Source organism: Pantoea sp. GM_Pan_3, from assembly GCF_026541045.1.
In the GTDB taxonomy this organism is placed as follows: domain Bacteria; phylum Pseudomonadota; class Gammaproteobacteria; order Enterobacterales; family Enterobacteriaceae; genus Pantoea; species Pantoea anthophila.
On sequence record NZ_JALNVA010000006.1, the window covers coordinates 57672 to 114960 of the forward strand.

The window sequence follows — 57289 nt, forward strand, 5'->3', positions numbered from 1 at the left end:
CGGCTGGAGATCTCCGTCTGGGATGGCGGGCCGGGCATCGCTGAAGGGGACTTAAGCCGGATATTCGATAAGTTTTCGCGCGGTGATAAGGAGTCTGCCGTACCGGGCGTCGGGCTGGGGTTGGCGATCTGTAAAACCATCATTGAGAGCCACGGCGGCCAGATCTGGGCGGAGAATCGGACCGAAGGCGGCGCGGCCTTTCGTCTCTCGCTCCCCCTGCCGCCGGTTCCGGAAATTTCTGACGACGAGCTGAAATAACTTCACAGTGAATCGGTTATACTCCCGGACCTGTCTGATTACGTGTGGGATTGTATGGAACGTTTTACCGAAAACCTGATGTATGCATCGCGCTGGTTGCTGGCCCCGGTTTACATTGGACTTTCGCTGGGATTGCTGGCGCTGACGATTAAATTTTTCCAGGAAATAGTCCACCTGCTGCCCAACATTTTCAGCATTGCGGAAAACGATCTGATCCTGCTGCTGCTGTCGCTGGTCGATATGACGCTGGTTGGCGGTCTGCTGGTGATGGTGATGCTGTCAGGCTATGAGAACTTTATCTCGAAGCTCGATATCGACGAAGACAAAGAGAAGCTGAGCTGGCTGGGAAAAATGGACTCCGGCTCACTGAAGAACAAAGTGGCCGCCTCTATTGTCGCCATCTCTTCGATTCACCTGCTGCGGGTGTTTATGGAAGCGCGCAACGTCGATAATGATAAGCTGATGTGGTACGTAATTATCCACCTGACCTTCGTGCTCTCCGCCTTTGTCATGGGCTGGCTCGATAAGCTGTCACGCTACGATAAAAAGTAACGCATTCCCTTTCCGGCGCGCCGCTGATGCGGGCGCCTGCTCTGCCTCCTCCTCCCGCGTCTCCCTGCCCAAATCCGCTAGCTGTGTCCGTCGTTACTCCGCCCTGTCTGAGCGGGCCGGTTGTGAGGCCGGACGGGTGCCGGTCAGCTGCGGCATCACCTCTTTGATCATGGCAAAGAAGTGTTGCAGCCTGGCCGGGTAGTAACTCGCCCACGGATAGGTCAGCCACACCGGCAGCGGCGGGGCCTGCCACGCGGGCATCAGCTGAATCAGTTTGCCCTCCGCCAGATCCTCCTGCACCGCCCACGATGAGACAATCGCCGCCCCCATGCCGGCCAGTGCCGCTTTACGCACGGCGTAAAGGCTGTCGCTGCTCAGCCGCGGCATAATCGGCAGGTTCAGCGGCTGGCCGTCATCTATTTTCTGCAACGCCACTTCATTACGGTAAAAGCTGGTGAGCGCCAGCCACGGCAGATCGCCCAGCTGTTCCACCCGCTCAATCGGCGGAAACTGGTCCAGCAGGCGCGGCGCCGCCACCACGAAACGCGGCACTTCTGCCAGCAGAACCGCCACGACCGATGGATCGCTGGGCGCGCCGACCTGAATGGCACAGTCCACATTCTCCGCGATGAAGTCGGGTGTGCGGTCATTCAGCATCCACTCTATATTGAGTCGGGGATAGCGGTGCAGATAGTCCACCAGGGGATCGATCAGCTGATCCTGACCAAAGGCGTGCGGGGCGCGAACCCGCAGCGTGCCGATGGGTTCGTCACTGGCCCCGGTCAGCTCATCTTCCAGCGCATGCCACGTGGCCAGCAGCTGCCGCGCCTGGGCGTAGCAGCGTTCGCCATCATCGGTGAGCTTCAGCGCATGGGTCGTGCGCAGAATGAGCTTCAGGCCGAGCCGCTGCTCCAGGATTTGCAGCCGCCGGCTGACGGTAGGCTGGGTGGTGCCGAGCTGTGCCGCAGCGGCGGAGAGGCTGCCGCTCTCAACAATACGGATAAAAGTCTGCATCAGTTCGATGCGGTCGCTGCCACTGGAATGATTCATACGCTCCACGCATAACGGTTTTGCCTGACGTCAGTCTACCGCGTATAACCGCAATGCGCTTAAATAGCGGCACGAAATGATGAGGATGACACCATGTCAGCAATAGAAAACCCAACCCGAAACGAACCGCTCTCCGCTCCGCTGGTCTTCACCCTGGCCGCCGGGGCCGGGCTCAGCGTGGCGTCGATTTACTACAGTCAGCCGATGCTGGATATCATCAGTAAGCAGTTCAGTGCGGGCATCGGCGCGGTCGGCATGGTGCCGATGCTGACGCAGGCGGGCTATGCGCTGGGCATCCTGCTGCTGGCCCCGCTGGGCGATCGCCATGACCGGCGCACGATTATCTTTATCAAGGGCCTGCTGCTGGTCGCCGCACTGCTGCTGTGTGGCTTTTCCGCGGGGCTCAGCGCGCTGCTGATCGCCAGCTTTGTGACCGGCCTGACCGCCACCGTGGCGCAGGATATTGTCCCGGCGTCGGCGGCGCTGGCTCCGGAACGCAGCCGGGGTAAAACGGTCGGTACGGTGATGACTGGCCTGCTGGTGGGGATTCTGCTGTCGCGGGTCGTCAGTGGCGTGGTGGCGGAGTATTTCGGCTGGCGCACCATGTATCTGATTGCGGCGCTGTCGGTGCTGCTGATTACGCTGACGCTCAGGCGGGTGCTGCCACGCTTTACGCCGGGCACCACCGTAAGCTATCCGCGGCTGTTGCTGTCGCTGGTGCATCTGTGGCGTCACCACCAGACGCTGCGCCGCGCCGCCCTGGCTCAGGGACTGCTGTCGGTAGGGTTCAGCGCCTTCTGGTCGACGCTGGCGTTAATGCTCAGCGATCGCTTTCATCTGGACAGCGCCGTGGCCGGGGCCTTTGGCTTAGCCGGGGCGGCGGGGGCGATGGCAGCCCCGCTGGCGGGCAGTTTTGCCGATCGCATCGGCCCGGCGCGGGTCACCCAGGCCGGTGCCGCCCTGGTGACACTCTCTTTTGCGCTGATGTTCCTGCTGCCCGTGCTGCCTGTCCCGGCGCAGCTGGCGCTGATTGTGATCTGTACCATTGGCTTTGATCTGGGCGTGCAGGCCACGCTGGTCGCGCACCAGACGCTGGTCTATGGCCTGGCACCTGAAGCACGCAGTCGCCTCAATGCGCTGCTGTTCACCGTGGTGTTTATCGGTATGGCCAGCGGGGCGGCACTGGGCAGCCTGGCGCTGGCGCACTGGGGCTGGAATGGGGTGGTTGCGCTCTCTACCTTAGCCGGGGCGGCCGCGCTGGCGGTGCGCTTCGCCAGTCGCCACCTGAAAAACTGATCGTCTCGCCCTTCAAAAAATGTGCCAGGCTTATTGATAAACCCGAAATAAGCTGGAGCATTATGAACTTTTTAGCCTGGACAGCAGCGACGGGCGGCCTTCTGCTGCTGATGTCGCTGGCTTCCGGTTGGATTCACCGGGGGCCAGTCACCTCATTTGGTCTGTTTCTTATCGCGGGCATACTGTGCGGCCCGTGGGCGTTTGATGTGGTCCACATCGATATCGTCACCCATTCCGAAGCCGTGGCCCACATTACCGAAATCACCATGGCCGCCTCGCTGTTTATCACCGGACTCAAGCTGCGTCTGCCGTTACAGAATAACTGCTGGCACACCGGACTGAAACTCGCCTTTCCCGCCATGCTGCTGACCGTGGCGGCAATGACCCTGCTGGCCCATTTCCTGGTGGGATTAGACTGGCCGGTTGCGCTGGCGTTTGGTGCCATTGTCGCGCCGACAGATCCGGTGCTGGCCAGCCTCATCTCGGTAAACGATGCGCAGGATGATGACTCGCTGCGGGTGGCGATCTCCAGCGAAGCGGGCATGAACGATGGATCCGCGCTGCCGCTGCTGGTGCTGGCGCTGCTGCTGTTCAATGGCGAGAGCCTGAGCGGGGGGATGCTGGCTCACTGGGGCGCGGTCGAGGTGATCTGGGCGATTGGCGCCGGGCTGCTTATCGGCTTTGTCATGGGGCAGATGATCGGTGTGCTGACGACCCGGTTGCGCAATGCCAACGGCGATGTGGCCCCCAACGATTTCCTCGCGCTGGCGCTGATCGCGCTGAGTTATTCGCTGGTGGAGTGGCTGGGCGCCTCCGGCTTCCTGGCCGCCTTTGCCGCCGGACTGGGGCTACGCCGCGCCGAGCTGGGGGTGTTTCGCCGTCATCAGCCGGAGGATCTCTCTGATGATGAACGTGTTCTCCCCTCTGAGGCGCTGGTCAATCCCAATAAGCGGCTGGCGCATCAGGGCAATAACAATATGGTGAAGTCGATTGGGTTTGTAGTAGGCGACGCCCTCTCTTTTGGCGATACTATTGAACGTCTGCTGGCGGCTGGCATGATGGTGGTGCTGGGCGTGACGCTGGCACAGCACTGGAATATCTACGGCGTGCTGCTGGGCCTGGTGCTGTTTGTGGTGGTGCGTCCGCTGGCCGTCTGGCTGGTCACACTGCGCGCCGGGCTGCCGCTGGGTCAGCGTCTGCTGATTGGCTGGCTGGGCATCCGCGGAATCGGCAGCCTGAACTATATTGCCTATGCCTGGACGCACGGCATGGAAGGCCCGCAGATGGAAATCATGACGAATATGGCGTTAACGCTGGTGGTCTGTAGCGTGGTTGTCCACGGCACCACCGTGTCGCCACTGCTGAACTGGCGTCAGAAGCGCATCGAAGCCCTTCAGCGCAAAGTTTAATCCGAACAAACAGGAGTGAAGAATGAAAGTAACCCAGATTATCCTGCTGAGCCTGCTCGCCTCCGGCAGCGCGCTGGCGGCGGACGACGCTGACACCGAACAGAATGTCTACGCCAGTCAGCTGTGTCACATCGTCAGCAGTGAAAAAAAGGTCGCCAGCGCGGATCAGTATGTGGAGCAGATGAAATCTGACGTGGCGCGCAGTAAATCCTCATCGGCGATGAATCAGCCCGAGTTTGATGAAGAATCGGCGCGGGAAGTTGCCAGTGCCTGGCTGCAGCTGGGTGACGATGAACGCGCCAAACTGCGCGTCAACGAACAGCAGTGTGAGCAGGCTGTGATGGCGCAGTTCCAGCAGGAAGATTAACCGGGCCGCACGGTATAAAACGCGCCTGCGGGGCGCGTTTTTTTATGGCTTTTCACCCGGCATTGCGTACATAATCGCCAGCGTCTGGCACCAGACTTGCATCTGTTGATTCTTTTGCAGCACACCGCAACGGTCTGCTCTCTTACTGGCATCACTTAACAGGCACTATGATTACGCGTCGACGCTTTATTCTCGGCACGGGAGCGCTTGGGCTCTCCATGACCACCGGCAAATTATTTGCCCGCGATGACATTATTCCCCTCTGGCCGGACGACCCGCCCGGCGGCGGTGGCCCGTCGGGCCAGCTGCACATTAACAGCAGCGGTTCGTGGTCCAATATCGTCAGCCCGGCGATCCAGCGTTTCAAACCGGAAAATCCCAACGGCGAAGCGGTGCTGATCGCCGCAGGCGGCGGCTATCGCTGGATCGGCATGGGGCGCGAAGCCTGGCCGGTGGCGCGCTGGCTGAACGCCAATGGCTACACCGCCTACGTGCTCAGCTACCGGCTGCCGCATGAGAAGTGGCAGGCGGGGCGGCTGGCTCCGCTGCAGGATGCGCAGCGTGCTATCCGGCTGGTGCGGTCGTTTGAGCGCAGGGTGCATGTGCTGGGCTTCTCGGCCGGTGGCCATCTGCTGGGGCTGGCGGCGGCGCGCCCGGACTTTGAATCCTATCCGGCCATCGACCCGCTGGATGAAGTGGTGCCCGCCGTCGACAGCGTGGGCCTGATCTATCCGGTCATTACCCTGGAAGCGCCCTATCAGCACACCAGCACGCATCTGATGATGGTCGGCAAAAATGCCACCCCACAGGATGAGGCAAACTGGTCAGTGCAGAACTTTGTGACCCGGCGCTATCCGCCAACCTTCCTGGCGCAGGCGGAAGACGATCACACCTCCAACCCGTTTAACACCGAGCTGATGCGCGACACCTGTCGGCGTAATCGCGTGCCGGTTGAGCTGATTCAGATCAGCAAAGGCGGGCATGGGTTTGGTCTGGGCAAAGCGGGAACGCCGGCGGCGTTGTGGGATCAGGCCTATGTTAAGTGGCTGGAAACCCCTCATCAGGCTGCGTCCCCGGCCCTGTAATGATTCCCCCTGCGGCTGACGTAAAAAAAGCTGGCATGAGCCAGCCTCGCTAAGTGCGCGTTGTCAGGTATGAAGCCATACTGCACAAAAAAGGAGCAGCCGGGTCAGAACTGATAGGTCAGGCCCATACCGATACTGTTTTTCGTCGTAATGCCGGTGGCACGCGTAAAGTCGTTGTCCTTCAGCAGGTTAATGCGGTAGTCCACGTAGGTCAGCATGTTCTTGTTGAAATAGTAATAGGTGCCCACCGCAATATATTTCTGCATCGTCTGGCTGCCTCCGGCAAAATTCCCTGCGCCCTGCAGGTTTTCGCCACGCTGCATGACAAAACCGACAGAAGGGCGCAAACCGTTCAGGAACTGGTACTGCGCAATCGCCTCAACGTTATGGGTTTTGTCGGCGACCTGTGCCAGCTGTCCATAAGGCGTAACGTCACTGGCTTCGCCATACATGGCGGCCAGATAGAGCTGGCTGGCATCATATTTTGCAGAGGTGACCCAGGCGGTGGCATCGTCTCCCTGACCGTCAGCTTGCTGGATCAGCGTCCGTTTTGCTTTCATCCCTGCCGCCGCAATGCTCAGCCCATCGGTAATGCTGTAAGTCACGCCAGCACCGTAGCCATCCCCGTTAGCCACTTTAGCGGTGGCGCGGTCATTTTTTCCCTGATACTGCAGGGTCAGCTTTAACCCACCCCACGCCGGAGAGTGCCAGGTCGCGAGGCCGGTTGAGCGTTTTGACAGGAAGTTATCGTTGGTAGTCATGGTGCCGGAACCGTAGACCGGTGCCATATCCGTATAGGCAGAGGCAACGTACAGCACCCCAAAGCTACGGCCATAATCGAATGAGCCGAAGTCGGCCAGTTTCAGACCGGCAAACCCTAAGCGTGTGGCATTACCCGTTTGCGCGTCGCTACCGCCTTCACTGTGATTCAGCGGGAAGTTATATTCCCATTGACCATAACCGCTAAGCCGATCGTTAATTTGCGTCTCACCTTTAAAACCCAGGCGTGCGTATGAGTTGTCGCCATCTTCTGCAATATTATCTGAGAAAACATGACGCGCATCGACTTTACCGTACAGGTCGATTTTATTTCCATCTTTATTATAAATCTCAGCGGAGTATGCAGAAAATGAGGCCAGAAAACAGATTGCATACGGCGCGGCGGCTTTTATTTTATTGTGCATATCATCTACCCTTATCCGTTAACTTAAGCATGAGGAGGTAACCGCGCAGAGCGGCATTTATTTCACTATGACTTTCGTCTTCCAGAATGGCTAAATAATAAAGGCGTTATAGCGGCCATAAAGGTTATGGCCATTTTTATAATGAATTTCCCTGGTGTTACGGGTTTCTGGCTGAGAACGTCCTGCACAATTTTTTATTCAGAATGCTAAGTCGGGGATATCGCTTAATACCGTTTGCGCACCCGCATCAATATATTTCCTGGCAAGAACCGGGTCATTGATTGTGGCAATCGCAAATTCAATACCTGAACGAGCCAGTCGCGTCAGATCTTCGTCCGTCGCGAAGTCACCCAGGAAATGCAGGATCTGGCAACCCGTTCTGGCGAGGAGCGCCTCGGGGTCTTTGGGCGGGACGCAAACTGCCAGGCCGCGCGGGACGTCAGGCATAAGCTGTGCGGCAACCTGCAGCGAAATCTCCGAGAAGCTGCTGATAAAGAGCTTCTTCTCACCTGCTGGCCACAGTGACTTCAGCTGAGCGATAGCAATCTCCGCCGTTTCCACTTCCTGTCCGGAGGTGGGTTTGATCTCCAGTTGCAGCCCGACGCCTTTATCCAGAACAAACGCCACTGTTTCAGCCAGCGTCGGCACTTTTACGCCTCTGAAAAGGTGGCCATAACACACGCCCGCCTCCAGCGATCGGATCTCATCCAGGGTTAAGTTCGCCACATAGCCTTTGCCATTTGTTGTCCGCTCCACGGAATCGTCATGAATAATGACCGGGTGTCTGTCTTTGGTGAGTTTGACATCCACCTCTATCCACGTCGCTCCATGTTCAACAGCCGCCTGAAACGAAGGCAGCGTGTTTTCCGGTGCCAGCAGCGGTGCTCCCCGATGGGCAATCAGGCGGGCATTCACTACGCGTGCAGGGGTTTTTTTTGTCGACATTCCTGGCTTTACCTTCTGTTAGGGTTTTATCGCAGGTTTACCTGAGCAAAACCTGATTAGAGAATTCGGTTCTGACTTCATCACCCAGCGGTTTAGGCATGAACTGGGTGCCATGAACGCGCTCTTTGCTGTCGATCAGCCCGGCATCACGATTCACTTCTCTGTTCTGCGGCGTAATGCCATAAACCTGCTGGAACAGCCGCTGGGTGGTGGGCAGCGTCAGCCAGTGGATAAACAGCAACGCTGCCGCTTTATGGGGGGCATTTTGCGGTATCGCCACCATATTTCCGCCGCCGGGCATGCCGAAATCGGGGACATAGAGCCGGATGGTTTTCGGGACTTCACCGTGGTTTTCTAATCCCACCAGGTAATCTTCCCAGGCGGGAACCAGCAGGAATTCACCGCTGACCAGTCGGGTGACGCTGTCGGCGTTGGAGGCCGTAATGATGTAGTTGGGACGCTGCTGTCTGAACCAGTTCCAGGCGGGCTGCAGAGCCGTCAGGCTTTTTACATCCGTGTCGCCTTTGGTGAAATCAAAACCCGGCACCTGCGTGCGCGTCACCGATTCAATAAAGGCCGGGCCGGAACCGCCGTTTTCAACGTTGAAGCCAAATTCCTGAGGATGAGCCTGCAGGAAGGCCGTGAGCTGCGGCAGGGTTCGCGGCAACTCACTTTCTTTCAGCCGGCGCGAATCGTAGGCCAGACCGGTCTGATTGCCCCAGAATGCCACGCCATAGCCTTTACTGTCCGTTCCCTCAATGGTGTAGTTCAGGGTTTTGCCTTCCGGCAGCAGTCTGTTAATCGGGCCAAAAAACGTCTGCTGAGGCGAGACGGTTCCGAATGCGCCCCCGCCAATCGAAAACAGATCAATATCGCCCGTTTCCCGTCCGCGGTCAGCCATGAGCTTATTAATGTTGCCCTGAAGTGTGCCTTCAGACAGGGTAACGTTAATACCGTACTGTTTTTCAAACAGGCTGACCTGCTCTTTTAACCGATCCTGGTAATACCATTGATACCAGGTCAGTTTCCCCTCCTTTTTCGCCTGTCCGACAATCTGTTCCCAGTTCATCGTGTTTAAATCCTGAGCCGGGCTACAGAAAGCCCCGGCCAGCAATAATATTGCAGCAGCGAGTCTGAACATATTTTTCCCCAATAACGCGTATTAAAGAGTGTCAGCCTTTTCCCGCAAAGGAGGCGACAGGATTTTTTGTCAGTAATTTTTCTGCAATCAACATTAAAATGACATTCGGTACAACCAGCATTAAAGAAATGACCGCCGCATTGGGTCGGATAAAGTTATAACCCAGATAAGAATAGAGAATGGCAGGGACGGTAATAAAATCGGGTGAGCCCACAATAAAACTTATGGCGAACTCCTCTATGGATAACGTAAAGACAATAATTAATGCGGCAAATATTCCTGGTCTGAGGGTGGGCAGGCAGGCCACTAAAAACCGGTTCATCGCCGAAGCGCCCATATCTCGTGCCGCATCGAGCGTGTCCTGGCGTATCTGCGAAAACGACAGGGTCAGAATGCGCACGGCATAAGGCATCAGGATAATCATATGCCCCAGCAAAATGCCGCCAAACCGGCTGTGAATGCCTACCACGTTGAGCAACATGGAAAAAAACAGCGCGACGACAAATCCCGGAACGATAAGCGGCAATAAGATCGCATTCTGTAAAAGGTGTTTGCCCGTAAACGACATTCTGCCAAACGCCCACGCGGCAGGCAGAGACAACATCAGCGTGCAGACGGAGACGGCTGCCGCCAGTAAATAGCTGTTCCTGAGCGCCTGCGGTAACGCGGTCGTGGTCCAGACCTCCACCCAGCGTCCCAGTGAGAGAACCGGCGGCAGGGCATCTGGCCATGCCCACGGATGGGTTTTATCGACCAGGGACCACAGCACGGTCAGCATAAAGGGAATAACCAGCCACAGCATAAACAGGGCGGCGATAAGGGTCATCATGACGATACGCAGCGGGGATAAGGTCGCTCTGGCTCTCATTATCTCTGTTCTCCGGCTTGTTGCAGCCACTTCGCCAGGGCGGCAAGCACGACTGCACCGACAAAAGCCGCCAGCATTAAAATCACCGCGACAACGGCCGCAAGATTCCAGCCCTGTGCGCTGATTTCAGGGAAGCGCAGCATGTATTGCGAAAGAGAGAATACGCTGGTTGGCCCCGCAACGACCTGGAAGGAAAAGTCACCCAGGGCGCCGATGAAGATCAGCACCAGCGATACCTGAACGGACCTGACAGATAAGGGCAGGATGATCTGTAACAACCGGGCACGCTTGCCGGCACCTAAATCCCGCGCGGCATTGAAAATTTCATCGCCAATCGCGCGCAGGCTGCCGGTCATGATCAGCAGCGCATAGGGAAGCTGTTTCCAGACCTGCAAAATAATCACGCCAATGCCCCAGCGGTCATTCTGCATTCTGATGGGGTGAGAGAGGATCCCCAGCCGGACCAGGCCCAGGTTAATAAAGCCCTGCCAGGAAATCAGGTTGATAAACAGCAGCGCAGCCACCAGCCCGTGTACCATCAGCGGGGCTTTGAGTAAGCCGCTCATCAGCATTGAGCCGGGGAAAGGCTTTCTCAGCCAGAGTGCCAGCGGAAGCGCCAGGGCAACGGACAGCACCGCACTGATCACGCCGATTCTGAGCGAGTAGCCTGTCGCGCGCCACAGCTGGCTGTCATTCAGAATGGTTTGCCAGTAGTGAAGCGTAAAGCGCGCCGGGGCGCCAAAATTAAACAGGCCAACGGATTGCGCCAGTGCCATGATCACAATCAGCACCAGCGTGATGACGACCGGCGCGACCGCAGGCAGAACCAGCAACCAGCAGAGCCTGTTCCGGGTGCGCGTTTTCATGAATAGCTTTCCCGTAAAAAGCGGATCTTGTCTGGCGGAAGAGAGAAATCAACGGTGTCCCCTTCGCGGATGGCGCTTTTACCGACCAGCTGGATGCACCACTGATATTCCGTTTCTTCATGGCCCAGCGGATGAACCTGGAGTTCAGAAAGGTTGCCCAGAAAACTCACCGCACCGATCTCAAAGGCCCGCGTATTTTTTCCGGCACGCTGTTCGCTCAGTACGGCATCCTCAGGGCGCCAGAAGGTATAGACCTCGTCCGATACAGGCGGCACAGGGCTATGGATTTCCATTTCGCCCAGTACGCACGCAATGCGATAAATACCGGTGCTGCTGTCGCTCTCCAGTACGCGGGCTTTCATGACGTTAGCCTGACCGACGAAACCGGCGACAAAGCGGTTTACCGGGGAATAGTAGATCTCATTCGGCGTTCCGGTTTGCTCAATCTTTCCGGCATTCATGACCACCACAATGTCAGACATCGACAGGGCTTCTGCACGGTCGTGGGTAACATAAATGGCGGTGAACCCGTGGACGCGCTGAAGCTGTCTGATCTCCAGTCGTACCTTGTCGCGTAATCTGGCATCCAGATTTGACAGCGGCTCATCAAACAACACGATTTCCGGACGCACGGCCAGCGCTCTGGCCAGGGCTACACGCTGCTGCTGACCGCCGGATAACTGCGCTGGCAGTTTAGACAAATGCGCATTCAGCGAAACCTGTGCGGCGGTCTGCGCGACGCGAACATGAATGTCTGTTTTTTCCATCTTCCGTTGCCTGAGGCCGAACCCGATATTTTCAGCAACGGAGAGGTGAGGAAACAGCGCATAGGACTGGAAGCACATCGCCGTATCGCGATGTTCAGGTTTGACATGATGCATGTCCTGCTGGTGTATCAGGACGTTGCCACTATCAAGCGTGTAGAAGCCGGCAATAACTTTAAGCAGCGTGGTTTTGCCACAGCCAGAGGGGCCAAGCAGGGAAACAAATTGCCCTTTTCTGGCCTGCAGTGAAATGCCGTTCAGCGCGACAAAATCGTCGAACGTCAGCATGGCATTGTGAATTTCTAGCGTGTTCACGTTGAGCGGCTCCGTCATAGAGTGCCAGGGACTTTTTAATTAATGCGAGGCGCATAATAATTTGGCGTATCGGAGTTAAGCAATTTCAGGCGGGTTAAGAATTTATTAACTTTTTAAAACCTATATATAATAGTTGCTTAGGCGTTTACTTTAGAATCGTACGTTTAACACGCTAACCATTTTCATGCATTGTAATTAATATTCGGGGCAGAGGGCCGGGTGAACATGCATAGCGGGCAGGACAGCGGGGAAAGGCTGTCCTGAAATGCCGTGATGAGGTAAGCCGGAGGCAATGCGTGGTCAGACGGGCGTAAAACGCGGGTAAGGGATAAACCGGGCGGAAAGGCGATTCATTTCGGCCGTCCCGACACTAACATGTGTTCTGCTCTTTTCCTCTGAACCGGCAAGATGTGCATCCAGTCCCGCTGCCTTACAGAGCGCATAACCCGCAGAAACGTCCCACATGCTGCTAAAACATTCCTGATAACCGTCGACGTAACCCAGCACGCTAAAGCTTAAACCTGCGGTGGTACAGCGGTAGCGCACCACATTCCAGCCGTCGTCCCGATACGCCTTTTCAATACAGAGCTGATGGGTGAAATCCCATGATGGACTGTCGCCAATCGCCACGGTTTTCAGCGCTTCAGCGACCACAGGACGTTGAAAGGGTTCGCCATTCAGATAAACCCCTGTCTCTTTGCCGCCGCTCAGCATGAGGTTTAAAACCGGATGGACGATCACGCCCATCACCGGCTCGCCATCGATCACATAGCCAACAGAAATCCCCCACAGGGATGAGCCGCGCAGGAAGTGACTCGTACCATCAATCGGATCAACAGACCAGTAGCTGGCGCCGGGCTCACCACCATGCTCTTCCCCGATAATGGCATCCTGTGGGAAGTGATGTTCCAGGCGCTGCCGAATCAGATTTTCCACTTCCCGATTGGCTTCACTGAAGAGATCCTGCGGCCTTTTTTCGCCGATCTCTGACTCACTTAGCCGTCTGAAATAGTCCAGAGCCAAAAGCGAGGCCTCCTGCGCGATGCGTTCAGCAACCTTTAAGCGCGTTTCCATTGTTCACCTGATGCACAAAAAAAGTGTGTAAATGAAGGCAGAGCCCTGTGCACGGTGAAAGTGCCAGTCCGTACATAAGGCACGTTTTAATATCATGCTCATTGCATGATATTGAAGTCTCCCCTCGTAATGTTTCACTATTATGACGCTTTTATGATCGTGTAAGGCAGGGCAGGAGAGGCTGAATATCGGCACATTTAACGAAAATGCCAGGGCAGGGTCTTTAACTATTCGCTATGCATAAAAGCATGCTAGGTTGTTAACAGAAGGCATGATTAAACAGGGTGAGGAGAACGCTGTGGTTTATGGATATTCCGCTGGTCATGAAGTCGAACTTAATCGCAGTGAAAAACTCATTCTTGAGCTTGTCCGCCGCAACGATGGCATTTCCCGCTCCTCGCTGGTTTCGCAAACCATTCTGAATCAGTCATCTGTTCACCGCATTGTTGATACGCTGACCGAAAACGGCTTTCTCAGCCTGGGGGAATCGCCGTCCCAGGGAAGAGGCAAGCCCAGCCCGTCGTTATCCCTCAATGCGAATGCGCGTTATGGTTACGGCATCTCGATTAACTCAGACAGCGTGGCCGCCAGCCTGATTAATTTCCGGGGCGGCATTACAGAATACTGCGTACTGGATACGCACCCGCGCGATCCTGCCCGGACCTTACTGAATATCAGACATCACTATCTGGATACCTTAAAACAATATGGTATTTCGCCAGAAAAAGTCTGTGGGGTGGGATACAGCATGGCGGGCTTTCTTTATGAATCACGAAAGTATTTCAATCCGCCTGAACCTTTAAAAGCGTGGATGGGCATCGATCTGCATCGTGAAATTACCATGTTATTTGATCGACCGGTATGGATTGAAAATAACGCCACAACGGCGGCGCACGCTGAAGCCTTTTTAGGCGCCGGGCTGAAATACGATACGTTTGGCTATCTCTCTTTTAACTATGGTTTTGGCGGTGGCATCGTGATTAACGGCAAACCGTTCCAGGGGGCATTCGGGAATGCGGGGGAGATCAGCCGTATTTTTACGCCGGAAGAGGGCAAGCTACGCCCGGCCCTCGGGATCCTGATCGATCGGTTACGTGATGGCGGTATTGAAATCAGAGATATACGCGATCTCAATCATAAATTCGATCCGGCCTGGCCGATTGCGCAACAGTGGGTAGAAGACGTAACGCCAAATCTGCATCGGGCAATGGATGCCATGAATGCGGTGATCGATCCCGGCGCAATCATATTAGGGGGTGAAATTCCCCGTCAGCTGGGGGAGATGTTTTTAGCTATGCCGCGCACGAGCTCGGGTGAACGCTGGGGCATTTCTGCGGAATATCCGGATATTCTGCTCAGCGCCATTGAGGGGGACAGTTCGGCAATGGGTGCGGCATTAACGCCGTTGCGGGAAACCTATTTTAATTAAAGCCGTTACCCGCAGAGCAACGTGTCAGCGGGTAACGGTCAGTCATGCGCAGGGGGGAGGTGGCTAGCGCATGGTCACAAACTCTTCCGCTGCGGTCGGGTGGATCGCCACGGTGTTGTCGAAGTCTTTCTTCGTCGCACCCATTTTCAGCGCCACGGCGAAGCCCTGCAGCATCTCATCCATGCCGAATCCGATACCGTGAATCCCGACAATCTTCTCATCGGCACCCACACAGACCAGCTTCATGCGGCACGGCTGACGATGCTGCGTCACGGCGGTGTACATCGCCGTAAACGACGATTTGTAGACCTTCACCTGATCGTCGCCATACTGTTCACGCGCCTGCGGCTCTGTCAGACCGACGGTGCCAATCGGCGGATGGCTGAACACCACGGTCGGGACATTGCTGTAATCGAGATGCTCGTCCGGCTTGTTGTTAAACAGGCGCTCAGAGAGGCGACGGCCCGCGGCCACCGCTACCGGGGTCAGTTCAACCGCACCGGTGTTATCGCCCACGGCGTAAACGCCTGACACATTGGTATTCTGGAACTTATCGACGCGGATGTAGCCTTTCTCATCCAGCGCCACGCCCGCGGCCTGAATATTGAGATTGTCTGTTTCAGGCTCACGGCCAATCGCCCAGACCAGGCAGTCCACGGTGTAGTCGCTGCCGTTTTCCAGCTGCAGCGTCAGGCTGCCATCTTCGTTTTTAATCACGGCTTTCGGAACGGCTTCGGTATGCAGCATCGGCCCTTCGCTGTTCATCACTTCTACCAGCGTCTCGCTGAGCAGGGGATCAAAGCTGCGCAGCGGCGCGTGTTTACGCACGAACAGATGGGTTTCCGATCCCAGCGCGTTCACCACACCGGCCAGCTCCACCGCGATGTAGCCCGCACCGATCACCGCGGTGCGCTTTGGCAGGGCGTCGAGTTCGAAGAAGCCGTCAGAATCAATACCGTATTCCGCACCCGGAATCGAAGGATGAACCGGGCGGCCGCCCGTGGCGATCAGAATATGGCTGGCCGTGATAATCTCGCCGTTGACTTCCACGCTGTGCGCATCGACAAAGCGGGCAAAGCCTTTAATCACTTCGACTTTGTTTTTACCCAGCACGTTGTCATAGGAGTTGTGGATACGATCGATATAGGCGCTGCGGTTTTTGACCAGCGTGGCCCAGTCGAAGCGATTCACGGTGGTGTCGAAGCCATAATCCGGCCCGTACAGATGGATAGCTTCGGCGATTTGCGCGGCGTGCCACATGATTTTCTTCGGCACACAACCTACGTTCACGCAGGTGCCGCCCAGCTCTTTGGCTTCAATCAGGGCACATTTCTGGCCATACATGGCCGCACGGTTAATTGAAGCGATGCCGCCGCTGCCGCCGCCAATGGCGAGATAGTCGAAATGTCGGGTCATTGAAGTATCCATCCGGTTGCATAAAAATTTGGGGTTGAGTGTAACGCTGTCGGTCGAAATGACGCAAAAATTGCGCCTATGATTGTAATAGGGTTCTGTTTTTTCATCGCTTTCAGGGAAGCATACCATGCACCTTACTTTTCTCGGCACCGGCGGCGGTGCGCCCAGCCTGCAACGCAACGTCACCGCCATCGCCTTCACCCGCGCACTGAGCGGGGAAACCTGGCTGTTCGACTGCGGCGAGGGCACGCAGTTACAGTTTATGCGCTCCAGCCTGAAACCGGGCAAGCTGGATAAGATTTTTATCACCCATCTGCATGGCGACCATATTTTTGGTCTGCCGGGGCTGCTCACCAGCCGCTCAATGGCCGGGTTAACCACCCCGATGACGGTCTATGGCCCGAAAGGCTTAAAGACCTTTGTTGAAACGGCGCTGGCGATCAGCGGCTCCTACACCGACTATCCGCTGAACATTGTTGAGATTGAGGCGGGCTGGACGCTGGATGATGGCGAGTTCCGGATCAGTGCCTGGCCGCTGAACCATCCGGTTGCGTGTTTTGGTTATCGCATTGAGCAGCACGACAAACCCGGCCTGCTCGATGCCGCGCGGCTGAAAGCGGAAGGGGTTCCACGTGGGCCATGGTTTCAGCAACTGAAACAGGGAGAATGCGTGACGCTGGAAGATGGGCGGGTGGTCAATGGCGCGGATTATCTCGGCCCGTCGACGCCGGGCAAAAAACTGGCCATCTTTGGTGATACGGCGCCGACCGATGTCGCGTTGCAGCTGGCGGCGGATGTTGACCTGATGGTGCATGAAACCACGCTGGAGGCGGCGATGGAGGAGAAAGCCAACGGACGCGGACACTCTACCACCCTGCAGGCGGCTGACGTGGCGAAACGCGCCGGAGCCAAACGGCTGATCGCCACTCACTTCAGCTCCCGCTATCTGGCAAAGGATATGAGCCGCCTGCTGGCCGAGTGCCAGACGATTTTCCCCCGCACCGAGCTGGCGAGCGACCTGGCGGTCTTCACCGTCTAGTGTTGCAGCGCGGGATAGGTAAACAGCAGCAGATGGGTAAGGTTCAGGGCAAAGTGCAGGAGGGTCGCCAGCCATAAGCGGCCGCTCCAGTGCCACGCCAGACCGTACAATCCTCCCGCCAGGGTGGCAAAAATCACCAGCAGCACGCCGCCGGGGGCGTGCGCCAGTCCGAACAGCAGCGCGCTGAGCAGCAGCGCGGGCATCCCCCCCAGCGCCTCTCTCAGCCGCTGTTGCAGATAACCCCGGAACAGCGCCTCTTCGGCCAGCGAAACGAAGAAGAGATTCGCCAGCACAAACGCCCCCAGCCACCGCGGAAAGTGAGGCTCAATCGCCAGGCCGCCCGGCAGCACGGCGCTACCGAGCAGCAGCGGAACCGCGGCGATTAACGCCAGCGCACTGAGCCAGCGAAAGCGCGGCGGGTGGGCAGGGGCGCGGAAGAGGGTGGGCAGCGCGGCCAGCAGCACAAAGGGAACCAGGGCTTTATCGAAGTTAAAGGAAAAACTGAAAGGCACGCTCTGCGCGCCAGCACGCACCTCATCAACCTGGCGGGGATTAGCAAAGCCGGGGAACAGATGGAGAAATAACCCCACGGCAATCACAACCAGCAGGGCTTCGCTGAGGCGGTGTCGCCGGGAAGGGGCCGGATGCCAGAGACGCAGCGCGACCAGCACCCCGGTGCCGGCCAGCAACGGCAGCACCGGCCACGTCAGAACATGCTGATAAAACCCCACTCCGACGGCGAACGCTAACAGCAGGAGAGCCAGCCGTCGGGCGTGTTGCAGCGCGGCCAGCGCACCGGCCAGCAGGAGCCACATCAGGCCGGACGCACTTATTCAGGCACGATCTGGTTCACGACCGCGTGGCCGGTTCCGGCGGGCACCAGCTTCTGATGCAGCCACGGCAGCAGGGTTTCCATCTGTTGCGCCAGCTTCCACGGCGGGTTAATCACGATCATGCCGGAAGCGGTCATGCCGCGCTGATCGCTGTCAGGACGGGTCGCCAGTTCAATCTGCAGGATATTGCGGATACCGGTGGCTTCCAGATCGCGCAGCATGTGTTTGATCTGCTGACGTAACACCACCGGATACCACAGCGCAAAAACGCCGGTGCTGAAACGCTTATGGCCTTCCTGAATGCCTTTCACCACCGCCTGATAATCGCTTTTCATCTCGTATGGCGGGTCGATCAGCACCAGACCACGACGCGACAGCGGGGGCAGCTTCGCTTTCAGCTGCTGATAGCCGTCGGCACGATCGACGCGCGCGCGCTTATCTTTGCTGAACTCGTTACGCAGCAGCGGATAGTCGCTGGAGTGCAGTTCCGTAAGCTGCAGTTTGTCATCTTCACGCAGCAGGTGACGGGCAATCAGCGGCGAGCCGGGATAGTAGCGCAGCGTGCCACTGCGGTTCAGCGCAGCAATCGCATCAAAGTAGGGTTGCAGCAGTTCAGGCGCATCGGGCTGCTGCCAGATGCGGGAGATGCCTTCCAGATATTCGCCGGTGCGCTCGGCGTGTTCACCGCTGAGCTGATAGCGGCCCGCGCCTGCGTGGGTATCCAGGTAGAAGAACGGTTTCTCTTTCTCTTTCAGCGCCGTAATGATCAGACTCAGCACGGTGTGCTTCAGTACGTCGGCGTGGTTGCCAGCATGGAAGCTATGGCGATAACTCAGCATTTTTTATCCTGTTGAATGTATAAGGTTTTAATCGATGGGAAATCAATTTGTACCAATTATTACCTCACGTATTACCCACAGAACGACGCACAGCACCCGACGCAGGAAAAGCATGAGAATCCGCGATTATATCAGGGATGGGCGGGCGATGTGCCAGAAGCGTGACAACAAATCGGGGCGCGTGATCCGGCGGTTTCTTCCTCACCTCATCCTGCCTGCCATTGATTTTCGCTACACTAAGCCGCATGTTATTGAGATTGCGTTGCGCGACCCGCTGCGCCCCATACATCCATAAAGGACTGCGCTATGACCAATCCGCTACTGACATCTTTTACGCTTCCCCCTTTTTCTGCCATCCAGCCTGAACATGTGGTGCCTGCCGTGACTGAAGTGCTCAGTCAGTGTCGCGCAGAAGTTGAAAAGGTCGTGGCGCACGGCGCGCCTTACACCTGGGATAACCTGGTTCAGCCGCTGGCTGAAACGGATGACCGCCTGAGCCGTATCTTCTCGCCGGTCAGCCATCTCAATGCCGTGAAGAACAGCCCGGAGCTGCGCGAAGCCTATGAGCAGACGCTGCCGCTGCTGTCGGAGTACAGCACCTGGGTGGGTCAGCATGAGGGACTGTATCAGGCGTATCGCGACCTGAAAGAGGGCGATCAATACGCGACCCTGGATCTGGCGCAGAAAAAAGCGGTAGATAACGCCCTGCGCGATTTTGAGCTTTCCGGTATCGGTCTGCCGAAAGAGAAGCAGCAGCGCTATGGCGAAATCGCCGCGCGCCTCTCCGAGCTGGGCTCGGCGTACAGCAACAACGTGCTGGATGCCACCATGGGCTGGAGCAAACTGATCACCGACGAAAGTGAGCTGGCCGGTATGCCAGAAAGTGCGCTGGCGGCGGCGAAAGCGCAGGCCGAAGCCAAAGAGCAGGAGGGCTGGCTGCTGACGCTGGATATCCCAAGCTATCTGCCGGTGATGACTTACTGCGACAACGCGGCGCTGCGTGAAGAGATGTATCGCGCCTATGCGACACGCGCCTCCGATCAGGGGCCAAACGCCGGGAAATGGGATAACGGCCCGATCATGGCGGAAGAGCTGGCGCTGCGTCACGAGCTGGCACAGCTGCTGGGCTTTGACTCTTACGCAGACAAATCGCTGGCGACCAAAATGGCTCAGAGCCCGTCTCAGGTGATCGACTTCCTGAATGACCTGGCCGAACGCGCCCGTCCGCAGGGGGAAAAAGAGCTGGAGCAGCTGCGCGCCTTCGCGAAAAAAGAGCATGGCGTTGAAGAGCTGAATCCGTGGGATCTCACCTATTACGGGGAAAAGCAGAAGCAGCATCTCTATACCATCAGCGATGAGCAGCTGCGCCCATACTTCCCGGAAGCGCGTGCGGTCGCTGGCCTGTTTGAAGTGGTCAAACGCATCTACGGCATCAGTGCGAAGCAGCGTAACGACGTTGAGGTCTATCATCCTGACGTGAAGTTCTACGATCTGTTCGATGAAACCGGCGAACTGCGCGGCAGCTTCTATCTCGACCTCTATGCCCGCGAACACAAACGTGGCGGCGCCTGGATGGATGACTGCGTGGGTCAGATGCGTAAAGCCGATGGCACCCTGCAGAAGCCGGTCGCCTATCTGACCTGTAACTTTAACCGTCCGGTGAAGGGGAAACCTGCGCTCTTCACCCATGACGAAGTGATTACCCTGTTCCATGAGTTCGGTCACGGTCTGCACCACATGCTGACCCGCATCGAAGCGCCTGGCGTTTCCGGTATCAGCGGTGTGCCATGGGATGCGGTCGAACTGCCAAGCCAGTTTATGGAAAACTGGTGCTGGGAGCCGGATGCGCTGGCGTTTATCTCCGGTCACTATGAGACCGGCGAACCGCTGCCGAAAGCCCTGCTGGATAAAATGCTGGCGGCGAAGAACTATCAGGCCGCGCTGTTTATCCTGCGTCAGCTGGAGTTCGGCCTGTTCGATTTCCGTCTGCACACCGAATTCAACCCGGAAAAAGGCGCGCAGATTCTGGAAACCCTGCGTGAAGTGAAAAGCCGTGTGGCGGTGGTGCCGGGGCCGGAATGGGGCCGTTTCCCGCACGCCTTCAGCCACATCTTTGCGGGCGGCTATGCGGCAGGTTACTACAGCTATCTGTGGGCGGACGTGCTGGCGGCGGATGCTTATTCCCGTTTTGAAGAGGAGGGGATCTTCAACCGCGAAACCGGCCAGTCGTTCCTGGATAACATCCTGACGCGCGGCGGTTCGGAAGAGCCGATGGAGCTGTTTAAGCGCTTCCGTGGCCGTGAGCCGCAGCTCGATGCGATGCTGGAACATTACGGCATTCAGGGATAAGTCGGTTCGTGAAAATCTGTTTGCTCGATGAATCAGGCGCCGGAGACGGCGCCTTGTCACGTTTAGCGCAGCGCTGGCAGCTGGAGCAGGATGATACCGCGCTGCTGGCGCTGGTGCAGACCGCGACCCACCTTGAACTGCGTAAGCGGGATGAGCCAAAGCTGGGCGGTATTTTTGTTGATTTCGTCACCGGCGCCATGGCCCATCGCCGTCGTTTCGGCGGAGGACGCGGTGAAGCCGTCGCCAAAGCGGTCGGCATCAAAGGCAGTTATCTGCCGGATGTGGTCGATGCGACCGCCGGTCTGGGACGCGATGCGTTTGTGCTGGCGGCGCTGGGCTGCCGGGTACGGATGCTGGAGCGCCATCCGGTGGTGGCAGCACTGCTGGAAGATGGTCTGCAGCGTGGCTATCAGGATGCGGAAATCGGTCCCTGGCTGCGCGAGCGGCTGACGCTGATTCATGCGGCCAGTGCCCAGGCACTGGGTGATATCACGCCACCACCTGACGTCGTTTATCTCGATCCGATGTATCCCCATCGCCAGAAAAGTGCGCTGGTGAAAAAGGAGATGCGGGTCTTTCAGTCGCTGGTGGGGCCGGATGAGGATGCGGATGCGCTACTGGAGCCTGCCCGCCGGCTGGCCAGAAAACGCATTGTGGTAAAACGGCCAGACTATGCGCCGCCGCTGGCGGGTGTGGTGACACAGGCCGCCGTGGTGACTAAAAGTCATCGCTTTGATATTTATCCTCCGCTCAGCGAATAACGTATGTCAGCGCGAGTGGCTATTTCGTTTTCTGTTTTTGCTTAAAGAGCATGCCTGATAACGTTTCAGGCATGCTTCAGCCTCTCCTGTTTGCGCAATCGTACAAACAGGGTAAATAAATCAGGCCGATATTGTCGTCAGGAAGCCGGAAAAGGCGGTCAGAAAGCTTTTGGCCACGTTCAGGCCGAGGGCTCTGAAGGTCAGACTCAGTCGCTCTCCGAATGTGGTGCTTTCCTTCAGCGACGTCAGGGTGCTCTCCAGTAAGCCCGAAACGTCCGTCAGTGCACTGTTCACGTCACCCAGAAATTCAGGCAGGCCAGCACCGCTTACCGCCGCAATTTCTTTCTCGTTAATTTCTCTCATTGTTAATGTCCTTATTGATTAAATAGATCGGCTTATCTTTTTCCTGCTCTCTCTGATGTAAACAGATCAGAGAGCAGGCGAAAGATAGCGAATGGGAAAAAGGTTGCCCATAGTAAAATTGTGATAAATAGCGCGCTGCGCGTAATAAAACGATTCGCATTAGCGAATCAACGATTCATTAATGTAACGCCGGTTTTAATATGATGTTCAGATAAGCGAAATGAAGCGGATAAATGCGGGGGCCGGGCCGAACCTGAAAGAGACGACAGAGAAAAGCCGGCTGATGCCGGCTTTCAGAAAAGGATTTATTCGTCGTCGGCATCGCGCAGCGGCACAATCAGCATATCGATATGTACCGTGTTAATCAGCTGACGGGCCGAAGACATCAGCTTGCTCCAGAAATCCTGATGATGACCGCAGACCACCAGGTCGACGTCATACTTCTTAATGGCATCGACCAGAACCTGACCCAGGTCGCCGCTGCCGCTCAGGGTTTCACTGATCGGATAACCGGCCGCCTCTGATAACCCTTTCAGGGCAGTGTGCGTCTCTTCCGAGATACGCTTCTGCATATCCCCCAGGTTAACGTCGATCAGACCGGTATAAAGGTCGGAGTAGTTCACGTCGACGTGAATCAGGGAAATGCGGGCATCGTACGGGCGAGCCAGCGAAACGGCCTTATCCACCAGTAACTGACTTTCGGGGGAAAGGTCTACTGCAATCAGGATATGTTTATAAGCCATGATAAAACTCCTTTCGCGAGATTAAGGATGGCATCCGGTGTTCCTGCCGCGTCACAGCTGAGCGAAATCCCTTGCGCGAGCGGGCGATGAGCGCCACCAAAGTGTCTGCCTGCGTTGCAGGTGATGTAGTTATGCCCTGAGTATAGTCTTCTCTCACCGTAAATGCTGTGGTTGCCGTCTGGCTTGTGAATAAGATCAAGGCTGTGCCGGATTTACTCGCGCCGAACGAAAATCATCGTTGGAAAAAACGTAAAGATTTCTCCTACACTGAAAAAAGGCGGTCCGATTCGCAGCCGCTCAGGGGGTCGAAAACTTTCGCAGTCCGGTGATTCAGTGGCTGGTGATGACGGCAGGTTTGCTCAGGGATTTATCGCTGGGTCAGCGACTGCGCCGCCAGTCGGGAGGGGGAGAATATGATCAGCACGGTTGCGCTTTTCTGGGCGCTTTGTGTGGTATGTATCGTGAATATGGCGCGCTATTTTTCATCTCTGCGCGCACTGCTGGCGGTATTACGGGGGTGCGATCCACTGCTCTATCAGTATGTCGACGGCGCGGGCTTTTTTACCTCTCACGGTCAGCCGAGCAAGCAGGTGAGGCTGGTGACCTATATCTGGGCTAAGCGCTATCTCGACCATCATGACGATGAGTTTATCCGGCGCTGCGAGCGGGTGCGGGGGCAGTTTATTCTGACCAGCGCGCTGTGCGGACTGGTCATTATCAGCCTGGTGGCGCTGGCGATCTGGCATTAAAAAAGGGCGACCGGAGTCGCCCTTTTTAGCTGGCATTACACCAGTTGCATTACACCAGTTTTAGCGCAATCCAGTAGAGCGAACCTGACAGCACAATACAGACCGGCAGGGTGAAGACCCACGCCATCGCGATGTTCTTGATGGTCCGGCTCTGCAATCCGCCACCGTCAACCAGCATGGTACCGGCAACGGATGAGGAGAGGATGTGCGTGGTCGAAACCGGCATACCGGTGTAGCTGGCGACGCCAATCGACAGCGCGGCCGTCACCTGAGCTGACATGCCCTGCGCGTAGGTCATGCCTTTTTTACCGATTTTTTCACCAATGGTGGTGGCGACACGACGCCAGCCAATCATGGTGCCGGTGCCCAGCGCCAGCGCCACAGCCATAATGATCCAGACAGGCGCATACTCGATGGTGCCGAGCAGGTCACTTTTCAGCTTACCCAGGAAGCGTTTGTCATCGGGCGTGGTCTCCGGCAGTTTCGCCGCCTTGTCAGCAGTGTCGGAGATGCAGAGCAGCAGACGACGCATCTGACCGCGCTGTTCAACCGTCAGCTGATCGTAGCTCTGCAGGTTATTCAGCAGTCCCTGAGCACGCTGAACCGCCTGCAGCGCGCGGGCGCTGTCACAGTGGAACTCCTGCGGGCTGGTGGCCGGCACTTCTTCCGGTGTCGGCAGTTTTGGCGGTGCCATCTGGATAATATGCGTCAGCGAGGCGCTATGCTGCTGATAATATTGCTCCAGGTGATTGACCGCATCGCGGGTGCGCGTGATGTCGTAACCGGAGGCATTCATGTTGACCACGAACCCCGCCGGAGCCACACCAATCAGGACCAGCATGATCAGACCAATGCCTTTCTGGCCGTCGTTTGCCCCGTGCGAGTAGCTGACACCGATTGCCGATACAATCAGTGCAATACGGGTCCAGAACGGCGGCTTCTTCTTGCCGTCGATCTTCTCACGGTCAGCAGGCGTCATATGAATACGCGCACGCTTTTTGGTGCTGCTCCAGTAGCGGCGCAGAATAAAGATTAAGCCACCCGCAATCACCAGGCCGATGATCGGCGACAGGATCAGAGAAAGGAAGATATTCAGCACTTTCGGGATGTTGAGGGCATCAACGACCGAGGTGCCGCTCATCAGGGCGTTGGTCAGACCGATACCGATAATGGCGCCGATCAGCGTATGGGAGCTGGAGGCCGGCAGACCGAGATACCATGTGCCGAGGTTCCAGATAATCGCCGCCAGCAGCATAGAAAACACCATGGCGAGACCGTGTGCCGATCCCACATTTAACAGCAGGTCGGTGGGAAGCATATGAACAATAGCGTAAGCGACACTCAATCCACCGAGCAGCACGCCAAGGAAGTTGAATACGCCTGCCATGACCACAGCAAGCTGGGCACGCATGGCACGGGTATAGATGACCGTCGCAACCGCGTTGGCCGTGTCGTGGAAACCGTTGATCGCTTCGTAAAACAATACAAACAGCAGGGCAAGAACCAATAACAGACTCGTACTGAGGTCTAGACCAGCAAACAGATGTAGCATAAACGTTACGCCATTTTTGGAGGACATGAACGCGGCGCATTATCCGCGACAACGTGCTGTATGGGAAAGGAAAATATAGCCCTAATTTGACCTTTCGTTGTAAGCCTGACGCGTAAGTCAGCGAAAAAGGGTTAGATATTAAGCAGATACATTATGACACATTTACGGCAATTTTTTGACGCTGGCGTCTCAGTGAGCAGATCACTACAATCTGCGCCTTTCCTGTTATATGAGTGAGCTGCAGTGGAACAGTTTGACGTTATCATCATTGGTGCCGGGGCCGCAGGCCTGTTCTGTGCCGCCCAGGCCGGACAGCGGGGACGCCGCGTATTACTGCTGGATAATGGCAAGAAGCCGGGCCGCAAAATTCTGATGTCTGGCGGCGGGCGCTGCAACTTCACCAATCTCTATACGGAACCGGCGGCTTATCTGTCGCACAATCCCCACTTCTGCAAGTCGGCACTGGCCAGATATACCCAGTGGGATTTCATCGATCTGGTTAATCGCCACGGCATCGCCTGGCACGAGAAAACCCTGGGCCAGCTCTTCTGCGACGACTCTGCGCAGCAGATTGTCGATCTGCTGATGGCCGAGTGTGACAGGGGCAATGTCACTCTGCGGCTGCGCAGTGAAGTGCTCAGCGTCACGCGCGATGAGCGCGGTTATACGCTGCAACTCAACGGCAGCACGGTGCAGGCTGAAAAGCTGGTGATCGCCAGTGGCGGCCTGTCAATGCCGGGTCTGGGTGCCTCGCCGTTTGGCTACAAAATTGCGGAGCAGTTCGGGCTGAGCGTCTTCCCGACGCGGGCCGCACTGGTGCCCTTTACCCTGCATAAACCGTTGCTGGAGCAGTTGCAGACGCTCTCTGGCGTCGCGCTGGACACCACCATCGATGCCGAGGATGGTACCCGCTTTAAAGAGGCGATGCTCTTCACCCATCGCGGGCTATCCGGCCCGGCGGTGTTGCAGATCTCCAGCTACTGGCAGCCGGGTGAGTTCGTGACGGTCGATCTGTCGCCCGCCACCCCGCTGGCACCGTTTCTGACGGCTCAGCGCGACGCCCATCCTAACCTCAGCCTGAAAAACAGTCTGGCCAAAATCCTGCCGAAACGGCTGGTGGAAGTGCTGCAGGCGCTGAACGTGGTGCCGGATGTCACGCTGAAGCAGCTCAACAGCCGACAGCAAACGGAACTGGCGCAGACCCTGCACGCCTGGCGCATCCAGCCAAACGGCACCGAGGGATATCGCACCGCCGAAGTGACGCTGGGCGGCGTGGACACCACGCAGCTCTCCTCAAAAACCATGGAGGCGCGCGCGGTGCCGGGACTCTACTTTATTGGTGAAGTGGCGGACGTGACCGGCTGGCTGGGGGGATATAACTTCCAGTGGGCCTGGAGTTCCGCCTGGGCCTGCGCCCAGGCGTTGTAACGCCCGTTTACCAGCGCTGATGCACGTGGGGCGCGATCTTCTCCTGATAGAGCTGCTTCAGCGCCGTCATCGTTTCCGCAGAGAGCGCGTCAACGCCGCTGGCACGCGCATTTGCTTCCGCCTGCTCGCGGTTTTTCGCACCGGGAATGACCACGCTGACATCGTCGTTCATCAGGATCCAGCGCAGCGCGAACAGGGCCATCGTGATGTCGCCCGGAACAAAGCGGCGAATCTCCTCAACCGCCTCCAGCGCCACCTCATAAGGCACGCCGGAAAAGGTCTCTCCTTTATCGAACGCTTCGCCATGACGGTTAAAGGTGCGGTGATCGTCAGCGGCAAATACGCTGTCGGCGTGCATTTTGCCGGTCAGCAGGCCTGATGCCAGCGGCACACGGGCGATGATAGCCACATCACGGCTTTTCGCCTCATGCAAAAGCCGTTCAGCCGGACGCTGGCGGAAAATGTTGTAAATCAGCTGAATGGACGCGACGTTGGGAAACTCCAGCGCCTTCAGACCCTCTTCGACTTTCTCAACGGATACGCCGTAGTGACGGATTTTTCCGGCGGCCACCATCTCATCCATCACCGCAAACACCTCCGGGCTGTAATAGACCTCGGTGGGCGGGCAGTGCAGCTGGACCAGATCCAGCGTGTCGGTTTGCAGATTATCCCGCGAGCGGTCAATGAAATCGTTGAGGTTTTTCGCATTGTAGCCTTCAGCCACATGGGGAGAGAGGCGCCGCCCCAGTTTGGTAGCCACGAAAGGGCGTTCGCCGCCGCGCTGTTTCAGCACTTCGGCAATGATTTTTTCGGAGCGGCCATCGCCATAGACGTCGGCGGTATCGATAAAGGTGACGCCCGCATCCAGCGCGGCATGCAGTGCGGCTCTGGCATCCTCCAGGCTGACCTCTCCCCAGGTTCCGCCGATAGCCCAGGCGCCAAAGCCAATTTCAGAGACGCGCTGACCGGTACGGCCCAGTGTTCGTAGTTTCATGCAAACTTTCCTCGATGCGTTTCAGACAGGGTAAGAGTACGCGGATGACCCTTGAGCTTAGTCTTTCCTGGCCGGGAGAGCGCGCCGCGTCCCCGCAGCTCAATCCAACAGAGCAGGAGGCGTCTGCGACGCCAGGCCGCTGGTAACGTTGAGGTTTTCAGGAAAAAATCGCCGGAAACAACGCCTTACCGCTTCGCTAATTAGCTGATTTTAAGAAATTTCCCCTGAAATTAATTGGGCGAGAGTGTGGATTCAGTCACATACTTCTTTTTTTGACTCACAAGTGGATCGCTATGTTCAGGTTTATTAAGTCGGTCTTTGCCAGCCCCGAGAAATTTCTGCAGATCATGACCCGCCAGGATATCAACGACTCGATTGCCGAAGGTGAACGCATCATCATTGATGAGAACGGCAATATCTCGGTCAACACGCTGAGCGAGGAAGTCCACGAAGATTTTTCCCGCCATGTGAACGCGTTAAAGGGAGTCTGAGGTGGGTACCGCAATATTCATGGTCCTGATGGTGAGTGGTTACTGGTACACCAGCCGCGATCTCAACAGCCGTTTTAAAATCCGCCGCTCATCAGGCTGGGACGTCTATTTCCTGGTCGCGCTGTATGGCTGTATTTTTGTCCTGCAGGGGGTCTTTGCCACCGGCCTTGTCTGGCTGCTGCTGCTGGGCATCTCCGCGCTGGCAAATGCTGTTCAGGTCATACCGGGCGCCCATCTGAAGTGGCAGGTGGAGTTCATGAACTGGAGCTTTCTTGGCATCCAGGCTCCGGTCGTCATTATGCTGGCTTTCGCGATCCTGCTCTGTCTCTACCGCTCCAACTGGGCGGGCAGCGCACGGCTGAACGTTTCAGGCCGTAAAGATCTCTATCAGCGGCTCTCCCGGTCTAACGGCGTGGAGCAACTGCTGTTTCAGTGCATGGAAGAGGGTGAACTGGCGTGGATCACGCTGAAGTCCCGCCGCATCTACATCGGCATGGTTCACGCCTCCACGTTCGAATATGAGAGCACTAAAAACATTGTGCTGATTCCGATGCTGAGCGGCTATCGCGACAGCAAGACGCTGAAGCTGGCGGTGGAGCACAACTACAGCAAATGGTATGCCGAGCATGGCATTACGCTCGACTCGACACCCAAAGATGCGATGTCGTTTCGTAAGGTGATCATGGTTGATCAGATTGAAAGCCTGTCACTGTTCGATCCGGCCAGCGCCACGGCGCTCTCAATGGGCCATCCCCAGGAAGTGGAGAAGAGCCAGGGGAACGAGAACGGCGACAGTCCGGATGATAAAAGCCGGGACACGCAGGGATAATCAAAACCCGCTCCTTTCCCTTCATCAGGCGCGCTCATCAGGCGCCTGAAACCTGCCTTCATCCCCTCTGCCAGCAGCAAAAAGTTACCTGACGTGCGGTGGCCCGGCGAAAAAGCACGGCGGGCCGCGCTCTGCGCCGATTTGCCGTTAAGCTTGTGATGAGACCACTAACGAGGAGTGAATATGGCTCAGCAAAATAAGGTACTGATTATCGGCGCCTCACGCGGTATCGGCCTGGCGGTGGCGCAGGCGTTCGCCGGGCAGGGCTGGCAGGTCACGGCCACCCATCGCAGCGGCATCCCGGCGCAGGGCAACCGGCCGGAAATCCGCTGGCACGCGCTGGATATGACCCAGGCGTCAGCGGTGGAAGAGCTGGCTGGCCAGCTCACCGGTGAGGGGTTCGATGCCATTCTGATTAATGCCGGCATTTCCGGGCCGTCGCACCAGACCCTGTCGCAGAGTGACGACCAGGAACTGGCGCAGCTCTTCCTGACCAATGCCATCGCGCCGGTACGCAGCGCAGAAATATTACTGCCACTGCTGAAGCCGAGTGGTGTGCTGGCACTGACCTCCTCCCAGCTCGGCAGCCTGAATGAAAACCCGGATGCGCAGATGCCGATTTATGCTGCCAGCAAAGCGGCACTGAACATGTTAAGCCGCACCCTGACCGCTGCTGTGGACGCGCAGGGCGGAACGCTGCTGACGCTGCACCCCGGCTGGGTAAAAACCGACATGGGTGGCGAAAGCGCGCCCCTGACGGCAGAAGAGAGCGCGGAAGGTATCGTCCGGCAGCTGACCCACTGGCGCGGTCGTGGAGGACATCACTACGTCGATTACGCCGGCCAGTCATTGCAGTGGTAAGCCGCGTCGGGGCGGTTACGCCCCGATATCACGCAGCGCTTTGCCCTTCATCAGATTGCGTTCGATGTGCTCCAGCGTCACATGTTTGGTCTCCGGCACCAGCATCATCGTCAGCACGATAAACACCAGATTCAGCGCGCCATAGAACCAGAAGGTGTTGGCATTCCCCAGCTGATCGAGCAGGGTGAGGAAGGTTGCCCCTACAATCATATTGCCGACCCAGTTGGTGGTCGTGGAGGCGGTAATCCCGAAGTCACGCCCTTTCAGCGGCTGGATCTCGGAACAGAGCAGCCAGACAACCGGACCGGCTGCCATCGCAAAGCCCACGATAAACATCAGCAGCATCGCCACCGCAAAATATTTGCGGAAGTCGGTCTCAACGCCGATGTGCAGCAGCGTGCCCAGCACCCCCATCCCCACGGCCATCACCAGAAAGCTGGTGGTAAGCATGGGTTTGCGGCCCCAGCGATCCACAAAGAAGATGGCAATCAGCGTCGCCAGCATGTTGACCAGCCCGACAATCACCGTGCCCCACATCTGCTCACTGGTGCTGGAGAACCCGGCGATGTTGAAGATTTTAGGGGCGTAATACATCACGACGTTCATGCCGGTAAACTGCTGCATCACCTGCAGCAGCATGCCGAGCCACACCGCGCGGCGGAAATTGCCATTCGAGCGGAACAGTGACCAGCCGCGCTGCTTCACCTGCAGGCTTTCCCGGATCTCCTCCAGCTCCTCACGAGCCTGCTCGCTGCTGTTACGCAGCCGGTCCAGAACCCGCTGCGCCTCATTAAACCGACCGTGTGCCGCCAGCCAGCGCGGGCTGTTGGGCAGAAACAGCACGCCGATAAACAGGATCACCGCCGGAATCGCGATGACCCCGAGCATGCCGCGCCAGTTACCGCTGTAGCTGAAAGCCGTGTCGGAGAGATAGGCCACCACAATGCCGGTGGTCAGCATCAGCTGATACATGGAGATCATTGAGCCGCGAATACGCTCAGGCGCAATCTCGGCCAGATAGAGCGGCGCGGTGTAGGAGGCGATGCCTACCGCCAGGCCCAGAATCACGCGCGCGCAGACCAGCGAGGTCACATCCGGTGAGAAGGCTGACCAGAGCGAGCCAATCACAAACAGCGTCGCGCCTGCCAGCATACTTTTCTTGCGTCCCAGCTTTGATGACATCCAGCCCGCCGCCAGCGCACCCAGCGCCGCGCCAAACATCATCGAACTGACCACCCACTCCTGCTGATGGTTGGTGATCTGCAAATCCTTCGCCAGAAACGGCAGGGCACCGGCGATGACGCCAATATCCAGGCCAAACAGCAGGCCGGACAGCGCAGCCATAAAACAGACGAACCAGGTAAAGCGGTTCTGCGTACTTCCCGATTTTTTTGCCGCGCCCATGCGAGTCTCCTTGCGGTAGTCCAGTGTCAACATTGTTAATGTTATGTAAACATAGTCGACGCCAGTGTGTTGCCGATCACACTTCCGACCACTGTTACCGCTCAGTCAGACAGAGACGCAAAATAAAGCATGAGAGATCAATGGTGTGGCGACGGAGGCAAAACAGGGGCAGGGGCACGATTACACAAAGCCGCGCAGATTTTGCAACTCGTCACCGGCGGCATTACACTGCCGCTTTCCTGCTATTGATTGAAGGTGTTTATGTCTGAACCTTTCCAGCGTCAGCCGCTGCCTCTGCCGGGCGGTCACAATAAAGTCCTGCTGCACTCCTGCTGCGCCCCCTGTTCGGGTGAAGTGATGGAAGCGATGCTGGCATCCGGCATTGATTACACGATCTATTTCTACAACCCGAATATTCATCCGCTCAAAGAGTATGAGCTGCGCAAAGAGGAAAATATTCGTTTTGCTGAAAAATTTGGCGTGCCGTTTGTTGATGCTGACTACGACCGGGACAACTGGTTTGAGCGGGCGCGCGGTCTGGAGTGGTCGCCGGAGCGCGGTGAACGCTGCACCATGTGCTTTGATATGCGCTTTGAGCGAACCGCGCTCTATGCGCATGAAAATGGCTTTCCCGTTATGACCAGCTGTCTGGGGATTTCACGCTGGAAAGACATGAAGCAGATTAACAGCTGCGGTGTCCGTGCAGCGGCCGCTTATCCCGATCTGCTCTACTGGGAATTTAACTGGCGTAAAGGTGGCGGGTCGGCGCGCATGATTGAAATCAGCAAGCGCGAAAGTTTCTATCAGCAGGAATATTGCGGCTGTGTCTATTCACTGCGCGACACCAATCGTCATCGCGTTGCTCAGGGACGTGAGCGGATTCAGATTGGTGTGCAGTATTATCAGCCGGATGAGTGATTAACCGGCATCGCGGAAAGTGTCGGCCTGCGCATAACCGCGTGCCGGGCGCGTAACAGGGCGCACCGTGACGGCACAGCGCGGCTGAATCTCCGCGTCGGGCCGCGCGTAGCCGCACAGGGCACAGGGATTCTGCGCCTCTGCCAGCGCTGCGCTGCTCCCATTACTCAGCGGACGCTTGCGGCAGGCGCTCGGCGTGCAGCCCATCATCTGTTTGAATGAGCGGGTAAAGGATTGCTGGCTTTCAAAATGGTATTTCAGCGCCAGGCTGATAATGGGCGTACGGCTGTTTTTTAAATCATGAATACAGGCGTTAAGCTTTTTTCTGCGGATATAGCGCGCCAGCGTTTCATTATGATAGCGGGCAAAGAGTTTCTGCAGATACCATTTGGAATAACCCGCCTTTTCCGAAATATCATCAATACTTAAACGCTGATCGAGATTGTGATTAATCCACTCAGTGATGGAGACAATTACGCTTTCATTATATTTATTGTCGTTCATAGGCACCCCCCGTTTAACGTGCGGGCATTCTGAATTATTTATCTTAATGTGCTTATTCTTTGCGTAAAGATTCTTCAGGATTTGAATCGCAACCTCCCATGAGGTTCATTTAAACGGTGCTTATTAATTAATAAGATGAGATGTAATTAATCTGTTGGTTTTTTTGGCGGAATAAGGCGGCAACCGGCGCGGATGCAGCGCCAGCCCGGATGAGCACTTCGCCACCGCACAGCGCATCAATAGATTTTTTTCCGCGACCTGCCAGGCTTACGACTCACCTTTAACCTGGAGAATCCCGGATGGGCCCGACATTTCTGCTGAAGAAACCGCTTGCTGTGCTGCTGACCTCGCTGGCCTTGCTGACCTCTCTCCCCACCCGTGCCGCCACAACCTATGGCGAACAGCTGGAAGGCTTTCACTACCCTTATCCTCTGCACCATTTTGATTTTTTATCGCAGCAGCAGTCGCTCAGCATGGGCTATATGGATGTGAAACCCGTCGCGCGTGCCAACGGGAAAACCGTGGTGCTGATGCACGGTAAAAACTTCTGTGGTGCCACCTGGGAAGAGACCATCCGCGCCCTCAGTCAGCAGGGATACCGCGTTATCGCGCCCGATCAGATTGGCTTCTGCAGCGCCACCAAACCCGGCCGCTATCAGTACAGCTTTCAGCAGCTGGCTGACAATACGCATCAGCTGCTTGCCCGTTTGGGTGTGGAGAAGGCGGTAATTGTGGGTCACTCCACCGGCGGGATGCTGGCGACGCGCTATGCGCTGATGTACCCGCAGCAGACGCAGAAGCTGGTGCTGGTTAATCCGATAGGGCTGGAGGACTGGAAAGCGAAAGGGGCGCCGTGGCGTTCCGTCGATCAGTGGTATCAGCGGGAACTCAGGCTCAGCGCAGAGGGCATTAAGAAGTATGAGCAGCAGACCTACTACGCGGGCCGCTGGAAACCTGAATATGACAAATGGGTCGATATGCTGGCCGGACTCAACAGCGGGCCGGGGCATGAGAAGGTGGCGTGGAACTCCGCCTTAATCTACGACATGATTTTCACGCAGCCGGTGTTTTATGAGTTCGGCGATCTGAAGGTGCCGACCACGCTGATGATCGGCACGTCTGACACCACGGCTATCGGCAGCGATATCGCCCCGCCAGCGGTGAAAGCGCGGCTGGGCGATTACAGGGTGCTCGGTAAAGCGGTCGCAAAACGCATTCCGGGGGCGCGGCTGATTGAGTTTCCGGGCCTGGGGCACGCGCCGCAAATGGAAGAGCCTGCAAAGTTTAATCAGACCCTGCTCGACGATCTGGCGCGTCCCTGACCCTTCAGCCGCGGCGGCGGCTGAGGTTACACCGCGACACGCTTCTGCTTTTTACGCTGGTACATCCGCTCATCGCTGTCGTGCAGCAGCTGTTCCAGCGACTGCGGCTGCGCCGGATCGAATTCGACGATGCCGGAAGAGAACTGCAGATGGTAACGACGATTCAGGCTGATCGACTGCTGGCGCAGATAGCAGGCAAACTGCTGTAACAGCGCTTCGCTCTGCTGCTGCGACATGCCATTGAGCAGCACCACAAACTCGTCGCCGCCCAGTCGGGCAAAGAGATCGGAGTGTTTAAACACCACCTTCATCGCGTCGGCAAAGTCCATCAGCGCCCGGTCGCCTTCGCGATGGCCCAGCGAGTCGTTGATCTGCTTGAACTTGTCGAGGTCGAGAAACGTCAGTGAGGCTGGCCGGTTTTTCATCCGGCATTCGTTCAGCACCATCTGTCCCAGGGTCATAAAGCCGCGGCGATTGGTTATCTGCGTCAGTTCGTCGCAGGTGGCGGTCTGAAAGGCGACCAGCTCCGCTTCAGCCATCGCGGCCAGGTCACGCATGGTAGCCTGATCCTCTTCATCAAACTGGCGCGGCTCGCGTCCGATGATGCAGAGCGTACCCAGTTTAGCGCCGCCTGGTGCACGCAGCGGACAGCCGGCATAAAAACGGATGTGTGGATCGCCGGTGACGAGCGGGTTGTCGTGAAAACGCTCATCTTTGTGCGCATCTTCAACAATCATGATCTCATCCTGCAGGATAGCGTGTCCGCAGAAGGAGATATTGCGCGGCGATCCCGGCGGTGCAAAGCCCTGAGCCGATTTAAACCATTGATGGTCAGCTTCCAGCAGGCTGACTAACGCGATAGGCACGTCAAACAGGCGGCGGGCCAGACGGGTTAAACGATCAAAACGTTCCTCCGCGGTGGTGTTCATGATGTTCAGCGCACGCAGCTGCGATAAACGTTGTGCCTCGTCGGCAGGAATGTCAGGTGCTTTCATCACAGAGACCTTTGTTGGTTTAGCCGAAGCCAGGTTCTGGTGTTTGCCTTTTGGCGGAGAAGAAGAGCGTGACATCGCGATCACGCTCTTTATGAGGAGGGGATCAGAGCACCTTTTGTTCGGCGAGATCAAGAGCGAAATAGCTGAAAATCAGGTCTGCACCGGCACGTTTGATCGCCCCGAGGCTTTCCAGCACCACGTTACGCTCGTCAATCGCACCGGCCGCTGCGGCAAACTTGATCATCGCGTATTCGCCACTCACCTGATAAGCCGCCAGAGGCAGTTCGGTGCGCTCACGGATGTCACGCAGGATATCCAGATAGGCACCTGCCGGTTTCACCATCAGTGAATCTGCGCCCTGAGCCGCGTCGAGCAGTGATTCACGAATCGCTTCACGGCGGTTCATCGGGTTCATCTGATACGTTTTACGATCGCCTTTCAGCGCCGTGCCCGCGGCTTCACGGAACGGGCCGTAGAAGGAGGAGGCAAACTTGGTGGAGTAGGACATGATTGCGGTCTGGGTGAAGCCCGCCGCGTCCAGCGCGCGACGAATCGCCTCAACCTGCCCATCCATCGCCGCCGACGGGGCGATAAAATCGGCTCCGGCTGCGGCAGCAACGACTGCCTGCTTACCCAGGTTTTCCAGGGTGGCATCGTTGTCGACACCGTGATCGCAGAGCACGCCACAGTGGCCGTGGCTGGTGTATTCGCAGAAGCAGGTGTCAGACATGACGATCATCTCCGGCACGGTCTCTTTGCAGATGCGCGACATGCGGGCCACCAGACCGTTTTCGTTCCACGCATCGCTGCCGGTGGCATCGGTGTGGTGCGAAATACCAAAGGTCATGACCGAGCGGATACCGGCTTTGGCGATACGCTCAATCTCATAAGCGAGACGTTTTTCCGGAATACGCATCACGCCAGGCATCGCCTGAATCGGTTTGTAGTCGTCGACCTCTTCTTCAACAAAAATGGGCAGAGCCAGATCGTTCAGGCTCAGGGATGACTCCTGGAACATTTCACGCATTGACGCGCTGGCGCGCAATCTTCTTGGGCGCTGGATAAGGGAATAATCAGACATTTTCATTCTTACGCAGGTGAAAAAAGTGACAACAGTTTACTCCCTTTGCCCGCAGGGCATGAAGGATTGTGTGCGGTAGGGAGGGGGAAAAATGCTCTCCCGCCGGGCGGCGGGAGAGCAGAACGATTACTCGTTGATATCCGGATGCTGCTGCACCAGATTTTTACGTTTCGCTTCCAGACGGGCGATCTCTGCGTCGATATCTTCGATTTTATTCTCGATGTTATCGTGATGCTCCTGCAGAATCTCGCGCGCTTCTTCCATATCTGACGCGGCCGGTGTGGCGCCTTTCAGCGGCTTGTTCGCAGTCTCTTTCATGAACAGACCGGTAATCAGACCAATCACGGCCACGACCATCAGATAGTAGGCAGGCATGTAGAGGTTGTCGGTTGACTCAACCAGCCAGGCGGCCAGCGTAGGGGTCAGACCGGCAACCAGTACCGAGATGTTAAAGGCACTGGCCAGCGCACTGTAGCGGATGTGGGTCGGGAACATGGCAGGCAGTGACGAAGCCATCACACCGGTGAAGGAGTTCAGGATCACCGCCATCAGCAGCAGACCACCAAAAATCATGCCCAGCACGCCACTGTTGATCATCATGAAGGCAGGGATCGAGAAGACCATCAGGGCGAGACTGCCGATGATAACAAACGGGCGGCGGCCAAAACGGTCACTCATCATGCCGATCATCGGCTGAACAAACAGCATCCCGATCATGATGGCGATGATAATCATCACACCGTGATCTTCGCTGTAGTGCAGGTTATGCGACAGGTAGCTCGGCATGTACGTCAGCAACATGTAGTAGGTGACGTTTGTGGCGATGACCAGACCGATACAGGAGAGCAGGCTGCGCCAGTGTTTGGTCGCAATCTCTTTGAAGGAGACTTTCGGGCCATCCTGCAGACCTTCGCGGTCACCCTGTTCCAGCTTGTCCACGTGCTGCTGGAATGCCGGGGTCTCTTCCAGCGCATGACGCAGGTAAAGACCGATGATGCCCAGCGGCAGCGCAACGAAGAACGGCAGACGCCAGCCCCACTCAAGGAAGTTCGCTTCCCCGATAATGGAAGAGATCAGCACGACCAGACCCGCACCCAGCACGAAGCCGGCAATGGAGCCAAAGTCGAGCCAGCTTCCCATGAAGCCGCGTTTGCGGTCAGGCGAATATTCGGCCACGAAGATCGAGGCACCGGTATATTCACCGCCCACCGAGAAGCCCTGTGCCATCTTCGCTAACAGCAGCAGAATCGGCGCCCAGATGCCGATGGAGGCATAGGAGGGGATCAGGCCGATACAGAAGGTACTGACCGACATGATGATAATGGTGATGGAAAGAATTTTCTGACGACCATATTTGTCGCCCAGCATACCGAAGAACAGACCACCCAGCGGTCGGATCAGGAAGGGCACAGAGAAGGTACCCAGCGCCGCGATCATCTGAACGCCTGGCGACGCATCCGGGAAGAAGACTTTACCCAGCGCATAGGCCACAAAGCCGTAAACGCCGAAGTCAAACCACTCCATCGCGTTACCCAGAGAGGCCGCCGTGATGGCTTTACGTAAACGGGCATCATCAATGATGGTGACATCATTGATCCCAATTGGTTTTACACGCTTCCTACGCAATTTCATAGAATTACCCTGTAATGGAACACGAAAGTTCTCAACGGCGCGAGCCGGATGAATCGTACAGACCGCCACGTTGAGAAATTTAAGCATAGCCGTAAATACGCGCTGTTTTAGCGCCCGTTAACACAATAATTACTGTTGTGATTATTGCGAACAGCGACAGAGTATACCGTTTTTGTGTGATATCTGTCATGTTTGGGCTACATGTAGCCTCTTTTTGCCACTGATAAGGCTATTTATCTCCGCAAAAAAATTATCACTCTGCGTGACAATCGCCGCTTTTTTCAGCACTTGAGCGGCGGTCCTCACGCTTTTCCGGACGGGAGAAATGACGGGCTGGAGGAGGGAGGGAGCGCGAAGGAGATGACCCTGACAAAAGGGAGAACCGCGACGGGCCAATCGGCTATCGGCGTTCTGTCGTCAGACGCCGGTAGCCGGTCAGGTCGTAAGGGCCAGGTCCGGCTCGACGGGCCGGTCGCCCTGTTCGGCCAGCCAGGCAATCAGCCCCGCATTGTCCAGCGGACGCGCGTAATAGTAGCCCTGAATAAAGACCACGCCGCGCTGTTGCAGATAACGGAACTGCAAGGCGGTTTCGACCCCTTCGCCCAGGACTTCCAGCTCCAGCTCATGACTGAGCTGGATAATGGCATCCAGAACGGGTGTTCTGCCCTCAAGCGACTCGATGGTGTTGATAAAGCCCCGATCAATCTTGAGATAATCCAGCGTGAAGGTCTGTAAATAGCTCAGCGAACAGTGACCCGTGCCAAAATCGTCAATCGCGACTTTCATGCCGCAGTGACGCAGGTGTTCCAGTTTGCGTGCCACCGCCGCGCCCTCTTTGATCAGGCTGCGCTCGGTCAGCTCCAGCGTAATCAGGAACTGCTTATCCCTGACCTGTTCAGCAAAGTGCAGCATATCGTCGACAAAGTCAGGATGCTGCAGGTGCTCCGCCGCCACGTTAATTCCCAGGTGGAAATGGGGCTCTACCTGCCAGCTCCGGACATCCTCTGCGACCAACGCCAGCAGGTGGCGGGTCAGCGGCACAATCATGCCTTCCGCTTCTGCGGCACCGATAAAAATATCCGGCCGCACGCCGTTGCCGTCCGGGGTTGTCCAGCGCAGCAGCGCCTCAACACCGACGCAGCGCTGCAGCCGGTTGTCATAGACCGGCTGATAGTGCGCCCTGAACTGGCCGCTGGCGATAGCGCGCCGGATCTCATCGCGCCAGGAAATACGTCGCTGCAGCCAGTTCGCCATTATCATCATCAGCAGAATAGAGAAGATTGCCGCCATCGGCATAATGATAAACATCACCTGACGCCAGGCCGAAATCAGCTCCGTGGGCGAGGCTATCAGCGTGACCGTCAGCGGATAGCGCTGGGAGGATGCCTGATAAATCGACGGTTTGAACCAGCTGTCGGCGGCGATTTGCGGATCGCCATAGGAGATGGGCGCGCCGTCACTGAAATCCATGCTGAAATGGTAGCGATGGGTGCTGCTGATGGCGCGCATAAAATCGATCAGATACTGCCCATCGATTACCGCCCAGAAACTTTCGCCGTCGGGCAGGTCGCGCACAAAAATCACGGCGGGACGCGTCGGCACACCGGCGGTACCGGCAATCGACAGGCTCCACCAGGCTTTACCGGTGACGGGGGCATCACGCAGGATCATCGCTTTCAGCGGGGCAGGACGTGAACCATACACCGATGAACAGGCAATTTTTCCCTGCTCCATTTTACCGATAGCGCGAAAATAGGGATTAAGCGAGCCGATGCGCTGCAGCTGGTTTTCAATCTGGCTGCAGGGCACCTGATCAAACTGGCGCAGCTCGGTAATCATATTCCAGGCGCTGTCGCTCATTCTCTCCGCCTGGGATAGCAGGGTTTCTGCCGCGCTCATCTGCTGCTGATGAACGGTGTGGCGCGCATCCAGTGCGGTAAAAAACAGGCCAATAACCAGAGGCAGCAGGCCGGAGATAATAATCACCAGCCTGGCGTAGTCGCGTTTTCGTTTTAGTAGCGGCACCGCAAAATCCTCTGAATATTATTGGTGTTATCAGGAGGCGCTAATCCGCTGCGCAGAATAACATCTCTCCGGGCGGAGCAGATTAGCGTTTTTGCAATCAATCAGACTGACTCAGGTCAATTATCGAACAGTGCGTGTCATTTATGTGACGTTTGTTTTGTCTTTATTGCGATTCAGCGACACAAATTCAGCAGGCAGGACGCGAGGGATAACGGGCGATGCGCAGCGGTGGGCGAAAGACCCTGCGCCGTCACGGGACGGTCGCAGGGCGGGCGCGTGAATGAAGAATTAATCAGTAAAAAAGATCTGCTTCAGCGCCACTTCCACCCCGCGCAGTTCAGCCAGTCCTTTCAGGCGGCCAATGGCGGAATAGCCGGGGTTGGTGCGTTTATGCAGGTCATCCAGCATCTGATGGCCGTGGTCGGGGCGCATAGGAATGGCCCGCAGGTTGCCCGCCCGACGACGGCGCTGCTCTTCCTCCAGAATGACCCTGATCACCCCCACCATATCGACATCCCCCGCCAGATGCGCCGCCTCATGGAAACTGGCGGGATTCTCTTCACGCTTCGTGGCGCGCAGATGGACAAAATTGATACGGTCGGCGTAGGTTTCCGCCATCTCAACCAGCGCATTGTCGGCCCGCACGCCGTAGGAGCCGGTGCAGAAACAGAATCCGTTGTGCAGACTGTCGACGGTTTCCTTCAGCCACTGCATATCTTCCTGTGTGGAGATAATGCGCGGCAGGCCCAGGATAGGACGCGGTGGATCGTCCGGGTGCACCGCCAGTTTTACGCCAGCCTCTTCCGCCACCGGCACGATGGCGCGCAGGAAGGTCGCCATATGTTCACGCAGTTTTGCTTTGTCGATGCCGTCATACTGCGCCAGCTGCGCCTGAAACTGCTCCAGCGTGTACCCCTCTTCGGCGCCGGGCAGGCCCGCGATGATATTGCGCACCAGCGTGTTTTTCTCGTCCTCGCTCATCGCGGCAAAGCGCGCTCTGGCCGCCTGCTGCTCGGCCGCGTTGTAGTCCTGCTCTGCACCCGGACGTTTTAACAGGCAGAGTTCAAACGCGGCGAACGCGTCGGCATCGAAGCGCAGCGCCTTAGCGCCATCGGGCAGCGTCCAGGCGAGGTCGGTCCGCGTCCAGTCCAGCACCGGCATGAAGTTATAGCAGACGGTATCAATGCCGCAGGCGGCCAGATTGCGGATCGACTGCTGATAATTGGCGATATAGCGCAGGTAGTCGCCGCGCTGGGTTTTAATCGCTTCATGAACCGGAATGCTCTCCACGACTGACCAGACCAGCCCTTTTTCCGCCAGCAGGGCCTGCCGGGCTTTGATCTCCTCAACCGGCCAGATCTCGCCGTTGGGAATGTGATGCAGTGCGGTAACGATGCCGGTCGCGCCTGCCTGACGCGCATCATCCAGTGAAACCGGATCGTTCGGGCCGTACCATCGCCAGGTATGTTCCATGTTTGCTCCTTAACTGTGATGTGGCCCAGTGGTCAGGCCGCTGGACCAAGAGTATGATAGTGTGCAAAACAAGGCCGTGATCCGGATCGCAGCATCATAAACTGCATCGGCCAGCGGGCCGATTGAGCAGGACAGGAGGAGAGGACAATGACCCTGGCAGCCATTAAAACGGAGCGGCTCTACCGTCAGATAGCCAACGCCATCATGGCCGGTATCACGCGCGGTGACTTTGTCGCTGGCGGGCTGCTGCCGCCGGAGCGCGAGCTGGCAAAACAGCTGGGCGTCAGCCGATCATCCGTGCGTGAAGCGCTGATTGCGCTGGAGATGACCGGCTGGGTCGATATCCGCACCGGCACCGGGGTGTTTGTCGCCCAGCCGCTGCCGCAGGCCGGAGTTACGCAGGAGAGTGAGGCCTGCAGTCTGCAGGATCTGTTGCAGGCCCGTGAAGCCTTCGAAGGGATGCTGGCGGGCTTTGCCGCCCGAAACGGTACGCCGGAACAGCGGGCGGCCCTGCTGGCGCTGGCCGCTGAGCTGCAGCAGCATCAGGAAAACGATGCCGCCTTTCTGGCTAAGGACAAACGCTTCCACCTGCTGATCAGCGAGATGAGTGGCAATGATGTGCTGCGCGACCTGCTGGAACAGCTCTGGAACAAGCGCCACAGCTCCCATGTCGAGCGGCTGGAGCGCCATTTTGCTGATAACAGCTTTGCGCTGGAGATGAACGCTGACCATCAGCAGATTGCCAGCGCGATCGTGGCGGGGGATGAGGCGGCTGCCCGTCAGGCCATGGAGAACCATCTGCGGCACGTCCAGCAGCGCTTACTTGGTTAAGCCCCGCACCCGTTTAGGTCGTCCGGTGCCCAGCAGAATGGCCAGACGGCTGCCGCCGGGCGTGGTTTCCATCAGGATTTTCGTGATGCTGGTAAGCGGCACCGACAGCAGCATGCCAACCGGGCCCAGCAGCCAGCCCCAGAAGACCAGGGAGAGGAACACCACCAGCGTCGACAGGCCCAGACCCCGGCCCATCAGGCGCGGTTCCAGCATATTGCCAAACACCATATGAATGGCCGTAAACAGGGCGGCCACCATCGCAGCATCAAACAGGCTGTTCAGCAGGAGCGCCTGCAGGAAGGGCGGGATACCGGCAATGATCGGGCCGATGTTGGGAATGAAATTGAGGATAAACGCCACCACGCCCCACAGCAGTGCGAACTTCACATCCAGCAGAAAGAGCGTCAGCCAGACCGCCACGCCGGTGATCAGGCTCACCAGAGTTTTCAGCGCCAGATAGTGGGTCACCCCTTTCAGCGCTTTGTGCAGCCCGGCGATGCGAATCTTAGGATTCACCAGCGCGTTACGCATTTTGTAGGGCAGGTGATGGACCTCAAACAGCATAAAGACGACAGTCAGTACCAGCAGCACGGTGTTAGTCATCGCGCCGGAAAAGCCGCTCAGCGCCACCGTGGCCAGATTCATCATGGTGTTGGGGTCGAAATGTTTGATCAGAACGTCGGTTGAGATGTTGAGATGAAAGCCCGCGGCCAGATGCTGCAGCACCGTCATTTTCTGCTCCATGGTGGCGCGCAGCTGCGGGTAGAGATCGGAAAACTCGCTCATTGAGCTGGCGATGATGGCGCCCAGCAGCACCATGACGCAGAAGATCACTGTGATCACCAGCCCGATCGCCAGCCCGCGGCGGAAGCCACGCCGCATCAGCATCGTCACCAGCGGGTTGAGTACAATGGCAAAGAAAGCCGCCAGCAGCAGCGGGACCAGAATGTCGGACGCTGCCCGCACCCCGGCGAGGATAATGACCAGCATTGCCAGTTTGATCAGAATATTTTGTCCGATCTTTTCCCGTTGCAGCTCGCTCATTCCCTCTCCCGTGACGTAAATTGGCTGTTGACAGTGTAGCTGAAAGAAAATTAACAATCTGATTTATCAGAGAAACGGTAAAGCGCGGCGGCAGAAGGGGGCCTTAATCAGCGCCACCACACTCCACTTTCGCGGCAGGGTTTTTGTCCGGCACGCTGCGGCTGGTTGACGGCGCAGCGCCGATACGTCAGCGGTGAAAGCGGGTATAGTCGACGGATAAACCTTATCATACAGCCTGATACGAGCGGGATCTCTTATGCCTGAACAGCCCACAGTGGAACCGGCCACCCCAACCGGCAACTTCCGTCTCACGCTGCTGATCCTCTCTATTGTGGCCTATAACTTTGCCAGCTATCTCACTATCGGTCTGCCGCTGGCGGTGCTGCCGGGATGGGTACATGACCAGCTGGGATTCAGCGCCTTCTGGGCGGGTGTGGTGATCAGCCTGCAGTATGTGGCGACGCTGCTGAGTCGCCCCCACGCCGGGCGTTACGCCGATCTCTGGGGACCAAAGAAGGTCGTGGTGATCGGGCTGGTGGGCTGCCTGATCAGCGGTCTCTGTATTCTGCTGGCGGCGCTGAGCGACTCGCCGATGACAAGCCTGACGCTGCTCTGTGCGGGACGGGTGATTCTGGGTCTGGGCCAGAGCTTTACCGGCACCGGCACCTCGTTATGGGGCGTTGCGCGGGTCGGTTCGCTGCATATTGGCCGGGTCATCTCCTGGAATGGCATCGTCACCTATGGCGCGATGGCGATTGGCGCGCCGCTCGGCGTGGTGATCTTCCGGGCGGGTGGCCTGCTCTGGCTGTCGCTGGTCATTGTCGCTATCTGCGTGGCGGGCATTGTCTGCGCCGTACCGCGTCCGGCCGTCAAAGCCAGCCGGGCCAGGCCGCTGCCGTTTCGTGCGGTGCTGGGAAAAATTGCCGGCTTTGGCGCGATACTGGCGATGGGCTCGGCGGGGTTCGGGGTTATCGCCACCTTTATTACGCTGTTCTATCAGGATAAAGGCTGGGAGGGTGCCGCCTTTGCCCTCTCCCTGTTCAGTGCCGCCTTTGTTGGCACGCGCCTGCTGTTCCCGAATGCCATTAACCGCCACGGCGGCCTGCGCGTTGCCAGCCTCTGCCTGGCGGCGGAAGCTGCCGGACTCTTTCTGGTCGCGGCGGCGGGCGACCCCTGGATGGCAAAAGCGGGCGCGTTTCTGACCGGCGCCGGTTTTTCGCTGGTCTTCCCTGCGCTGGGAGTCGTCGCGGTGAAGGTGGTGCCGCAGCAGAATCAGGGCAGTGCGCTGGCGACTTACACCGCGTTTATGGATCTGTCGCTGGGCATTACCGGGCCGATCGCCGGATTTATCATGAACTATGCAGGCGTGTCGCAGGTGTATCTGCTCACGGCGCTGCTGGTCTGCGTTGCGTTTGTCTGCACGCTGCGCCTGCAACGGCGTCAGGCGCTGTCACCGGCAGCCGACGAGACTGCGCCGTAAAACGCGCCCGGGCGGGCCAGCCATCTTTTCAGCGCCTGCCAACACCGGGTTCAGGCCTGCAGCAGTTCAATACTGTGGCGGATCTGCCGTTCCGTTTCATCCGGTGTCCAGCTGTTGAGCTGGCTTGAGAAGGGCTCAAAGGCGTAGATCCCCTTATAGCCCAGCATCTCCAGCCGTTTAACCTGCACGACGCTGTTCAGCACATCGCTGTCACTCAGCATAATGCGCTCCTCATCGGTCAGCTCAGCGGTGGGCCGACGATCTTCCACGCCCGACAGGTGCACCAGCCCAATCTGTTGCACGTCGACACCCGTTAGGAACTCCTCTTCCGCCTTTTCATAGAGATGGTGATGGAAGGTATCCAGCACCAGCTTAAAGGGTACGCCTGCGGCGGCGATGAGTCGCTGCGCCTCTGCGGCCGAGCGCAGTGAGCTGACCGGGAATCCCAGCGGCTCCACCAGCCCCTGAATGCCATAGTGTTCAAAGCGCGGCGCCAGCTGCTGTATCGCCGCCTGCGTCTCCTGAGGCGACAGGGCAATCCCCTCATTCAGTGGACACATCACCAGCGCCTTCGCACCCGTCTGCTGTGCGGTCTGCAGCAACAGCTCTGCGCGGGTCAGCAGATCGTCATCAATACGGTTAAACGGATAGAGCGCATTAATGGTGACGATATCAATCTGATATCTGTCGGTCAGGGCGCGCAGCTGGTCGGGCGTCAGATCGTCTGTCACGCTGCCACCCGGCATGTCATTACGCAACTCAACCTTGCTCAGCCCCAGGCGATGAACCAGCTGAAAAAAGGCCTCCAGCGAGAGCCGGGGAGCAATTTTGCGGTTGATACAGAAACGGGTCGGATCGATAGCCATGTGATTACCCCGAAACAGAAGAAGATTACGACTAAAGAAAACATTTATTTCATTAATAGTGAATTATGAAATAGAGATTATTGGATCTGCCTCGCATTAATTTCATATTTCGTTTCAGCCGGGTGCTGCCTCGCGGGGTTTATCCCGCAGAGAACCGCGCCGTGATGGTCTTAAGCCGCGCCTGCCGGGCTGGGGATTGCGGCAATGGGCGCTCTCCGGACGTCAGGAGCGCGCCAGGCGCAAGCCGACGGAGAAAATGCGATCTGTGCCGCTAAAAGCAAATCTTCCAAAAAGAATTATTTGAAAAATTTATTCCAATGCAATAGCTTCATAGCACGCTTTCAGCTTTGCCTGGTCAGGCAGCGCGGCAGGTCGCATGGTTCGTCTGCAGGGAACTTAACCATCTAATGAGGCAACATCATGACAATCACAGGTAACTTTATTGGCGGCAAAATTACGTTCAGCGCCAGCAACGAAACCATTCCTGTTTACGACCCGGCAACCGGCAAAGTGGTACGTGAACTGACGCAGAGTACCGCCGATGAAGTGGTTCAGGCGATTGGCGTCGCACATGCGGCCTTTGCCGAATGGTCGAAAACCTCGCCCCTGCGCCGGGCCCGTGTCCTGTTCAACTTTAAGGCCCTGATGGAGCAGCATCGTGACGAGCTGGCGGCGCTGATTGTTTCTGAGCATGGCAAAGTCTGGTCTGATGCGCTGGGTGAACTGACGCGTGGCATTGAAGTGATCGAGTTTGCCTGCGGCATCCCGCACCTGCTGAAAGGCGAATACTCCCCTAACGTCGGCGGCGGCGTTGACAGCTATTCGCTGATGCAGCCGGTCGGCGTCGTGGCGGGCATTACGCCGTTTAACTTCCCGGCGATGGTGCCGCTCTGGATGTTTCCGATCGCACTGGCCTGCGGCAACACCTTTGTCCTCAAGCCACCGGCACTGGACCCCTCGGCGTCTGTGCGGATGGCTGAACTGCTGACCGAGGCGGGCCTGCCTGATGGGGTCTTCAACGTGGTGCACAGCTCAAATGAAGACGCGGAGCAGCTCTACAAAGATCCGCGTATCGCCGCCGTCAGCTTTGTCGGTTCCTCCGGCGTGGCTGAGCACATCTACAAAACCGCCAGCGCGCATGGCAAACGGGTGCAGGCGTTTGGCGCGGCGAAAAACCACGCCATCGTGATGCCGGATGCCGATCTGGATGCCACCGTCAACGCCATCATGGGCGGTGCCTTTGGTTCTGCCGGTGAACGCTGCATGGCGCTGCCGGTCGTGGTCGCCGTGGGCGATGATACCGCCGACAAGCTGATTGCCCGCCTGACCCCGCTGGTGCAGGCACTGCGCATCGGCCCCGGTATGAATCAGGGGGCTCTGGAGAATGAGATGGGGCCGGTGGTTTCAGCGGCGCACCAGAAGAAGGTGCTGGGCTACATCGACAAAGGCGAACAGGAAGGCGCGAAGCTGGTGGTCGATGGGCGTCATGTCCAGGTCGAAGGGCATGCTGAGGGATACTACGTCGGCGGCACGCTGTTTGATAACGTCACCTCTGACATGGTGATCTGGCGTGAAGAGATTTTTGGTCCGGTGCTGAGCATCATGCGCGCGGCGGATTACGACAGTGCGCTGCAGCTGGTTAACAGCCATGAGTTTGGCAACGGCAGCGCCATTTTTACCAGCAACGGTCACACCGCGCGTGACTTTGTGCAGAACGTTGAAGCGGGCATGGTGGGCGTCAACGTGCCGGTTCCGGTGCCGATGGCATTCCACAGCTTTGGCGGCTGGAAGCGCTCGGTGTTTGGCGCGCTCAACGTGCACGGGCCGGATGGCGTGCGCTTCTACACCCGCATGAAAACCGCCACCGTGCGCTGGCCATCCGGTCAGCAGACCGTGTCTGAATTCAGTATGCCGACCTTAGGCTGATTTATTTCCACGCTGGCAGGATGCGCGACCGGCAGATCACTCTGCCGGTCTTTCTGTTCGCAGGCGGGCTGCACGTCACGCCCGCGCGGCAACTGCAGCGACAACCGTGACAGAGAGGAGGATCAGGATGTCTTTACTGTCGAAAGCCCAGGCCCCTGATGCGCAGGGTCGTATTCAGCATGTGACGCCTGAACGCGCCGGCTGGCGCTATGTCGGGTTTGATGCTTATCTGCTGAAAAAAGGGGAAACCCTGCACCTTACCAGCGGGGATAAAGAGCTCTGTCTGGTGCTGGTGGCCGGACTCGCCTCGGTGAAAACCCGTCACGCGGCGTTTCCCGGGATTGGTCAGCGCATGTCGCCCTTTGAGCGCGTGCCGCCTTACTCCGTTTATGTGCCGCACGATGATGAGGTGGTGGTTTACGCGGACAGCGATCTGGAGCTGGCGGTCTGCAGCGCGCCCGGTCACGGGCATCTGCCTGCACGACTGATTACGCCCGCGGACGTGGGCGTTGAGCATCGCGGCAAAGGGCGCAATCAGCGTCTGGTGCACAATATTCTGCCCGATGACAAACCGGCTGACAGCCTGCTGGTGGTCGAGGTTTATACCAATGAGGGCGACACCAGCTCTTACCCCAGCCACAAGCATGATGAAGAGAGTGAAAACGAAACCCTTCTGGAAGAAACCTACTATCACCGTTTCGATCCGGAACCCGGCTTCGCCATGCAGCGCGTTTATACCGACGATCGCTCACTGGATGCCTGTATGGCACCTTACAATCGCGATGTGGTGATGGTGCCGCGCGGCTATCACCCGGTTGCGACGCTGGCGGGATACAACAACTACTATCTGAACGTGATGGCGGGGCCTGTGCGGCTGTGGAAGTTTACCTGGGAGAAAGATCACGCCTGGGTGAACAGCGAGAATTATCCGCGTAACACCTAGCCTACGGCGGCGTCAGAAAAGCAGTCTCTCAGCTATAAGGGCAGCGGGTCACGCTGCCCTTTTTTGCGCCCTGAAATCAGCTGGTGCCGGCGTTGTTGAGCGCCAGCGACACAGCCAGCGTCTGCGCCAGGCAGAGAGAGGCAACCTGCGAACGGAAGCCATCCACCTGGGCTTCACGCACCACAAAGCAGACGTCGCTGAAGGCGGCCAGCGGACTGACCTGGCTGTCGGTAATCGCAATCTGATGTGCGCCGCGTCGGGCGCCCATCTCCACCACTTCGACCGCTTCACGCGCATAGGGTGAATAGCTGATGGCAATCACCACATCTTTAGGGTTAACGAGGCTGAGCTGCTCGGTAAACATCCCGCCCAGGCCATCAATCAAAAACGCGCGCCGCTCCAGATGACGCAGCGCGTAGACCAGATAGGAGGCGACGCTGAAGGAGCGGCGCAGGCCAATCACATAGATGTTCTCTGCCTCGCTCAGCAGTTTTACCGCCTTGTTCAGCTGTTCAGGATTCACCTGCATCGCCAGCTGCTGCAGCGCCTGGCTGTTTACCATCGTAAAGACGTTGAGGATCTCCGACGGGCTCTCAGGGGCGCTGGCGTTGTCATCGGTGGATGTCTGACGGAACAGACGTGCACGCTCGGTGTAGTTGACCGTCTCTTCCATCAGGTGCTGACGAAAAACCTGTTTCATTTCGTTGAAACCGCTGAAGCCAAAAGCATTAGCAAAGCGAATCAGGGTAGAGGGGGGCACATCGGCCTGCTGGGCAATCGAGGCGACGGTATCAAACGCAATACTGTTACTGTTATCAAGAATGTAGCGCGCAACCTGTTTAAGACGTTTGCTCAGCGTTTCGTAGCGGCGACGAATATCGTCCTGCAACAGAGAAAGTTGGGTGGGATTATTGTTCATCACTTCTGCCCGAATAATTAGAATAATGGCTGTATAATGAGCGCTATAGTATCAGATGGATGGAAAATTTCATTTGTTTGCGTCAATCGTGCGGTTTATTTCATGGCTTTATGAAATGGTTCACAGATTGGCTTGAGAGCCCGGTACGCGCTTCTTCACAGGCGATAAGCGGGTGAAAACCGGCGTTAAATATCTGTGGCGGGTGAGAAATGCGGTCAGGATCTATCTGGCAACAACGCATCAGCCAGATGAGCCGGGAACACGGTCAGAAGAGGAAAGCGTCCCGCGTCAGGGATGACGCGGGCCGAGCATGCCATGGATGGCGGGTGTCGCGTCTTTCCGATCTGACCGTGTTCCCGGCGTCTGCACTTTCTCAAAGCGGCTTTTAGCAGAACAGCATCAGGCGCGCGCCGCGCGCCAGTATTCAATCAGCCGCAGATAGTTACCTTTGACGCGCGCAATCAGCGCCTGATCGTCCAGTTCCCCCTGCAGCCACTCGCGTGAAGGCTGACCAAAAATAGTCCGGCCCACCGCAAAGCCTTTTACCCAGGGTGCACTGGCCGCCGCGGCAAAGCCCGCTTTCAGCGTCTCTTCGGGCGCATCCAGACCCAGTAGCAGAATGCCGCGACAGTACGGGTCCTGCTGCTCAATCAGCGTGCCGATCGCCTCCCAGCACGCTGCAGACAGCGGCGGCAGTTTCCACCAGTCAGGCTGGATGCCCAGAGAATAAAAATGGCGCAGAATGTCCACGTAATGCGCTTCATTCCTGTCCGGATTGCTCTCAGGCAGGATCACTTCCAGCAGCAGCTCATGGCCGCTTTTGTTACAGCCCTGCCAGACATCGAGTATCAGGTCATCCTGCTCTTTGCGCAGTTCTGCGCTGTCGTGAGGATGGTAAAACACCAGACACTTCACCACATGCTCAGCGGGCCAATCGATCAGCTGCGAACCGATATTGCCATGCTCCAGACGCAGCGGACGTGAGCCGGGCTGCTCAATCGGACGGCCAATCCACCACTGCTTACCGGTAATCGCATTCAGCGCTTTCTGCCCGTAGGTGGTATCCGCCAGAATCCCGCTTTTATTCTCTAACCCCGCCTCTTCGGCAGCCTGCTGAGCAGCTTTCAGCAGCAGCAGCTTCAGCGGCGGGATCCGGCTGGCCTCCACGCCCGCCTCCTGTGCCATCTCCGCCAGCTGCTTGCGGTGGTCAAAGGCAAAAACATTCAGCTCCGGCCACTGCTGTTTGCGGGTGGTGACCCGGTGCAGATGATTCAGACGGCTGTCGAGATCGGGGCGCTTCACTGCATCGTCGCGGCTCAGGAAATCATCCAGTTCGGCTTTGGTCGGCATGGCGGGTGCACAACCGTGGCGTGAGACTACCAGCGCCCCACAGGCATTGGCGTAACGGCACGCCTGCTCCCAGCCTTCATCATTCAGCCAGCCGCGCAGCAGTCCCGACATAAAGGCGTCACCTGCACCCAGCACGTTGAGCACGTCGACACGCACGCCGGTGTGCAGGCGGGTCTCTTCCCAGCTATCCGGGATCGCTCCCTCAAACACCACGCAACCCAGCGGACCGCGTTTGCAGACCAGCGTCGCCTGACTCGCCTGACGCACATTTTTCAGCGCGGTCAGGGTGTCCGTGCTGCCACCGGCGATGTGAAACTCCTCTTCGGTGCCCACGATCAGATCGAAATAGTGCACCACTTCCTGCAACTGCTGCGTCACCTGGGAGGATTCAATGAAACGCGTTTCACCGTCACCCGGCGAGGTCAGCCCCCACAATACCGGGCGGTAATCGATATCCAGCGCGGTGCGAAGGCCGTTCTGGCGGGCAATCTGCAGCGCTTTCAGCACCGCTTCACGGGTCTGCGGGTGGGAGAGGTGGGTGCCGGTCACCGCCACGGCGCGGGCTGAGGTAATGAAAGCCTCATCCACGTCATCCGGCACCAGGCCCATATCCGCGCAGTTATCGCGGTAGAAAATCAGCGGAAAAGTCTCTTCATCTTTGATGCCGAGGATCACCAGCGCGGTCAGGCGCTGCGGATCGGTAATCAGCGCATCCGTATTACAGCCGACGCGCTGCAGTTCTTCACGCAGAAAGCGGCCATTGTGCTCATCCCCGACCCGCGCCAGCATGGCCGATTTCAGCCCCTGAATCGCGGTGCCATAGGCGACGTTGCCTGACGATCCGCCCAGATACTTCGCAAAGGAGGTGACATCTTCCAGCCGTGCTCCAATCTGCTGACCATAAAAATCAACGGCAATACGCCCGATACAAATCACATCAAGCGGCTTCTGTTGTGCATTCATACCTGTGGTTTCCTTCTGTGACTGGCAGAGCCGGCGGGCAAAACGCGCGACGTCAGATGCGCGTTGCGTTCGGGTCTGTAAGAGCCTGACTGGCGATGAAGGCAGTATGAGGAATAAAAATTCCACATTCAATGCGAAATGAAATATCCATCGCAAATTTGTGAACCAGGTAAAAATCCTGAATCTCCTCTCTCGGCCTGCTTGCTGAGAGGATGATGCCCGCTGCAGCGGGGGTGTAAAGGCGAACGCACCTGCTGGCGTGCCGTTCAGCCAGGCGGTGGCAACGGAATGAATTTTTTTATCGTACCCGGCTCATGGCTAAACGTTCCGCTTTTCACCCTCGCGACAGCCCGCCAGGGCTGACGCAGCGGCTAAATTTGATCTCACTCGCAAAATGAAATGTTTCTTCTGTAAGCGTGTTTTATGAAAAATATATTTGTTTATAATCGCCTCACGTTTCAGTTATTCCGGTCGCCTTTTCCGCCGATGACAGCGCCTGGCGCGGTGTTACGGGAGTTGGGGTCCGCCAGCATGTAAAGGAAAAGCATATGGGCACAATCAGACTGACCACGGCACAGGCGCTGGTTAAATTTCTGGATAACCAGTTCATTGATGTTGATGGCACTGAGACGAAATTCGTCAAAGGCATCTTCGCCATCTTCGGTCATGGCAACGTGCTGGGGCTGGGCCAGGCGCTGGAACAGGATAGCGGCGATCTGGTGGTCTGGCAGGGGCGTAATGAGCAGGGGATGGCCCATGCCGCTACGGGCTTTGCCCGCCAGTCGCTGCGCCGGCAGATTATCGCCTGCAGTTCGTCAGTGGGACCGGGTGCGGCCAACATGATCACCGCCGCGGGTACCGCGACGGCCAACCGCATTCCTCTGCTGCTGCTGCCCGGCGACGTCTTCGCCACGCGCCAGCCCGATCCGGTGCTGCAACAGATTGAACAGAGCTACGACCTCAGCATCAGCACCAACGATGCGTTCCGCGCGGTCAGCAAATACTGGGACCGCGTCAGCCGTCCGGAGCAGCTGATGTCCGCCTGTATTAACGCCATGCGGGTGCTGACCGATCCCGCTGAAACCGGTGCGGTTACCCTGTCGCTGCCGCAGGATGTGCAGGGCGAAGCCTGGGATTACCCCGACTACTTCTTCCAGAAACGGGTGCACCGGCTCGATCGCCGCCTGCCCGTCGCCGCGCAGCTGGCGGATGCGCTGACCCTGATTTCCCGCAAGCGTAAACCGCTCATTATCTGCGGCGGCGGGGTGAAATATTCTGAAGCGGGTGAGGCGCTGCGCCAGTTTGCCGAGCGCTATCAGATCCCCTTTGCGGAAACCCAGGCGGGCAAGGGTACGCTGGTTTCTGACCATCCGCTGAATGTCGGCGGCGTCGGTGAAACCGGCTCGCTGGCCGCTAACCTGCTGGCGAAAGAGGCCGATTTAGTGATCGGCATCGGCACCCGCTATACCGACTTCACTACCGCCTCCAAATGGATTTTCCGTCATCCTGATGTCAGCTTCCTGAACATCAACGTCAGCAACTTCGACAGCTACAAGCTGGATGGCGTGCAGCTGCTGGCCGATGCCCGTGAGGGGCTGACGGCGCTCACCGCCGGGCTGGGATCACAGCACTACAGTAACGACTGGGGCAGCCAGATTGAAGAGGCGCAGAGCCAGCTGCTGAAAGAGACGCAGCGCGTCTATCAGGTGGCCTGGCATGATGGCGACTTTGTGCCGGAGATTGCGGATCATCTCGACCGCGACGCGGTGTTTGCTGAGTTTAACCAGCTGACCCACTCCTGGCTGACGCAGAGCAGCGTGCTTGGCACCCTGAATGAACAGCTGCCCAATGAGGCGGTGGTGGTGGCGGCGGCGGGCAGCCTGCCGGGTGACCTGCAGCGCGTCTGGCGCACCAAAGATTACAACGCCTACCACGTCGAATATGGCTACTCCTGCATGGGCTATGAGGTCAATGCCGCGCTGGGCGTGAAGCTCGCTCAGCCGCAGCGTGAGGTCTATGCGCTGGTCGGGGATGGCTCCTTCATGATGCTGCACTCCGAACTGGTTACCTCCATTCAGGAGGGGGCGAAGATCAACGTGGTGCTGCTGGATAACATGACCAACGGCTGCATCAATAACCTGCAGATGGAACATGGCATGGACAGCTTCACCACCGAGTTCCGCTTCCGCAACCCGGAAGGGGGCAGGCTCGATGGCGGCTTTATCCCGGTCGATTTCGCTGCGATTGCCGCAGGCTATGGCTGTAAGACCTACCGGGTTACCACGCTTGAAGAGCTCAGGGCGGCGCTGGAAGATGCCCGCACCCAAACGATTTCTACCCTTATCGACATCAAAGTGCTGCCAAAAACCATGATCCACAAATATTTCAGCTGGTGGCATGTCGGGGTGGCGCAGGCTTCGCAGACCGAACGCGCCCAGGCGGTAGCGGACAAGCTCAATACGCATCTCGGCCAGGCGCGAAAATATTAATTTCAGGGCCGTATCGCGGCCCGTTTTCCTCTTCTCCGTACGAACCCTACACAGGTGTAATTATGACTTTGAAACTTGGCGTCATCGGTACAGGTGCAATCGGTCAGGAACATATTCGTCGCTGCAGCCACGTGCTGCAGGGGGCACAGGTGGTGGCGGTCTCTGACATTAATGTCGAGGGTGCGCGTGCCGCCCTGCAGCGCCTGAACATTGAAGCGGAGGTTTTCCAGAACGGTCACGACGTGATTCAGTCACCGGATGTCGAGGCGGTGCTGGTCACCTCATGGGACCCTACCCATGAAGAGTTCACCCTGGCGGCGATTGCCGCCGGAAAGCCGGTGTTCTGCGAGAAGCCGCTGGCGATGAGTGCCGAAGGCTGCCGCCGGGTGGTGGAGGCGGAGATGAAGGCGGGAAAACGGCTGGTGCAGGTCGGCTTTATGCGGCCTTACGATGCAGGCTACCGCGCGCTGAAAAAAGTGATCACCGATGGCGATATTGGTGAGCCGCTGATGCTGCACTGCGCGCACCGCAACCCGACGGTGCCGGAGAACTACACCACGCCGATGGCGATCACCAACACCCTGATCCATGAGCTGGATGTGCTGCGCTGGCTGACAAATGATGACTACAAAACGGTGCAGGTGGTCTTCCCGCGCGTCACATCGAAGACGCATGGGCAGCTGAAAGATCCACAGATTGTTCTGTTCGAAACCCGGAAAGGGGTGCGCATCGACGTCGAGATTTTTGTGAACTGCGCCTACGGCTACGACATCCAGTGTGAAGTAGTGGGGGAGGAGGGCATTGCGCGTCTGCCCGAACCCTCCTCCGTGCAGCTGCGCAAAGAGGCGCGCCTGTCGAACACGATCCTGGTCGACTGGAAAGATCGTTTTATCGAGGCGTATGACGTGGAGCTGCAGGCCTTTATTAATGACATCAGAGCAGGCCAGCTGACCGGTCCTTCGGCCTGGGATGGTTTTGCCGCCTCGGTAGCCGCCGATGCCTGCATCAAAGCGCAGAACAGCGGGGCGATTGAGCCGGTAGAGATGCCGCCACGTCCTGATTTCTATCGCTGATTCAGCTCTGTATGCGGCCTCGCCGCGCTCCGTCCGGGAATAAGATGATGAACAAAGAAAAAGTGAAACTGGCGATCGCGCCGATTGGCTGGACCAACGATGACATGCCGGATCTCGGCCATGAAAACACCTTTCAGCAGACCGTCAGTGAGATGGCGCTGGCGGGCTTTACCGGCAGCGAAGTGGGCAGTAAATACCCGCGCGATCCGGCGATCCTGAAACCGATGCTCGATATCCGCGGCATCGAAATCTGCAACGCCTGGTTCAGTACCTTCTTCGCCAACGGCGATAAAGCAAAAACCATCGATGAGTTCATCAATCACATGAACTTTCTCCATGCAATGGGGGCGCGGGTGATTGGCTGTTCTGAGCAGAGTAAAAGTATTCAGGGCACCCCGCTGGCGGTGTTTGAGCAGAAACCCATTTTCAGTGATGAGGAGTGGCAGTTAACGGCCGACGGCTACAACGAACTGGCACGCCTCGCAGCAGAGAAGGGGATGCGCGTCACGCTGCATCACCATATGGGCACCGGCATTCAGACCACCGAAGAGATTGACCGCTTTATGGCCATGACTGACGATCGGGTCGGATTGCTCTATGACACCGGCCACATCTACTACTCCGAGGGGTCACAGCAGCAGATGCTGGCGGTGCTGGAGAACTATCTGCCGCGCATCTTCCATGTTCATCTCAAGGATGTACGTGATGAGGTGGTCGCGGCGGTTCGCGAGAATCATCTCTCCTTCCTGGAGGGGGTGAAAAAGGGCACGTTCACCGTTCCGGGCGATGGCGTAATCGACTTTAAGCCGGTGTTTAAAATTCTGGATGAGTATGGCTATCAGGGCTGGATGGTCGTGGAAGCGGAGCAGGATCCGGCACTGGCCAATCCGTTTGAATATGCGGTCAAAGCGCGAAAATATATTCGTGAGAATGCGGGGTTATAAACAGCTCTGAGAATGCTGGCCTCCCTGCAATGCAGAGAGGCCAGCGATCGGCTTATTTCAGCGAGATGCTCTTCACGATGTTGTCAGCATCGCTCTGCGCCTGCTGCTGATTATCGCCTGGCAGCGTAATCTGCAGCGTCACCAGCTTGCCGTCGACCTTCGCCAGCACCACCGAGGACCATGAGGTCTGGTTATTGGCAGAGATCACCGTATCCAGCTGCTGAGCAGGCTGATCTTTCAGCGTTACCGCTTTGTTCGACACCACCTGCAGCTGCGGGTCGAGGTTACGCTGCTGCTGCTCCATACGCTGCGACAGTACATCCAGCGCTTCGCTGGTCGGCTCACCGGCAATCACGATGATGGCGCGGGCTCCGGTTTCATCCGCATAGACATGCATATTGGTCGTCTGCGAACCCAGTTTGCCGCTTTTGTCTGACATGCCTGGCGGCAGTGAGAAGCTCAGTTTGCCATCCATCAGCGTCACGGTTTGCGCCGACTGACTGGCGCTGACGCCGTTGTCATTCGCCGCGTCATCTTTCTTCTGATCGCAGGCCGCTAAGCCCAGAACCAGTAAGCCCATTCCTACATATTTCACCAGGTTACGCATCAGAATCCCTTTTTAAATTTCCGGTCAGGCATCAGTACAACAGGAATCAGGCTGCAAACGCAACCTGATGATTGTCAGAAGATCTTAGCGGGTAATGGCGGAAAAATGTATGGCGGATTAGCCGAAATTTACCTGGCGGGCAGTCTGGCGCTCAGCCAGACGTTTCAGCGCGGCGTTAAGCAGCACACCGTAAGCGGGCAGGAAGAAGACCATGCAGATCAGCACCTTGAAGCTGTAATCCACCAGCGCAATCTCCACCCAGTGCTGCGCCATAAACGCATCGGGACTTTTATAAAAGGCGATAAAGAAGAAGGCCAGCGTATCGCTGATATTTCCCAGGAACATGGCGCAGCCCGGTGCGACCCACCACTGCGGCAGGCGGCGCAGGCGGTTGAAGACGTGAACGTCGAGGATCTGCCCCAGCGCGTAGGCCATAAAGCTGGCGCAGGCGATGCGGGCCACGAACAGGTTCATCTCTTTCAGTGCCTGCCAGCCCTGCCACTCTCCCTGATAAAACAGCGACGAAACGCCGTAAGAGATAAACAACGCCGGGATCATCACCGCCAGGATAATACGACGGGCCAGCGGTGCGCCAAAAATACGCACGGTGAGATCGGTCGCCAGGAAGATAAACGGGAAGCTGAACGCGC

At 57.4% G+C, this 57289-nt stretch carries 53 protein-coding genes (2 of these 53 only partly in view); 25 read left to right on the top strand and 28 right to left on the bottom strand.

Annotated elements, in window-relative coordinates; genetic code table 11:
- Window positions 1-258: the 3' end of a two-component system sensor histidine kinase KdpD gene (gene kdpD / locus OXR04_RS16830; protein ID WP_267372130.1), read on the top strand. 2418 nt of this gene lie to the left of the window's left edge; 258 of the gene's 2676 nt are visible here — the last part of the coding sequence; the start codon falls outside the window, past its left edge; it ends in the stop codon at window positions 256-258.
- A gap of 54 nt (window positions 259-312) precedes the next feature.
- Entirely contained in the window at window positions 313-810 is a 498-nt protein-coding gene (locus OXR04_RS16835; RefSeq protein WP_009087908.1) for a TIGR00645 family protein, read from the top strand.
- Between the two features lie 93 nt (window positions 811-903).
- Here the strand turns inward: OXR04_RS16835 and OXR04_RS16840 are convergent, their stop codons facing one another.
- The gene (locus OXR04_RS16840; RefSeq protein WP_267372131.1) at window positions 904-1860 is read right to left on the bottom strand and encodes a LysR family transcriptional regulator; all 957 of its coding nucleotides are present in this window, start codon (window positions 1858-1860) and stop codon (window positions 904-906) included.
- Between the two features lie 93 nt (window positions 1861-1953).
- Here OXR04_RS16840 and OXR04_RS16845 point away from each other — a divergent pair, with 93 nt between their 5' ends.
- The 4 genes from OXR04_RS16845 (at window position 1954) to OXR04_RS16860 (ending at window position 6017) form a co-directional block, all read left to right on the top strand.
- Window positions 1954-3156: an MFS transporter gene (locus OXR04_RS16845; RefSeq protein ID WP_009087904.1), complete on the top strand. Its 1203-nt coding sequence runs from the start codon at window positions 1954-1956 to the stop codon at window positions 3154-3156.
- A 62-nt stretch (window positions 3157-3218) separates the two neighbouring features.
- Complete coding sequence (locus tag OXR04_RS16850; RefSeq protein WP_009087902.1) at window positions 3219-4565, top strand: cation:proton antiporter; 1347 nt, start codon at window positions 3219-3221, stop codon at window positions 4563-4565.
- Window positions 4566-4587: 22 nt separating this feature from the next.
- Window positions 4588-4932: a hypothetical protein gene (locus tag OXR04_RS16855; RefSeq protein WP_009087900.1), complete on the top strand. Its 345-nt coding sequence runs from the start codon at window positions 4588-4590 to the stop codon at window positions 4930-4932.
- 167 nt (window positions 4933-5099) lie between these two features.
- Window positions 5100-6017, top strand: a complete 918-nt coding sequence (locus tag OXR04_RS16860; protein ID WP_033736095.1) for an alpha/beta hydrolase — start codon at window positions 5100-5102, stop codon at window positions 6015-6017.
- 104 nt (window positions 6018-6121) lie between these two features.
- Here the strand turns inward: OXR04_RS16860 and OXR04_RS16865 are convergent, their stop codons facing one another.
- The 7 genes from OXR04_RS16865 to OXR04_RS16895 form a co-directional block, all read right to left on the bottom strand.
- Window positions 6122-7201, bottom strand: a complete 1080-nt coding sequence (locus OXR04_RS16865) for a porin (protein ID WP_267372133.1) — start codon at window positions 7199-7201, stop codon at window positions 6122-6124.
- A gap of 198 nt (window positions 7202-7399) precedes the next feature.
- On the bottom strand, window positions 7400-8146 hold the full coding sequence (locus tag OXR04_RS16870; RefSeq protein WP_267372135.1) for a glycerophosphodiester phosphodiesterase family protein: 747 nt from the start codon (window positions 8144-8146) through the stop codon (window positions 7400-7402).
- A 37-nt stretch (window positions 8147-8183) separates the two neighbouring features.
- Complete coding sequence (locus tag OXR04_RS16875; protein ID WP_346274710.1) at window positions 8184-9287, bottom strand: extracellular solute-binding protein; 1104 nt, start codon at window positions 9285-9287, stop codon at window positions 8184-8186.
- A 31-nt stretch (window positions 9288-9318) separates the two neighbouring features.
- Window positions 9319-10155, bottom strand: a complete 837-nt coding sequence (locus tag OXR04_RS16880; protein WP_052722453.1) for an ABC transporter permease — start codon at window positions 10153-10155, stop codon at window positions 9319-9321.
- Window positions 10155-11021, bottom strand: coding sequence for an ABC transporter permease subunit (locus tag OXR04_RS16885; protein ID WP_058956936.1), 867 nt, complete (start codon window positions 11019-11021; stop codon window positions 10155-10157). Before OXR04_RS16885 ends, OXR04_RS16880 begins: the two co-directional genes overlap by 1 nt.
- Window positions 11018-12118: an ABC transporter ATP-binding protein gene (locus OXR04_RS16890; RefSeq protein ID WP_276589541.1), complete on the bottom strand. Its 1101-nt coding sequence runs from the start codon at window positions 12116-12118 to the stop codon at window positions 11018-11020. Before OXR04_RS16890 ends, OXR04_RS16885 begins: the two co-directional genes overlap by 4 nt.
- A gap of 282 nt (window positions 12119-12400) precedes the next feature.
- Window positions 12401-13174 (bottom strand): inositol monophosphatase family protein, encoded by a 774-nt coding sequence (locus OXR04_RS16895; protein WP_267372141.1) that lies wholly within the window; start codon window positions 13172-13174, stop codon window positions 12401-12403.
- Window positions 13175-13472: 298 nt separating this feature from the next.
- On the opposite strand from OXR04_RS16895, the gene OXR04_RS16900 reads away from it, so the two are divergent.
- On the top strand, window positions 13473-14603 hold the full coding sequence (locus OXR04_RS16900; RefSeq protein WP_267372142.1) for an ROK family transcriptional regulator: 1131 nt from the start codon (window positions 13473-13475) through the stop codon (window positions 14601-14603).
- A gap of 63 nt (window positions 14604-14666) precedes the next feature.
- Here the strand turns inward: OXR04_RS16900 and gorA are convergent, their stop codons facing one another.
- A complete protein-coding gene (gene gorA / locus OXR04_RS16905) occupies window positions 14667-16019 on the bottom strand; it encodes a glutathione-disulfide reductase (protein WP_009087879.1) in 1353 nt (450 codons plus the stop codon).
- A gap of 127 nt (window positions 16020-16146) precedes the next feature.
- Here gorA and rnz point away from each other — a divergent pair, with 127 nt between their 5' ends.
- A complete protein-coding gene (gene rnz / locus OXR04_RS16910) occupies window positions 16147-17058 on the top strand; it encodes a ribonuclease Z (RefSeq protein WP_058956939.1) in 912 nt (303 codons plus the stop codon).
- Here rnz and OXR04_RS16915 read toward each other — a convergent pair.
- Entirely contained in the window at window positions 17055-17873 is an 819-nt protein-coding gene (locus tag OXR04_RS16915) for a type II CAAX endopeptidase family protein (RefSeq protein WP_267372144.1), read from the bottom strand. The genes rnz and OXR04_RS16915 overlap by 4 nt on opposite strands.
- Window positions 17874-17887: 14 nt before the next feature.
- Window positions 17888-18730: a 23S rRNA (adenine(2030)-N(6))-methyltransferase RlmJ gene (locus tag OXR04_RS16920; protein ID WP_009087873.1), complete on the bottom strand. Its 843-nt coding sequence runs from the start codon at window positions 18728-18730 to the stop codon at window positions 17888-17890.
- Window positions 18731-18842: 112 nt separating this feature from the next.
- Here OXR04_RS16920 and OXR04_RS16925 point away from each other — a divergent pair, with 112 nt between their 5' ends.
- From OXR04_RS16925 to rsmJ, 3 genes are read left to right on the top strand one after another with little or no spacing between them, the layout of a single operon-like run.
- Window positions 18843-19025, top strand: a complete 183-nt coding sequence (locus tag OXR04_RS16925; RefSeq protein WP_267372146.1) for a hypothetical protein — start codon at window positions 18843-18845, stop codon at window positions 19023-19025.
- Window positions 19026-19036: 11 nt separating this feature from the next.
- Window positions 19037-21079: an oligopeptidase A gene (gene prlC / locus OXR04_RS16930; RefSeq protein ID WP_111207843.1), complete on the top strand. Its 2043-nt coding sequence runs from the start codon at window positions 19037-19039 to the stop codon at window positions 21077-21079.
- Between the two features lie 8 nt (window positions 21080-21087).
- On the top strand, window positions 21088-21840 hold the full coding sequence (gene rsmJ, locus OXR04_RS16935; RefSeq protein ID WP_046100774.1) for a 16S rRNA (guanine(1516)-N(2))-methyltransferase RsmJ: 753 nt from the start codon (window positions 21088-21090) through the stop codon (window positions 21838-21840).
- Between the two features lie 120 nt (window positions 21841-21960).
- Here the strand turns inward: rsmJ and OXR04_RS16940 are convergent, their stop codons facing one another.
- Both OXR04_RS16940 and uspA read right to left on the bottom strand, forming a co-directional pair.
- Window positions 21961-22203, bottom strand: a complete 243-nt coding sequence (locus OXR04_RS16940; protein ID WP_167429053.1) for a hypothetical protein — start codon at window positions 22201-22203, stop codon at window positions 21961-21963.
- A 305-nt stretch (window positions 22204-22508) separates the two neighbouring features.
- Window positions 22509-22946, bottom strand: a complete 438-nt coding sequence (gene uspA, locus OXR04_RS16945) for a universal stress protein UspA (RefSeq protein ID WP_009087866.1) — start codon at window positions 22944-22946, stop codon at window positions 22509-22511.
- Between the two features lie 413 nt (window positions 22947-23359).
- Between uspA and uspB the strand changes: the two genes are divergently transcribed.
- Window positions 23360-23695, top strand: coding sequence for a universal stress protein UspB (uspB, locus tag OXR04_RS16950; RefSeq protein WP_009087864.1), 336 nt, complete (start codon window positions 23360-23362; stop codon window positions 23693-23695).
- A 49-nt stretch (window positions 23696-23744) separates the two neighbouring features.
- Here the strand turns inward: uspB and pitA are convergent, their stop codons facing one another.
- Window positions 23745-25247: an inorganic phosphate transporter PitA gene (pitA, locus tag OXR04_RS16955; RefSeq protein ID WP_146239924.1), complete on the bottom strand. Its 1503-nt coding sequence runs from the start codon at window positions 25245-25247 to the stop codon at window positions 23745-23747.
- 243 nt (window positions 25248-25490) lie between these two features.
- Between pitA and OXR04_RS16960 the strand changes: the two genes are divergently transcribed.
- A complete protein-coding gene (locus OXR04_RS16960) occupies window positions 25491-26675 on the top strand; it encodes an NAD(P)/FAD-dependent oxidoreductase (protein WP_009087861.1) in 1185 nt (394 codons plus the stop codon).
- Window positions 26676-26682: 7 nt separating this feature from the next.
- Here the strand turns inward: OXR04_RS16960 and OXR04_RS16965 are convergent, their stop codons facing one another.
- Window positions 26683-27669 carry an aldo/keto reductase gene (locus tag OXR04_RS16965; protein WP_111207847.1) on the bottom strand — a complete coding sequence of 329 codons (987 nt, stop codon included), beginning with the start codon at window positions 27667-27669 and terminating at the stop codon, window positions 26683-26685.
- 293 nt (window positions 27670-27962) lie between these two features.
- Here OXR04_RS16965 and OXR04_RS16970 point away from each other — a divergent pair, with 293 nt between their 5' ends.
- From OXR04_RS16970 to OXR04_RS16980, 3 genes are all read left to right on the top strand, one after another.
- On the top strand, window positions 27963-28160 hold the full coding sequence (locus OXR04_RS16970; protein WP_033736089.1) for a hypothetical protein: 198 nt from the start codon (window positions 27963-27965) through the stop codon (window positions 28158-28160).
- A 1-nt stretch (window position 28161) separates the two neighbouring features.
- Complete coding sequence (locus OXR04_RS16975; RefSeq protein ID WP_033736088.1) at window positions 28162-28989, top strand: hypothetical protein; 828 nt, start codon at window positions 28162-28164, stop codon at window positions 28987-28989.
- Between the two features lie 183 nt (window positions 28990-29172).
- Complete coding sequence (locus tag OXR04_RS16980; RefSeq protein ID WP_111207848.1) at window positions 29173-29850, top strand: SDR family oxidoreductase; 678 nt, start codon at window positions 29173-29175, stop codon at window positions 29848-29850.
- A gap of 15 nt (window positions 29851-29865) precedes the next feature.
- On the opposite strand, the gene OXR04_RS16985 is transcribed toward OXR04_RS16980, so the two are convergent.
- The gene (locus tag OXR04_RS16985; RefSeq protein ID WP_046100768.1) at window positions 29866-31254 is read right to left on the bottom strand and encodes a sugar porter family MFS transporter; all 1389 of its coding nucleotides are present in this window, start codon (window positions 31252-31254) and stop codon (window positions 29866-29868) included.
- Window positions 31255-31515: 261 nt separating this feature from the next.
- Here OXR04_RS16985 and OXR04_RS16990 point away from each other — a divergent pair, with 261 nt between their 5' ends.
- A complete protein-coding gene (locus OXR04_RS16990; protein ID WP_009087852.1) occupies window positions 31516-32172 on the top strand; it encodes an epoxyqueuosine reductase QueH in 657 nt (218 codons plus the stop codon).
- Here OXR04_RS16990 and OXR04_RS16995 read toward each other — a convergent pair whose 3' ends face one another.
- Window positions 32173-32676 carry a helix-turn-helix domain-containing protein gene (locus tag OXR04_RS16995; RefSeq protein WP_167429056.1) on the bottom strand — a complete coding sequence of 168 codons (504 nt, stop codon included), beginning with the start codon at window positions 32674-32676 and terminating at the stop codon, window positions 32173-32175.
- A gap of 299 nt (window positions 32677-32975) precedes the next feature.
- Here OXR04_RS16995 and OXR04_RS17000 point away from each other — a divergent pair, with 299 nt between their 5' ends.
- Window positions 32976-33998: an alpha/beta hydrolase gene (locus tag OXR04_RS17000; protein ID WP_267372149.1), complete on the top strand. Its 1023-nt coding sequence runs from the start codon at window positions 32976-32978 to the stop codon at window positions 33996-33998.
- A 26-nt stretch (window positions 33999-34024) separates the two neighbouring features.
- Here OXR04_RS17000 and OXR04_RS17005 read toward each other — a convergent pair whose 3' ends face one another.
- The 5 genes from OXR04_RS17005 to uxuA form a co-directional block, all read right to left on the bottom strand.
- Window positions 34025-34993 (bottom strand): sensor domain-containing diguanylate cyclase, encoded by a 969-nt coding sequence (locus OXR04_RS17005; RefSeq protein WP_009087845.1) that lies wholly within the window; start codon window positions 34991-34993, stop codon window positions 34025-34027.
- A gap of 103 nt (window positions 34994-35096) precedes the next feature.
- A complete protein-coding gene (gene hemB, locus OXR04_RS17010) occupies window positions 35097-36074 on the bottom strand; it encodes a porphobilinogen synthase (protein WP_009087843.1) in 978 nt (325 codons plus the stop codon).
- Between the two features lie 126 nt (window positions 36075-36200).
- Window positions 36201-37706, bottom strand: a complete 1506-nt coding sequence (gene proP / locus OXR04_RS17015) for a glycine betaine/L-proline transporter ProP (RefSeq protein WP_009087842.1) — start codon at window positions 37704-37706, stop codon at window positions 36201-36203.
- A 435-nt stretch (window positions 37707-38141) separates the two neighbouring features.
- On the bottom strand, window positions 38142-39731 hold the full coding sequence (locus OXR04_RS17020; RefSeq protein WP_267372151.1) for an EAL domain-containing protein: 1590 nt from the start codon (window positions 39729-39731) through the stop codon (window positions 38142-38144).
- Window positions 39732-40019: 288 nt separating this feature from the next.
- Window positions 40020-41204 (bottom strand): mannonate dehydratase, encoded by a 1185-nt coding sequence (uxuA, locus tag OXR04_RS17025; RefSeq protein ID WP_267372152.1) that lies wholly within the window; start codon window positions 41202-41204, stop codon window positions 40020-40022.
- Window positions 41205-41351: 147 nt separating this feature from the next.
- Here uxuA and OXR04_RS17030 point away from each other — a divergent pair, with 147 nt between their 5' ends.
- Window positions 41352-42035, top strand: a complete 684-nt coding sequence (locus OXR04_RS17030) for a FadR/GntR family transcriptional regulator (RefSeq protein WP_267372154.1) — start codon at window positions 41352-41354, stop codon at window positions 42033-42035.
- Here OXR04_RS17030 and OXR04_RS17035 read toward each other — a convergent pair.
- Window positions 42024-43079 (bottom strand): AI-2E family transporter, encoded by a 1056-nt coding sequence (locus OXR04_RS17035; protein WP_009087834.1) that lies wholly within the window; start codon window positions 43077-43079, stop codon window positions 42024-42026. The genes OXR04_RS17030 and OXR04_RS17035 overlap by 12 nt on opposite strands.
- Before the next feature lie 256 nt (window positions 43080-43335).
- Here OXR04_RS17035 and OXR04_RS17040 point away from each other — a divergent pair, with 256 nt between their 5' ends.
- A complete protein-coding gene (locus OXR04_RS17040; RefSeq protein ID WP_046100760.1) occupies window positions 43336-44559 on the top strand; it encodes an MFS transporter in 1224 nt (407 codons plus the stop codon).
- Window positions 44560-44609: 50 nt separating this feature from the next.
- On the opposite strand, the gene OXR04_RS17045 is transcribed toward OXR04_RS17040, so the two are convergent.
- Window positions 44610-45425, bottom strand: a complete 816-nt coding sequence (locus OXR04_RS17045) for a TIM barrel protein (protein ID WP_167432111.1) — start codon at window positions 45423-45425, stop codon at window positions 44610-44612.
- Window positions 45426-45845: 420 nt separating this feature from the next.
- Between OXR04_RS17045 and OXR04_RS17050 the strand changes: the two genes are divergently transcribed.
- A complete protein-coding gene (locus tag OXR04_RS17050; RefSeq protein ID WP_267372156.1) occupies window positions 45846-47351 on the top strand; it encodes a CoA-acylating methylmalonate-semialdehyde dehydrogenase in 1506 nt (501 codons plus the stop codon).
- Window positions 47352-47478: 127 nt separating this feature from the next.
- Entirely contained in the window at window positions 47479-48294 is an 816-nt protein-coding gene (iolB, locus tag OXR04_RS17055; RefSeq protein WP_009087825.1) for a 5-deoxy-glucuronate isomerase, read from the top strand.
- 76 nt (window positions 48295-48370) lie between these two features.
- On the opposite strand, the gene OXR04_RS17060 is transcribed toward iolB, so the two are convergent.
- Window positions 48371-49213, bottom strand: a complete 843-nt coding sequence (locus OXR04_RS17060; protein WP_009087824.1) for a MurR/RpiR family transcriptional regulator — start codon at window positions 49211-49213, stop codon at window positions 48371-48373.
- Window positions 49214-49612: 399 nt separating this feature from the next.
- Window positions 49613-51526, bottom strand: a complete 1914-nt coding sequence (iolC, locus tag OXR04_RS17065; RefSeq protein ID WP_267372158.1) for a 5-dehydro-2-deoxygluconokinase — start codon at window positions 51524-51526, stop codon at window positions 49613-49615.
- A gap of 548 nt (window positions 51527-52074) precedes the next feature.
- On the opposite strand from iolC, the gene iolD reads away from it, so the two are divergent.
- The 3 genes from iolD to iolE all read left to right on the top strand — a co-directional run bounded on the left by iolD (window position 52075) and on the right by iolE (window position 56032).
- Entirely contained in the window at window positions 52075-54015 is a 1941-nt protein-coding gene (gene iolD, locus OXR04_RS17070; RefSeq protein WP_267372159.1) for a 3D-(3,5/4)-trihydroxycyclohexane-1,2-dione acylhydrolase (decyclizing), read from the top strand.
- A 62-nt stretch (window positions 54016-54077) separates the two neighbouring features.
- Window positions 54078-55088, top strand: a complete 1011-nt coding sequence (locus OXR04_RS17075) for a Gfo/Idh/MocA family oxidoreductase (protein ID WP_009087818.1) — start codon at window positions 54078-54080, stop codon at window positions 55086-55088.
- A 47-nt stretch (window positions 55089-55135) separates the two neighbouring features.
- Entirely contained in the window at window positions 55136-56032 is an 897-nt protein-coding gene (gene iolE / locus OXR04_RS17080; RefSeq protein ID WP_111207901.1) for a myo-inosose-2 dehydratase, read from the top strand.
- A gap of 52 nt (window positions 56033-56084) precedes the next feature.
- Here iolE and OXR04_RS17085 read toward each other — a convergent pair whose 3' ends face one another.
- Both OXR04_RS17085 and OXR04_RS17090 read right to left on the bottom strand, forming a co-directional pair.
- A complete protein-coding gene (locus OXR04_RS17085) occupies window positions 56085-56639 on the bottom strand; it encodes a DcrB family lipoprotein (protein ID WP_267372161.1) in 555 nt (184 codons plus the stop codon).
- Window positions 56640-56756: 117 nt separating this feature from the next.
- A protein-coding gene (locus OXR04_RS17090) for a 7-cyano-7-deazaguanine/7-aminomethyl-7-deazaguanine transporter (RefSeq protein ID WP_111207859.1) crosses the window boundary here: on the bottom strand, window positions 56757-57289 show its 3' portion. The gene runs 133 nt beyond the window's last position; the window shows 533 of its 666 coding nt (coding positions 134-666); its start codon lies beyond the right edge, outside the window; the stop codon is at window positions 56757-56759.

What these genes read in the sequence shown, in the direction of transcription:
- OXR04_RS16835 (WP_009087908.1), top strand. Translation starts at nt 313, where the DNA reads ATGGAACGTTTTACCGAAAACCTGATGTATGCATCGCGCTGGTTGCTG.
- OXR04_RS16840 (WP_267372131.1), bottom strand. Translation starts at nt 1,860, where the DNA reads ATGAATCATTCCAGTGGCAGCGACCGCATCGAACTGATGCAGACTTTT.
- OXR04_RS16845 (WP_009087904.1), top strand. Translation starts at nt 1,954, where the DNA reads ATGTCAGCAATAGAAAACCCAACCCGAAACGAACCGCTCTCCGCTCCG.
- OXR04_RS16850 (WP_009087902.1), top strand. Translation starts at nt 3,219, where the DNA reads ATGAACTTTTTAGCCTGGACAGCAGCGACGGGCGGCCTTCTGCTGCTG.
- OXR04_RS16855 (WP_009087900.1), top strand. Translation starts at nt 4,588, where the DNA reads ATGAAAGTAACCCAGATTATCCTGCTGAGCCTGCTCGCCTCCGGCAGC.
- OXR04_RS16860 (WP_033736095.1), top strand. Translation starts at nt 5,100, where the DNA reads ATGATTACGCGTCGACGCTTTATTCTCGGCACGGGAGCGCTTGGGCTC.
- OXR04_RS16865 (WP_267372133.1), bottom strand. Translation starts at nt 7,201, where the DNA reads ATGCACAATAAAATAAAAGCCGCCGCGCCGTATGCAATCTGTTTTCTG.
- OXR04_RS16870 (WP_267372135.1), bottom strand. Translation starts at nt 8,146, where the DNA reads ATGTCGACAAAAAAAACCCCTGCACGCGTAGTGAATGCCCGCCTGATT.
- OXR04_RS16875 (WP_346274710.1), bottom strand. Translation starts at nt 9,287, where the DNA reads ATGTTCAGACTCGCTGCTGCAATATTATTGCTGGCCGGGGCTTTCTGT.
- OXR04_RS16880 (WP_052722453.1), bottom strand. Translation starts at nt 10,155, where the DNA reads ATGAGAGCCAGAGCGACCTTATCCCCGCTGCGTATCGTCATGATGACC.
- OXR04_RS16885 (WP_058956936.1), bottom strand. Translation starts at nt 11,021, where the DNA reads ATGAAAACGCGCACCCGGAACAGGCTCTGCTGGTTGCTGGTTCTGCCT.
- OXR04_RS16890 (WP_276589541.1), bottom strand. Translation starts at nt 12,118, where the DNA reads ATGACGGAGCCGCTCAACGTGAACACGCTAGAAATTCACAATGCCATG.
- OXR04_RS16895 (WP_267372141.1), bottom strand. Translation starts at nt 13,174, where the DNA reads ATGGAAACGCGCTTAAAGGTTGCTGAACGCATCGCGCAGGAGGCCTCG.
- gorA (WP_009087879.1), bottom strand. Translation starts at nt 16,019, where the DNA reads ATGACCCGACATTTCGACTATCTCGCCATTGGCGGCGGCAGCGGCGGC.
- rnz (WP_058956939.1), top strand. Translation starts at nt 16,147, where the DNA reads ATGCACCTTACTTTTCTCGGCACCGGCGGCGGTGCGCCCAGCCTGCAA.
- OXR04_RS16915 (WP_267372144.1), bottom strand. Translation starts at nt 17,873, where the DNA reads ATGTGGCTCCTGCTGGCCGGTGCGCTGGCCGCGCTGCAACACGCCCGA.
- OXR04_RS16920 (WP_009087873.1), bottom strand. Translation starts at nt 18,730, where the DNA reads ATGCTGAGTTATCGCCATAGCTTCCATGCTGGCAACCACGCCGACGTA.
- OXR04_RS16925 (WP_267372146.1), top strand. Translation starts at nt 18,843, where the DNA reads ATGAGAATCCGCGATTATATCAGGGATGGGCGGGCGATGTGCCAGAAG.
- prlC (WP_111207843.1), top strand. Translation starts at nt 19,037, where the DNA reads ATGACCAATCCGCTACTGACATCTTTTACGCTTCCCCCTTTTTCTGCC.
- OXR04_RS16940 (WP_167429053.1), bottom strand. Translation starts at nt 22,203, where the DNA reads ATGAGAGAAATTAACGAGAAAGAAATTGCGGCGGTAAGCGGTGCTGGC.
- uspA (WP_009087866.1), bottom strand. Translation starts at nt 22,946, where the DNA reads ATGGCTTATAAACATATCCTGATTGCAGTAGACCTTTCCCCCGAAAGT.
- uspB (WP_009087864.1), top strand. Translation starts at nt 23,360, where the DNA reads ATGATCAGCACGGTTGCGCTTTTCTGGGCGCTTTGTGTGGTATGTATC.
- pitA (WP_146239924.1), bottom strand. Translation starts at nt 25,247, where the DNA reads ATGCTACATCTGTTTGCTGGTCTAGACCTCAGTACGAGTCTGTTATTG.
- OXR04_RS16965 (WP_111207847.1), bottom strand. Translation starts at nt 27,669, where the DNA reads ATGAAACTACGAACACTGGGCCGTACCGGTCAGCGCGTCTCTGAAATT.
- OXR04_RS16970 (WP_033736089.1), top strand. Translation starts at nt 27,963, where the DNA reads ATGTTCAGGTTTATTAAGTCGGTCTTTGCCAGCCCCGAGAAATTTCTG.
- OXR04_RS16980 (WP_111207848.1), top strand. Translation starts at nt 29,173, where the DNA reads ATGGCTCAGCAAAATAAGGTACTGATTATCGGCGCCTCACGCGGTATC.
- OXR04_RS16985 (WP_046100768.1), bottom strand. Translation starts at nt 31,254, where the DNA reads ATGGGCGCGGCAAAAAAATCGGGAAGTACGCAGAACCGCTTTACCTGG.
- OXR04_RS16990 (WP_009087852.1), top strand. Translation starts at nt 31,516, where the DNA reads ATGTCTGAACCTTTCCAGCGTCAGCCGCTGCCTCTGCCGGGCGGTCAC.
- OXR04_RS16995 (WP_167429056.1), bottom strand. Translation starts at nt 32,676, where the DNA reads ATGAACGACAATAAATATAATGAAAGCGTAATTGTCTCCATCACTGAG.
- OXR04_RS17000 (WP_267372149.1), top strand. Translation starts at nt 32,976, where the DNA reads ATGGGCCCGACATTTCTGCTGAAGAAACCGCTTGCTGTGCTGCTGACC.
- OXR04_RS17005 (WP_009087845.1), bottom strand. Translation starts at nt 34,993, where the DNA reads ATGAAAGCACCTGACATTCCTGCCGACGAGGCACAACGTTTATCGCAG.
- hemB (WP_009087843.1), bottom strand. Translation starts at nt 36,074, where the DNA reads ATGTCTGATTATTCCCTTATCCAGCGCCCAAGAAGATTGCGCGCCAGC.
- proP (WP_009087842.1), bottom strand. Translation starts at nt 37,706, where the DNA reads ATGAAATTGCGTAGGAAGCGTGTAAAACCAATTGGGATCAATGATGTC.
- uxuA (WP_267372152.1), bottom strand. Translation starts at nt 41,204, where the DNA reads ATGGAACATACCTGGCGATGGTACGGCCCGAACGATCCGGTTTCACTG.
- OXR04_RS17030 (WP_267372154.1), top strand. Translation starts at nt 41,352, where the DNA reads ATGACCCTGGCAGCCATTAAAACGGAGCGGCTCTACCGTCAGATAGCC.
- OXR04_RS17035 (WP_009087834.1), bottom strand. Translation starts at nt 43,079, where the DNA reads ATGAGCGAGCTGCAACGGGAAAAGATCGGACAAAATATTCTGATCAAA.
- OXR04_RS17040 (WP_046100760.1), top strand. Translation starts at nt 43,336, where the DNA reads ATGCCTGAACAGCCCACAGTGGAACCGGCCACCCCAACCGGCAACTTC.
- OXR04_RS17045 (WP_167432111.1), bottom strand. Translation starts at nt 45,425, where the DNA reads ATGGCTATCGATCCGACCCGTTTCTGTATCAACCGCAAAATTGCTCCC.
- OXR04_RS17050 (WP_267372156.1), top strand. Translation starts at nt 45,846, where the DNA reads ATGACAATCACAGGTAACTTTATTGGCGGCAAAATTACGTTCAGCGCC.
- iolB (WP_009087825.1), top strand. Translation starts at nt 47,479, where the DNA reads ATGTCTTTACTGTCGAAAGCCCAGGCCCCTGATGCGCAGGGTCGTATT.
- OXR04_RS17060 (WP_009087824.1), bottom strand. Translation starts at nt 49,213, where the DNA reads ATGAACAATAATCCCACCCAACTTTCTCTGTTGCAGGACGATATTCGT.
- iolC (WP_267372158.1), bottom strand. Translation starts at nt 51,526, where the DNA reads ATGAATGCACAACAGAAGCCGCTTGATGTGATTTGTATCGGGCGTATT.
- iolD (WP_267372159.1), top strand. Translation starts at nt 52,075, where the DNA reads ATGGGCACAATCAGACTGACCACGGCACAGGCGCTGGTTAAATTTCTG.
- OXR04_RS17075 (WP_009087818.1), top strand. Translation starts at nt 54,078, where the DNA reads ATGACTTTGAAACTTGGCGTCATCGGTACAGGTGCAATCGGTCAGGAA.
- iolE (WP_111207901.1), top strand. Translation starts at nt 55,136, where the DNA reads ATGAACAAAGAAAAAGTGAAACTGGCGATCGCGCCGATTGGCTGGACC.
- OXR04_RS17085 (WP_267372161.1), bottom strand. Translation starts at nt 56,639, where the DNA reads ATGCGTAACCTGGTGAAATATGTAGGAATGGGCTTACTGGTTCTGGGC.